Source organism: Peribacillus kribbensis DSM 17871 (assembly GCF_000430765.1).
GTDB lineage: Bacteria > Bacillota > Bacilli > Bacillales > DSM-1321 > Paraperibacillus > Paraperibacillus kribbensis.
The window spans coordinates 123,527-169,245 of the sequence record NZ_KE387244.1; the positions used below are offsets into that span (position 1 = coordinate 123,527).

The following is a 45,719-nucleotide window of genomic DNA, read 5'->3' on the forward strand; positions in this document are numbered from 1 at the left end:
CATGTCTTTGCTGATTCGGTATCTCATGTTTTTCTGCGGCCTTGCCTTATTTGCCCTGGGCACTTCAGCTGCTGTAAAGGTGCAGCATTTGGGCCTTCATCCATGGGATGTGCTTAGTGTAGCATTATACGGCCGTTTTGGCATCTCCATAGGATTCTGGGGAGTGGCAGCAGGTCTTTTCCTTATCTGCATTTCGGCCTTTACGGCTAGAAAATACATCAGCATCGGAACCTTTTTAAATGCGCTCCTGATCGGACCCATGATCGATTTCTTTCTATGGCTTGATATATTGCCGCATGCCACACATACCTGGCTGGATTATGTAATTATAGTGTGTGCCATCGCACTTACCGGAATCGGAGGAGGCTTATATGTAGCGGCCGGTATAGGGGCTGGACCAAGAGATGGCTTTATGCTTTCGCTTGCCGAAAGGACAGGTATTTCTGTCAGCACTGCCAGAATCGCCGTAGAAAGCGCAGTCCTTGTGATTGGCCTTATTCTTGGCGGTCCCGTGTTTATTATGTCATTTATTTATACACTCATCCAAAGCCCCATTTTTCAGCTCTCCCTGAATTTCTTTAAAAAAAGGAACTCATCCCTAGTTTCCAGAAAAGCTGCGTAAAGCCAAGCCCTTTGTATAGGGCTTTTTTTGTTTACTTTTTTTTGTTTAATATCTGTCCGGGCTGGATAAAGGCAACATATATTTCCTTTTAATTCAGGCTTTTCTTATAGGGATAATTTTCTATGGCAGGACTGCATTCAGCCTGGTTTTCGCATACAGCATATACATTTATAAAATACTAAGTCTGGAGGATTATCCAGGCTTTAGCGGAGAAGGAGCATACTTATGGAATATGAAGTAATCATAATCGGAGGCGGGATAGCAGGGCTTCAGGCCGCCATTCAGCTTGGGAGGGCGCAGCGCAGCGCTCTTGTCATTGATTCTAATCAGGGGAGGTCCAACCTCTGCCGGACATATCATAATATCCTTGGCTGGCCGGACGGGGTCAGCGGGGAGCAGTTAAGAAAGCTGGGCCGGCAGCAGGCTGAAAGTGTGGGAATTCAATTCATGGAGGATACCGTGATTTCGGCAGAAAAAGGAGATCATATCTTTCGTGTTAAAACAAAGCAGGGTTCTGCACTTGAGGCGAAAAGGATTCTGATTGCCACAGGTATCCTGGACCGGATCCCGGATATGCCTGAAATTTATCAGTGCCTTGGTAGCAGTGTTTATATCTGCCCGGATTGTGACGGCTATGAAATCAAGGATCAGCTCACCCTTGTAGCGGGGTCTGGAAATCCGGGAGCCAATATGGCGCTGACGCTGTCTTATTGGACGGACCGGCTAATCTATATCAATCATGAGCAAAAGAAAGTCGACTCCAGGATCATGAAAAAACTGAAGGAAAAGAATATCCAGTATATCCATATTCCCATTAAAGAGGCTATCGTTGAGAAGGGGGACTTTACAGGGTTCCAATTGGCGGATGGCCGGCTCCTTTCAGCAGGGAAATGCTTTTTAGCCTTTGGAGGAAATGAAGTACGATCAGGGATTGCAAAGCAGCTGGGTGTCGAGGTGCTGGAAAATAATCATATCAAAGTCAACAGGCGTACCCAGGAGACAAATGTAAAGGGTGTATGGGCGGCGGGGGATGTGACGGTTCACTCTGAACAGACGGCCATCGCCATGGGAGATGGTCTCCAGGCTGCCATCTGGATTCATAAAAGTCTCCTTCAGGAAAAATAATTCTTTACAAGTGTAATGACACCTGATATATTTCTGGTGTCATTACTTTTTATTAAAGTATGCTATGTATTAAAGCAGCAGGTTGATTTCAGTTCGCAGCTGGAACGTAAATCAACAATAGTTTACCAAAGATTTTTCATGAGAATGCCGTTATAACGACGTCTTTCAGAAAACAGGCTTTATTATTTTTCTTTTAGCTCTGATATGGACATGCTGTATATAGGGGCTTTAAAAACAGGAGGATCTATGGAAACAAACCAACAGGCAATACATAAAGGCAATAGAAAGCTTTTGGGCGTAGCGGGTCTGGGCTGGCTGTTTGATGCGATGGATGTGGGGATGCTTTCTTTCATTCTGGTAGCCCTTTCTTCAGAATGGGGGCTGTCATCCAAGGAGGTTGGCTGGATCGGCAGTGTGAACTCCATCGGCATGGCAGCGGGTGCTCTTATTTTCGGTCTTTTGGCAGACCGGATCGGCAGGAAAAATGTATTTATCATCACCCTTTTACTGTTTTCAATTGGAAGCGGACTGTCCGCTTTTACAGGAAGCTTGGCGCTGTTTCTTATTTTGCGCTTTATAATCGGCATGGGCCTTGGAGGAGAGCTTCCGGTTGCCTCCACACTGGTTTCTGAGAGCGTCCCGGCTGAGAAAAGGGGCCGTGTGGTTGTATTATTGGAGAGCTTCTGGGCAGGAGGCTGGCTGCTGGCAGCCCTGATTTCGTACTTCGTCATCCCTCATTACGGGTGGCAGGCGGCGCTGTTGATTTCTGTCATCCCTGCCTTATATGCCTTATATCTGAGGCTGGGTCTGCCGGACTCCCCCCGTTATGAAAAAATGAAGGCAGCTCCTAAACCTTCCGTTTGGGAAAACCTCTCAGGGGTGTGGGCGAAGAAATACCGCGGCCAGACGATGACTCTCTGGGTCTTATGGTTCTGTGTGGTATTTTCCTATTATGGAATGTTTCTCTGGCTTCCAAGTGTGATGGTCATAAAAGGCTTTACGCTGATCAAAAGCTTTGAATATGTGCTCATCATGACGCTTGCCCAGCTGCCGGGCTATTTTACGGCTGCTTGGTTCATTGAAAAAATCGGCAGGAAGTTTGTACTTGTAACGTATTTGATCGGTACCGCAGTCAGCGCTTATTTCTTTGGACAGGCTGATTCGCTGGGACTCCTGATCACATCGGGAATCTTCCTTTCCTTCTTTAATTTGGGAGCCTGGGGAGCACTTTATGCGTATACACCGGAACAGTATCCAACCATCATCCGAGGAGCTGGGGCCGGTATGGCGGCGGCCATCGGCCGTGTGGGCGGAGTGCTGGGACCCCTGCTTGTAGGATATCTCGTTGCACAGAAAACCAGCATTACTTCCATCTTCACGATTTTCTGCGTAGCCGTCCTCATTGGGGCAGCGGCTGTCTTTTTCTTCGGAAAAGAAACGAAAAATAGTGAACTTCAGGAAAAATGACGACATATCAAACCTTCCGCAGATTGTGGGAGGTCTATTTTTTAATTTGAGATCTTTTCTAAAGGATTGTTGCTTTTTCAAGAAGTTATGAGAGGCAATTTCGCTTCTTTCTTTCGAAAACAGCCGGGCTGGTTTATACTAAAACAATCATTGAAAAAAGGGGCTGCTGCTCATGAAGCTCGGAACGATCGGCACAAGCTGGATTACCGAATCCTTTATCCAGGCTGCGGGTTTATCAGGAAAATTAACCTTAACATCTGTATATTCACGGACCATGGAGGCTGCAAGGGAATTTGCAGACAAGAACCATGCTCCTCATGCATTTGATTCTCTGGAGGAGATGGCTGGAAGCGATGAAGTGGAAGTGGTGTATATCGCGTCTCCTAACTCGCATCACTTTGAGCATGCCAAAATTTTTATCGAGCATAATAAGCATGTAATCTGCGAGAAGCCGATCTTCTCCAACCTGAAGGAATGGGAAGAGATTTACAGCCTTGCGGAGAAGCACGGGGTATTTGTATTAGAAGCAATCCGTAATATTCATCTTCCCAACTTCACAATATTAAAGGATCAACTTCATAGAGCGGGTGAAATTCGCAGTGTTTTATTTAGTTACCTGCAGTATTCCTCCAGGTATGATGCTTTTTTAAGAGGAGAAGAACCGAACGTCTTTTCTCCAGCGTTTTCTGGAGGAGCGCTTACGGATCTTGGGGTCTACCCCATTTATGCGGCGGTCGGATTATTTGGGAAGCCTGATTCTGTTTTCTTTAGCCCTGTTCTTCTGCGGAATGGGATAGACGGGAGCGGTACACTCGTATTGAATTACGGTTCCTTTGTCTGCACCATCCTTTTCTCTAAGATTACCCATTCTTATATTCCAAGTGAAATTCATGGAGAGAAAGGCTCGATTGTGCTGGATAAGGTGACGCCGATTAAGACCATAGAGCTTATTACCCATAAAACCGGAGAGAAGGAAACATTCGGTGTCCAGCAGAAGGAAGAAGACATGGTGTATGAAATTGAGAATCTGGTAAAGGTCATTGAAACCAATGACCAAGAAGAGTATCAAAGACTGAAAGAACTCAGCAGAACGGTCCTTCATATTACAGAAACCGCCCGGAAACAGAATTCCATTGTATTCGGCACCGAAAAATAAAAAGCCAGGCCTGGCAGGAATAATCCCTGCCGTCTGGCTTTTTTCTTTCTTATTCAGGCAGGTCAACTTTTTTAAGTGGGGTTTTGGCCGGTCCTTCAAGAACTTCGCCGTCCACTCCGAAACGTGAACCATGACAAGGGCAGTCCCATGAACGGTCGCCGCTATTCCAATTCAGCTCACAATACATATGGGTGCAGGTGGTATCCACGAGATGAAGCCTGCCGTTCTGATCTCGGTAGGCCCCGGCCCTCTGTCCATTCACCTCTACAACCTTCGCTTCATCAACTCCGACATCCTCTAAGGTATGGTTGGGCTTATCCAGCTTGCCTTCGACAAAATGCTTCGCGACATCAGCGTTATCTTTAATAAAGTTCTTAATGGATGGATTAGCCTTGAAACGCTGGGGCGTAAACACCTGCTCATAGGGATTGTCCCGGCCCATAACCATGTCACGCATCAAGAGTGCGGCGTTCGTTCCGTTTGTCATCCCCCATTTGGCATATCCGGTCGCCACGAAGACATTGTCATAATCCTCTGTAAGCTTCCCTATATAAGGGACCCCATCGAGGGTATGGATATCCTGTGCGGACCACCGGTAAGGTATGTCCTTAATGCCATAGGTCTTCTCGGCATACGGGACAAGCTCCTCATAATAATCCTTTGTATCCAGGTCCTGTCCGGTTTTATGGCCGTCACCGCCAAAAAGAACGGCTTTTTCTCCGTCAATCATGGTATAGCGAAGGGAACGCGTGGGCTTCTCTGCATTAATATACATGCCGCCTGGAAATTCCTTCTCTGTTTTAACCGCAATCACATAAGATCTTTCCTGTGAAAGCCGGGTGAAATACTTCCCCTCCTTGCTATAGAATGGATAATGGGAACAGATCAGCACGTGATTGCAGGTAATTTCATTTTTATTTTCATTTTTAAGAGCGATTTTTAGCGGAGGTCCTTTTTTGATATCTCCGGCCGTCGTATTTTCATAGATGTTTCCACCCATCTGGACGATCTCATCCACCAGATGTGAAAGATATTTCAACGGATGAAACTGAGCCTGATTTTTCATGACAACCGCACCTTTTACCGGGAAGGAAAGCGGTGTTTTATCCGCAAATGTCCCATCAATCCCAAGTTTTTCATAGGCTCTGATCTCATCCTGAAGCTTTGGGAGATACTCGCTCGATTCTGTAAAAACATACGCATCCTCGTTCGAAAAATCGCAGGAAATATCCTGCTCCGAAACAAGATTCCGGATAAACTCCAAAGCAGCCTGATTTGCCTCGTAATAAAGCTTTGCATTTTCTTCTCCATGCTGTTCGATCAGCGTTGCGTAAATTAAACTGTGCTGGGCAGAAATTTTTGCAGTTGTATGGGCTGTAATTCCATTCAGGATATTGTCTGCGTCAATAAGGGTCACTCTGCGTCCTTCTTTTAAAAGCAGATAGGCAGCTGTAATTCCGGTAATGCCGCCGCCTACAATGGCAATATCCGTCTCGATGTTTTCGTTCAATGGCGGAAAAGACTGAATCTGAGAGGATACACGCCAATAAGGCTCCGGTTTTACAGGCATCTGGCTTTGCTGGTTTTCATTCATAAGTACCTCCTGAATCGTTAATGGGGGAATACACCGAACATATTCTTACAAAATTTACCCCTTCATCTCCTTAATATTCACGAATGACCCATTTTCTATAATTTTTAGAGAGTAAGAAAAATAGTTGAAAAAAAGGATTGAACCTCACGCTGCGTGAGGAGGTATCCTTGAAACCGGAGGTGGTATTGGTGGCTTATAAGGTAAAGGAAGTGTCAGAAATGACCGGGATAAGTGTAAGGACGCTCCATCACTATGATGAAATTGGACTTCTAAAGCCGCAGTGGGTGAACAGCGCCGGACATCGGACTTATTCTGACGAAAACTTGACTCGTCTTCAGCAGATTTTATTTTTAAAGGAATTAGAATTTCCTTTGGCAGAAGTCAAAGACATTCTGGATAACCCGGATTTTGACAGAAGGGAGGCTCTCCTGGCTCAAAAGAAGATGCTCCTAGCGAAACAAAATAGGCTGGAACAGATCATTCAGACCATTAATCTCTCAATAGAAAATCTAGAAGGAGGAAACACAATGGACAGTAAGGACCAATTTCATGGCTTCGATGTAAGCGAGATTGAAAAATATAAAGACCGATACCGGGAGGAAGTCAGGCAGAAGTACGGCAAGAAAGCCGGGGAAAGCGAAAAAAGGACTGCTGCCTATACCCCTGATGATTGGAAAAAGATCCAGGAGAGCACAGACCGTATTTTTTATAAACTTGCGGGACTGATGGAAAATGGCCCGGACGATCCGGAGGTTCAAAAGACCCTGGATGAATACCGCTCATTCATCAGCGCCCATTATTATGATTGCACCGTCGAGATCTTCAGCGGTCTTGGAGATCTATATGTGGAGGACGCCCGTTTCACGGCTAACATCGACAAATACAGGCAGGGACTTTCCGCCTTCCTCCAGAAGGCTATGCATCTATATGGAGACGAACGGAAATAAACAGATAAAAGGATGAAGCCGCCTTCATCCTTTTTTTCTTTTTTTCTAGGCTTTAGAATCCATAGACTAAGGAGAATTCAAAGGTGGTGAATTTCAGGCTAATGTACACTGAGGAAGCATAAGAACAGATATAAGGGGAGACATCCGATTAACTGCTCTCAATAAGGATAAGCCAAAATTTGATGTATAAACAACACCATTATATTAAGGAGACGTAGGCCCGCTACGCCTCAAGTCCTAATTGAAAATATAGCTGGAGGACGTTATGAGAAATCAGCAATGTAGATAAGATAGAGCTATAGAAAGGAGGAACAACGAAATGAAAAAATTTGGATTGATTGCAGCAGGTGTAATAGCAGCCGTTATTCTCATGGCGAACCTGGGACATATAATCGGGCTTGTGATAAGCGTTGCTATTCTTTACCTGGTGGCTAAGAGGTTTGTGAAGGCGAAGACGGTGTGGAAAAGAATTCTGTGGGGCGGCTTAGGTTTGATCGTAGTAGTCTCAGCTATCTCCAATATCCCGGCGGTCCTTGGCCTGGCAGCAGCATTTGTGTTGTACATGGTTTTTAGAAATTGGAACAAAACAGAAGAACCGCAAAAAGAGAGCGATCCATTTACAAACTTTGAAAGAGAATGGTCCAAATTGAAATAAAAGAAAAAATGAAACCTAAAAAAGGAGAGATTTTAAATGGGAAACTTATTTACTAGAATCAAGGAAACGGTTGTTGCGGACTTTCACTCTCTGCTCGACGAAAAGGAGCAGAAAAATCCATTATCGCTTTTGAATCAATATCTTAGGGACTGCGAAAATGAGGTTGAGCGTGTTCGTAAATTGGTAGAACGCCAGTATCTGTTGAAGGAAGAATTCAATCGTGAATTGGACAGCGCAAAGGAAATGGCTGAAAAAAGAAAGCATCAGGCTGAAGTGGCACAGCAGGCAGGGGAAAATGAACTATACGAATTTGCTGTGCGAGAAGCGGCACATTATGGTGAGCGTGCATCTTATCTTAAAAAGGTATATGAAGAGGCAATCAGCCAGCTGGATGAGCTGGAAAGAAAGTACGAAGAAATGAAGCATAAGCTAAAAGATATGCAGATCAAGCGCCTGGAGCTGATGGGACGTGAGAACATAGCCCGTGCGAACCAGAAAATGAATTCGGTCCTGCAGCAATCGGAGTATGAAGGGAAAGCCGAGCCCCGGTTCAAGGATCTTGAAGGATATCTGGACCGCCTGGAGCAGAAGGTGTCCACCTCCTATCTTCACAGCACGATCGACGGGAAAATTGAAAAGCTTGAAAAAGAATTAAGAAATAATGAAAGCCAGTCAAATTCCGGGATGAAACATGATATTCTATAAGTAACTGTCCAAGTTGGAAGACGGAACCAAGGCGCAGGCATCCTGCGCCTTTTAAAGCGGATATAAATCTTGAAGGGGGCGGATCTCCGTGCTGAATAAATTGAAGATTGAACATATAAACCGGCTGATATGGCTCTCATTTTTTCTGATTACTCTTGAGCTCTTATTTTTTCATACGGGTTCCATATTCTCTCTTTTAGCCTCTGCCTTATTTATCTATTGGGGAAGGAAGAAATATCATAAAACGATTGGGATGATTGTATTCTGGCTGGGGATTTTCTCTTTGGTCGTTACGGTATTCAATATGTATGCAGCCAAGTTTTTTGTACTGGCGTTAGTGGTCTATTTCTTCGTCCAGTATAATCAATCCAGGCAAAACCCCAAAAAAGTGAAGCCAATCATCCTGGAAAAAGCGGGTGATAAAAAGGCAGAGACCATCTATAAGAAAGCCCCCCTGTTCAAGAACCGCCTCTATGGACTTTTGAATACCCAAGAATACGCCTATGAGTGGAGAGATGTGAACATCCAGGGAGCCTTTGGGGACACGGTCATCGACCTGAGCTATACAGTCCTGCCAAAGGGAGAGTCCATTATCTCCATCCGCCATTTAATAGGAAATGTCAGGATCCTGATTCCATACGATATGGAGATCTCTGTAAATCATTCCGCCTTGATTGGTTCAGCACGGATTCTACAGGAGCAGGAACCGAAAATGTTCAACCAAAACATCATCTATCAGACTGGGGGCTATGAGGATGCACCTCAAAAAGTGAAAATCATGACCTCCCTCATCTCTGGCGACCTAGAGGTGAAAAGAATATGAATATCGTTCTGCGCCAAATCAGTTTTGGGATCATCCTTTCCCTTGTATTTTTATTGTTTATTTCCATTGTTTACTTTATTATTTTCCCGCTGCAGAGCCTGGATCTTCTCTGGTATAAACAGGTCGGCGGCTATCCGGTTGCGGTTTTTCTGGTGGGAGTGAGCCTGCTATTGGGACTTGTGGTCGGACTTTGGTACGGCGTCTACTGGAAAAGACAGATCGCTTCCATTAATGATGCCCTTTATGATCTTGAAGAAGGAAGCGAAATTTCTGATGCAAGAGATGCGGCAGCAGAAATGAAGGTCATCCGAAAGAAAATCAGCACCATACAGGCTCATATGAAGGAACAGATCAAACAGTCACAAAAGCTGGCCAATGAAAAAGCGGAGGTCCAGGAAGCCCGCATCCAGGAAATCGTTTCTCAGGAAAGAAACCGGCTGGCCCGTGAGCTCCATGATTCAGTCAGCCAGCAGCTGTTCGCCGCCTCGATGCTGATGTCGGCTATCAATGAATCAAAAGAAGAAAATTCCTTGGAAAGCTCCCAGCTAAAGCTTGTAGAAGGAATGATCCATCAGTCTCAGCTGGAGATGCGGGCCCTGCTGCTGCATCTGCGCCCGGCACCCCTGAAGGGAAAATCCCTTCATGAAGGGATTGAAGAGCTGCTGAACGAGCTGGAGCATAAGGTGCCTCTTGAAATTCAGCGCAAGCTGGAGCCTGTTATGGCGGATAAGGGAATCGAAGACCATCTATTCAGGATCCTGCAGGAGTCTGTCTCCAATACTCTGCGCCATTCAAAGGCTACAACGCTGGAAGTAGTATTGATCAAAAGGGACGATTTCATTATCATGCGCGTGATGGATGATGGGGTCGGTTTCGAAGTGGAGGAGGCCAAATCAGGCTCCTATGGAATGCAGAATATGCAGGAAAGAGCCCTTGAAATAGGCGGGACTCTCAAACTGATCAGTGTGAAGAACCAGGGGTCGCGCCTTGAGGTTAAGGTGCCTGTCATCAAAATGGAGGAGTGAGGAAATGATACGAGTATTGCTTGTAGACGACCACGAAATGGTCAGGCTCGGTGTTGGGTCCTATTTATCAGCTCAGTCTGATATTGAAGTATGCGGCGAGGCGGAAAACGGCTTTCAGGCTGTGAAGCTTGCCCTTGAACTAAAGCCTGACATTATCCTAATGGACTTAGTCATGAAGGAAATGGACGGAATTGAAGCAACCGAAAATATCATCTCAGAATGGCCCGCGGCAAAAATCATCATTGTCACAAGCTTCCTGGATGACGAAAAGGTTTATCCGGCATTGGAGGCGGGTGCAACGAGCTATATGCTCAAAACCTCGAAGGCCAGCGAAATCGCAGACGCCGTCAGGAATACATATCACGGCCAGTCCGTCCTTGAGCCTGAAGTAACGGGCAAAATGATGGTTAAAATGCGGCAGAAAGCGCAGCCCCATGAACAGCTGACCAGCCGGGAAAGTGAAATTCTCCTGCTCATGGCCCAGGGGAAGACCAATCAGGAAATGGCGGACGAACTATTTATCGCCCTCAAAACCGTAAAAGTCCACGTAAGCAACATCCTCAGCAAACTGGACGTGCAGGACCGCACCCAGGCTGTCATCTATGCCTTCAAACATCATCTTGTGAAATAAAGAGCCGGTTTTTGCGGTTTCTGCAGGAGATGCTCCGTTTTAGTTTTGTGCTGAAATCGCAGTGGGATCGGCATCTATACTGATGAAAAAAAATACATCTCGCCATGGAACAGTGGCGAGTTTTTTTATGCCTGAATACACAGATTCATAACTCCTTCTGAGAACGTTTCTCTTACACCTTCCGAGCTGAACGCACGCAGGCTCACAGCCATCTCTGAAGCCCCCCTCCGAACAGCCTCCGAGCATAATCCATCAAAAGCTTAGCCTGATCAGTCCGCGCAGCTTCATATCCTTCTGTAAAATAAAAAGCACCCGCAATATCAGCGGGTGCAAAAGGATCAGGCCTGGCCGGCCCACTCTTCGACATTCCATACCTTTGTAACCCAGTCTTCGTAGAAGTCAGGCTCGTGGCATACAAGAACGACGGTACCTTTATAGTCTTTGAGTGCACGTTTGAGCTCGTCCTTGGCTGTAACGTCAAGGTGGTTGGTCGGCTCATCAAGGAGAAGCCAGTTGCTTTCATTCAGCATGAGCTTGGTCAGGCGCACTTTGGCCTGCTCACCGCCGCTCAGCTGGCTCATCGGGCGGGCAATATGCTCATTTTTCAAACCGGAGCGCGCAAGAATTCCGCGCACCTGTCCCTGGTCGAGGGATGGGAAGGCTGCCCAGAGTTCATCAATAGGTGTTGTGTTTCCTGCTTTTACTTCCTGTTCGAAATAAGAAGGATGGAGGAAATCACCCTGAACCGTTTTACCGCTCAGCGGCTGGATTTTGCCTAAAATGGTTTTCAGGAGTGTGGATTTACCCACACCATTACAGCCGACGATCGCAATTTTTTCACCGCGTTCAATCGTTACATTCAGTTTAGGAAGCAATGGGGCTGAATATCCGATCTCAAAATCCTCTCCTTCGAATACATAGCGGCCGCTGCTGCGGGATTCCTTGAATTCAAAGGTTGGCTTAGCAGCTGTTTCAGGACGGTCAATCCGTTCCAGGCGCTCCAGCTGCTTCTGCCGGCTCTTTGCCCTTCCTGTAGTGGAATAACGGGCTTTATTTTTTGCAATGAAATCTTCCTGCTTCTTAATGAATTCCTGCTGTTTCTCATAAGCATTAATATGCTGGTTTTTATTAATTTCAGCCAGCTCAAGGAACTTTTCATAAGTTGCCGTATAGCGGGTAAGCTTGGAAAACTCCAGATGGAAAATAATATCCACAACGCCGTTCATAAATTCGGTATCATGCGAAATTAATAGGAACGCATATGGATAATCTTTGAGATAGCGGCTGAGCCAGTTAATATGCTCAACATCCAGGTAGTTGGTCGGCTCATCGAGAAGAAGGACCTTTGGCTGCTCCAAAAGAAGCTTCGCCAGTAAGACCTTCGTACGCTGACCGCCGCTCAGGGCAGATACATCACGGTCAAGGCCGATGGCATCGAGACCCAGACCACGTGCGGCATCTTCAACCTTTAAATCAAGGGAATAAAATCCGCCCGCATCCAGGTTATCCTGAATTTCGCCCATCCTTGCAAGGAGCTCTTCCAGTTCTTCAGGTGTAGCGGTTCCCATCTTTTCTGCTACTTCATTAAGCTCTTTTTCCTGCTCAAAAAGAGGAAGGAACGCATCGTTTAATACATCGCGGATCGTTTTGCCCTTTGACAGGACGGTATGCTGATCCAGATAGCCGTATTGGGTGCCTGGGGTCCACTCAACCCTGCCTGTATCATGGATAAGCTGTTTGGTAATTATATTCATCATCGTCGACTTCCCAACGCCGTTTGCGCCTACAAGGCCGACATGCTCGCCGGGAAGAAGCCGGAATGTTACATCTTTAAATAATGTGCGGTCGCCAAAGCTGTGTCCTAATTTATCTACAGTGAGTACACTCATTTGTTTATTAACCTCCGCTGCTAATCTTAAAAAATCCTATCTTCCATCATACTAAATTTTGGACGTTAATACCATCCCCCATATTTTTCCCAGTCAGGATATGTCCAGGCTTCGAATAGGTGTAATTTTTCCAGATTTCAGTTAGACTTAACAGTAGGCACGTGTCTAAAGCCGAATGGGATGATTGAAAGGATGTTTATGAAATGCCCAAACAACTTGTATTAGCAGAGAAGCCATCAGTGGCTAGAGATATAGCAAGAGTTCTTAAATGTACAAAAAAAGGAAACGGATACCTGGAAGGCGATAAATATATTGTAACCTGGGCCCTTGGACATCTTGTGACCCTGGCAGACCCTGAAAACTATGATGAAAAATATAAGGCCTGGAGGCTGGAAGACCTTCCGATGCTTCCTAACTCGCTAAAGCTTGTGGTCATCAAGCAGACAGGGAAGCAGTACCAGGCGGTAAAAGCCCAGCTGAACCGGAACGATGTCCATGAGATCGTCATCGCGACGGACGCAGGACGGGAAGGCGAGCTTGTTGCCCGATGGATTCTGGAAAAATCCAATGTAAAGAAGCCGGTCAAAAGGCTGTGGATTTCTTCCGTAACAGATAAAGCGATTAACGAAGGGTTCCGCCGCCTTAAGAGCGGGAAGGAATATGAAAATCTTTATGCATCCGCAGTAGCACGTGCCGAAGCTGACTGGGTGGTTGGCCTGAATGCTACGCGTGCGCTGACTACAAAATATAATGCCCAGCTTTCCTGCGGCAGGGTGCAGACCCCGACCCTGGCCATCATTGCGAAAAGAGAAGAAGATATCAAAAATTTCAAGTCTAAACCCTACTATGGCATCAGCGCTGCGGCTGAGGGCGATTTAAGGCTGACCTGGCAGGATGGAAAGACAAAGGATATCAAAACCTTCGACCAGGATAAGGCGGAGAGAATCCTGGCAGCTGTCAAAGGAAATTCTATTCAGGTAACGGACGTCAAAAAGTCGTTAAAGAAAACCTACGCACCAGCCCTGTATGATTTAACAGAGCTGCAGAGGGATGCGAATAAAAAGTTTGGCTATTCTGTCAAAGAGACACTGTCCATTATGCAGAAGCTGTATGAGCAGCATAAGGTCCTGACCTATCCTAGGACCGATTCCAGATATATTACTTCTGATATCGTCGACACCTTAAAAGACCGGATCAAGGCCATTGGGGCGAGGGAATACGCTTCGATCGGCGCGAAAATTCTCCGCACTGGCATCAAGGCCAATAAATCCTTTGTGGATGACAGCAAGGTATCAGACCACCATGCGATCATTCCGACGGAGCAGGATTTTTATATCGGATCTTTGAGCGACAAAGAATACAAAATTTATGATCTTGTGGTCAAGCGCTTCCTGGCTGTATTGCTTCCGCCATTTGAATATGAGCAGACAACCATCCAGGCAAAAATCGGGAATGAATTCTTCACTGCCAAGGGCAAAATCATTCAGTCAGCAGGATGGAAGGAAGTGTATGGCAGCTTTGATGAGGAAGATGCAGATTCCATGGACGACCAGCAGCTGCCTCCAATTAAAGCGGGGGATACCCTGAAGCAGTCCTCGGCTGTTCTTACAAAAGGAAGCACAAAGCCGCCTGCACATTTTAATGAAGCGACTCTCTTATCCGCGATGGAGAATCCAGTCCAGTTCATGGCAGGAGAGGATAAAGAACTGATTCAGACGATTGGAAAAACAGGCGGGCTTGGAACAGTGGCTACAAGGGCCGATATCATTGATAAACTGTTCAACAGCTTCCTTCTTGAAAAGAAGGGGAAGGACATCTTCATCACCTCGAAAGGACGCCAGCTTCTTGATCTGGTGCCGGAGGACCTAAAGTCACCTGCATTGACAGCCGAATGGGAGCAAAAGCTCGACCGCATAGCGAAAGGTTCTCTTAATAAGAATGCGTTTATTGGGGAAATGAAAAATTATGCGAAAGCGGTCGTGCAGGAAATTAAATTCAGCAGCAAAACCTTTAAGCATGATAATGTAACAGGGAAAATGTGCCCGGATTGCGGGAAACCGATGCTTGAAGTGAATGGAAAAAGAGGGAAAATGCTGGTCTGCCAGGATCGTGAATGCGGCCACCGGAAAAATGTTTCCAGGACCACCAATGCACGCTGCCCAGTCTGCCATAAGAAGCTTGAGCTGAGAGGAGAAGGCGAGGGCCAGATTTTTGTCTGCTCCTGCGGCCACCGCGAGAAGCTCTCGGTCTTCCAGAACAAGAGGAATAAGCAAAAAGGCGGGAAAGCTACAAAGCAGGATGTAAACAAATACCTGAAAAACCAGCAGAAGGATGAGCCGATTAACACTGCACTGGCCGACGCACTGGCAAAGCTTAAATTAGATAAGTAAAGGGCTGAGGAAAGATGGCGCAGGCAAAGACGAATGCCATGCGGATCCTTGATAAGGAGAAGCTGGATTATTCCATGTATACGTATGAAAATAAAGACGGCAAAATAGATGGGGTTTCGGCGGCTGAAAAAATCGGCCGTCCGCTTGAAAGTGTGTTCAAGACCCTTGTCACAGCAGGGAAGTCGGGTGCGCTCTATGTTTTTGTCGTTCCGGTTGCAGAAGAGCTGGACCTGAAGAAGGCAGCCAGGGCTGCTGATGAAAAGAATATAGAGATGATTCCAGTCAAGGATATCCAAAAGTGGACAGGATACATCAGGGGAGGCTGTTCTCCTGTTGGAATGAAAAAACAGTACCCCACCTTTATCCATGAAAGTGCGGAGAGCCTTGACAGGATCATCGTCAGCGGAGGCAGAATCGGCATGCAGATCGAGCTTAAGCCCGGCGTCCTGCAGACCGTCACACAAGCTGTCTTTGCAGATATCATTAAATAAACCTGTTTTGCCCTGGAAGAATATTTTCGAAAACGTGAACTCATACAAACCACAGCAGATAATAAGGAGCAGACGCCTATAGCCTGCTCCTTTTTGCACGGGAATTAAGAGCTTGGGAATGGGGGGGCGTCTTCATTTCTCAGAAAGGAAAATAATGGTGTAGAATAGAAGGCAGGAAAGCGGAATGGAGCGGAAGCAATGGAAATAGCGGAGGAGCTTTATCGGTTATTTAGTGAGAATGGCAAAAAAGAGGACAAGGGGCCGATGGAGGCATATATGAAGAATCATTTTTCTTTCTTCGGCATAAAGTCTCCGGTAAGGAAAAAGCTTGTTTCAGATTTTTTTAAGGAGAAGGAAGTTTTTAAACAGAATTTCTCGCCGGAGCTGGTCCGAAAGCTATGGAGCTATGAGGAAAGAGAAATGCAGTATGCAGCTTTGGATTATTGTGCAAAATATGTGAAGAAATATTCCAGGGAAGATGTATTATTATTTAAGGAGCTTATCGTCACTAAATCCTGGTGGGACACAGTGGATTCCATTGCTGCCGGACTGGTGGGGACCATTGCCTCTCTTTATCCGGAGCTGGCCGATGAGCATATTGAATGCTGGTCCCTGGATGATCATATGTGGCTTAGGCGGACAGCGATTTTATTTCAGCTGAAATATAAGCAGCAAACAGATGCAGCCCGTCTATACCGGTATATCGAAAGAAATGCGGACAGCAAAGAATTTTTTATTCAGAAAGCCATAGGCTGGGCACTCAGGGAATACTCCAAGACCAGCCCGGATTCTGTAGCCGGCTTCATTCAAACACATGAGCTTCCGAAATTAAGTATCCGGGAAGGAAGCAAATATCTGAATAAAAGCTGATTTTCATCCCGGTTTTGTTAGAATAAGAACGTGGTATGTAAGAGTTAGCGATAGAAAGTTGGTGCATCCTTGATTAAAAGTATTGCTATTGATATGGATGGAACATTGATCAATAAAAAACAGTCCATCAGCAAAGAAAACATTGAAGCCATTGAAAAAGCGAAGGCAAAAGGAATAGAGGTCGTCATCGCTACGGGAAGGTCCTTCCAGGAAGCGAGCCATGCGCTGTCAGAGGCCGGCATTAAATCCTCTATCATCGGTATAAACGGGGCAGTCGTCCTTGATCCCGACGGGCATATTGTGGAAGCCAATGCCTTGGATTTTGAATCTGTCCGAAAAGCCGCAGACATACTTAAAAAACTGGATCTATATTATGAGATTTATACGAATCAGGGTACATATTCACAGGATAAAGATAAATCGCTTGCCCTTCTCGTTGATATTTTCCTCACCTCCAATCCGGGAGCAGATCCTGTCGTAGTAACAGAAGAAGCCCGGAAGCGTTTTGAGGTCTCTCAAATCAAAATCGTCGACAGCTATGAAAGGCTTTTCGAAAATCCTGAAATTGTCTACTATAAATTTCTTGTTTTCTCCGTCGATTTCAAAAAGCTTGGAGAGGCAGCATCCGAACTAAAGCAGGTGGGCAGTCTTGCCGTTACGGCATCCGGCCGGGACAACCTCGAGATCAATGCTCTTGATGCACAAAAAGGGGTGGCCCTCGAAAAGTACCTGAACAAACTCGGCATTCCTTTGGAAGATACCATGGCGATTGGAGATAATTATAATGATGTTTCCATGTTTGAACGGGTAGGAAGGTCTGTCGCAATGGGCAATGCTCCTGCTGACATCCAAAGAATCTGTGACTTTGTCACCGCCTCCAATAATGAAAACGGAGTGGCAAAAGCTATCTTGGAGGCTATCGGAGAATAAATCGATTGAATATGTATAAAGCCTAAACTTTGGGGACATACTATAAACATGATTGTTTTTCCATAATATCCCCTTTTCATTCCACCTTCCTTAAGCTTGATGCTTGAGGGGTGGTTTTTTTTGGACCTACTGAGCTCCTAATAAAGAAACTCGCCAAAGGCGAGTTTACTTTTTTTATATATCAATAACGTCCAGCTCAATGATAAGGCTCCCAAAACGGGACCCTTTACCTGTATCCAGGTGCGGTTTATGGCTGCAGCTGACGCTCTTTGGCTGCTGCATTTACCTGCTCGTCCGCATGGTAGGAAGATCTTACAAGCGGACCGGCTTCACAATGGCTGAAGCCTTTTGATAAAGCGATTTCCTTGAGCTCGGCAAATTCATCCGGATGATAGTAGCGCTCTACCTTCAAGTGCTTTTTCGTAGGCTGCAGATACTGGCCGATGGTCATGATGTCCACATCATGTGCCCGAAGGTCATCCATGGCTTCAATGATTTCTTCCTTCGTTTCGCCAAGGCCCACCATGATGCTTGATTTAGTAGGAGTGGCAGGGCTTAGCTCCTTGACTCTTTTCAATAATTGGAGAGAACGGTCATAGGTAGCGACGGCACGGACACGTTTGGTCAGGCGGCGGACGGTCTCGATATTATGGTTGAAAATGTCCGGCTTTGCCTCCATGAGGGTCATGATGCTTTCGTCGTCTCCTTTCATATCGGAAGGAAGAACCTCGATGGTGCAGAATGGTGACTTCCTGCGAACGGCACGGACCGTTTCGGCAAATACCGCTGCTCCGCCATCCTTCAGGTCATCGCGGGCAACTGCAGTAATGACAGCATGACGGAGACCCATAACAGCCACAGAATCGGCTACTCTTTCCGGCTCCTGCCAGTCAAGCTCCGTTGGCAGGCCCGTCTTTACGGCACAGAAACGGCAGGCCCTTGTACAGATGTCGCCGAGAATCATAAAGGTAGCCGTTTTCCTTACTGCCCAGCATTCATGGATATTCGGGCATCGGGCTTCTTCACATACTGTATGAAGATTCTGTTCCCTCATCATCTTCTTCAGGCCTGTATACTCCTTATTGGTATTCAATTTGATTTTCAGCCAATCTGGCTTCCTAAGATGTTCCTGCTGGTTTGCCATTTTATACGCTCCTTTTAGCGGGAATAATTCCACTCATCCGTTTCATATTTTTCAGCAAGCTGATTAACTTCCTCCACTTGTTCCTGGGTTAACTCAAATTTCTGTAATTGGACATCAAGGCCTTCGGCAAATCCCTTATAAAAGGCTTCCTTTATTTCCTCCAGGCTTATGCTGCGTCCTGCCGCCTCAGAAACAGAGGCCGCTTTCCCTGAGAAGCTCTTCATGGCCCGTTCTTTGACTCGCTCATTCGGATAAATAAAACAGTCAAAAAGGGTCTCTTCATCGATCTCAAGCGGGATGGAGCCGTGCTGGAGGATGACGCCTTTTTGGCGGCATTGTGCACTTCCGGCAGACTTCCTTCCATTGACGACCAGCTCATACCAGGAGGATTCATCAAAGCAGACAGCCGAATTGGTTTTCCCGATTTTTTTTCCTTCCTCAGGTATGGCGAGGTCGGCGTCGATTCCCAGGTTCCTAAAGCCTTGGAGAAGGCCCTGGGATATGATTCTATAAGCCTCTGTGACACCCTTAGGCATTTTAGGATGGCCTTCACTCACAACCACGCTGTATGTCAGTTCCTTATCATGCAGGACGGCGCGGCCGCCTGTCAGCCTTCGCACTAATTTAAATCCTTTTCTATGTACTTCCTCCACATCGATCCTGCCATGCACCTTCTGAAAGTATCCCACAGACATCCCAGGAGGGTTCCAGGTGTAAAACCGTACGACCGGCGGGATCAGCCCCTGGCTGTGCCAGTTAAGGAGGGCCTCGTCCATAGCCATATTATAAGCGGGTGTGTTTTCTCCTGTATCAATAAATAACCATGATTCTTTTTCCAATGCAAGGACCTCTTTCATACAGTGTCATAAAAACATAAACGGGGACCTTAATAACCCTGTTTTCCTCCTTACTTTAGCACAAGAAAGGACCATTTTGGAAGGATATCGGACTAAATTAGTGGGAATAGGAAGAAAGTTCGGATTAGTATGGCTTGAAATAATAAAACGGTTCCATATTGAGGCGGCTCCTGCCTACTCGTTTTGTTAAAGGATGGTAAGGATTCCTGGAAAAGTGTTTTGTTTTTAAAAGTAGTGGTTGATTTCCGTTCCAGGCAATCGCTTTCGTAAATCTTTCTAAAATCAGCAGTAAGCTGCAATAACCACAAAAAAAAGAGCAAGCCGCAGGCTTACTCTTTATCTGGCCATTGATAGGTCCAGAACCGTTCGTTATGGATCCAGGCCAAAAGCTCAGGATCCTGGGTTACCAGCTTATCGCCCCATGATGCGACCATATACTGGGTTTGGGAGCGGTGGGCCATAATGGCAGCGACCTTCTGCTTTTCCACTGATTTAACATTGTAGCGTATGTCTGCTTCGCCGAGATCTTCGACACAATTATTGGAAAAAGCCACACAATGCAGCTTGGGTCTGTCTTCCTCTTTTATCCTGCTCAGTACCCTGACAACGGAACGGCCCGTTGCTTCGTGATCGGGGTGAACGCTGTAGCCTGGATAGAAGGTGATGACAAGGGAAGGCTTAAGCTCTTCGACCATGGATGAAATCATCCCATCGAGCTTTTCCTCCGATTCGAATTCAACGGTCTTATCCCGGAGGCCGAGCATCCTGAGATCCTGAATGCCCAGCGCTTCGGCAGCATCCTTCAGCTCCTGCTTTCTTATCAATGGCAGGGACTCTCTTGTAGCGAAAGGAGGGTTTCCTAAATTCCGCCCCATCTGACCAAGAGTCAGGCATGCGTATGTGACGGGAGTGCCGTTTTGTACATGTGATGCAATGGTTCCAGATACACCAAATGCCTCATCATCGGGATGAGGAAAAATGACTAATACTTGTCTTTCTTTTTCAAATGCCACTGAAATTCCTCTCCTTTATTCAAATGGTGTTTTGCTGATTTCAAGAGCGACGGCAAGCTTTCCCGCTGGATCTAATCCAGCCATCAATAATCGGCCCTGTCCATCGACCTCGAAATGAGTCAGCCCTTCAGCATACACCCAGCCGATCGAAAGCTTTAGGCCGGCACGATACGGCCCGGCACCGGTGATTTTGCCATGCTCATATTGGATCAGAGCATTCCTGATATAAGCCCCGGCTGAAAAAAATGTTTCATCAAAATGAGAAGCGTAAGCTCCATTTGTTGTTTCCAGATGGAGATACACATCCTGTCCCGCAAAAGAATCAATAATGGATTGAGCCTCTGCCAAAAGAATTGGTTCCATATACATACCTCCCATAGTCCGCCGATTCAATATTATATTTATATTTATTTCAGCTGTTTCAGCCTATTGGTTCAAGTTATCTTCTATAAGCTCTATCTAATTATCTTACTAAAAATACTAAGAGAATGCGAAAGTCCAAACCGAAAATAGGAAGTAAAATTTGTCAGCTGACCATGGCTGAAAAAAGCTGTTTTCGCAAAGTTTGCTGCTTTGGAACGTGGTGGTTGATTTCCACTCCAGGATGCTCGCTTTCCGCGGGGCGGGCGGTGAGCCTCCTCAGCTTCGCCTGCGGGGTCTCACCTGTCCCGCTAATTCCGCGCAGAAAGGCGGAAAGCGGTGCCTGCCAAACATTTGATATTTTAAAGCTCAATGTTGATTTAATAAAGATAAAATACCTAACAAAATTTGCAGGCAGAGACACGACAAGCATAAGACGAGCCGGCTGTGGGGAGTGCTTTTCTTCCCATAGCGGATTGGCTTATGACTCGAGTGTCTCAGCTTGGAGCCGGATCGAGGAGTCTCGCACCTTACACTCCAATCAACCTTTTTAATAATGGGATCGGCTTTCAGACTCTTTAAAAAACATTTTAGAAAAGAGCCAAAAAAAGAGGAGCCTCGGGTATGGGTATGGACGCTGCGAGCTTGTATTTAGGATCGTATTCCCCAAAATACAGCACCTGGTGTCCGGCTCCGTTATTCCCCTGAGGCAGCCTCTTCTAAAGCTGATTATTTAGTTGAAGCTTCTGTTTCGCGGCCAGCGCCAAAGCGGCGGTAGGCACCATGCATGGTAGGACCGACATATTCATTCAGTTTCCAAGAATGACTGATGGCGCAAGTGATAAAGTCTTTAGCTGTATCAATTGCTTCGCGCACAGACTTGCCTTTTGCCAGCTCAGCCGTAATGGCTGCTGAAGAAGTACAGCCTGCTCCGTGTGTATAAGAGGTGCCGATACGCTCGGATTCAAGCACGGTAAACTCCTTGCCGTCATACAGAAGATCGATCGCCTTTTCATGCTCAAGCTTGCTTCCGCCTTTGATCAGCACATACTTGGCTCCGAGTTCATGAATTTTAACGGCTGCTTCCTTCATATCCTCAAGTGTTTTAAGCGGTTTTGTCCGGGCAAGCTGAGAAGCCTCAAAAAGATTCGGAGTAACGACGGTCGCACGCGGTACCAGTACGTCCCTAAGCGCCACTGCTGTTTCAGGATGAAGGACCTCATCCTCGCCCTTACAAACCATGACAGGATCAATGACCACATTCTCAAGCTTATATTCATCAATAATGCTAGCTGCAAGCTCAATGATTTCTACTGAACCCAGCATTCCTGTTTTCATGGCATCAATGCCGGTAGAAAGAATCGTCTCCAGCTGAGCTTTAATCACATCCAGATCAATAGGGAATACATTGTGATGCCAGTTATTTTTAGGATCCATAGTCACAATAGTGGTAATTGCCGACATACCATAAACACCAAGCTCCTGCATCGTCTTCAAATCCGCCTGAAGCCCGGCACCGCCGCTTGAATCAGAACCTGCTAAAGTTAAAGCCTTCTTCATAGTCATTATCAAAAACCTCCTCAAAAAGGTATCTGTAGAGTAGATTGCCTATTTTTAAGATTAAATATCAAAAAATAGGGAAATTAATGGACGTAGTACTTCCAAAGCTGTGCTGCCTCACCCAAAAAAACCTCTACACCAAAACAAAAAAACTCATAGGAAGAATATATCATAAAATGACTAAAAAGCGGAGAACGGTGCCTGCAAAGAAACAATTGGGACGAAAAAACACATGATGTAGAATTTATGATAGAAAGAATACCTCTTTAGCAGGCAGAGACCCGATAAAGAAGACTTGCTGATTGGCGAGCGCAAGCGAAGACAGAAGCTTAGTCGCACTTATGCTTTAGTGCAAGCATAAGACGAGACGGCTGTGGGAAGGCGGGTTTGCATCCCATAGATGGCTTGGCTTATGACTCGAGGGTCTAAAGTCTCGGAGCTGGATCAGGGAAAAGCGGAGAACGGTGCCTGCAAAGAAATCCAGGGAAAAAATATATGATGTAGACTTTCTGGTAGAAAAAGTAACTCTTTAGCAGGCAGAGACCCGACAAGCATAAGACGAGACGGCTGTGGGAAGGCGGGTTTGCATCCCATAGATGGCTTGGCTTATGACTCGAGGGGCTCAGTTCGGAGCTGGATCAGGGAAAAGCGGAGAACGGTGCCTGCAAAGAAACAACTGGGACGAAAACACATGATGTAGAATTTATGATAGAAAAAATATCTCTTTAGCAGGCAGTGACCCGGCCATGAGCGTTATATTTCTATTGCCGTTGAAAAATTGCGATAATTAAGATGGGCTTATACAAACCGTTATCGCCGGGGAAATAATTGTCATTGAGGCGGGAAAGGGTAATAACATGAATATTACCGGGATTATTATAGCAGGCGGGAAATCCAGCCGGATGGGAACGAACAAAGCTTTGCTCGATATGAATGGCAGGCTCAATATTGAGAGGACTATTGCAGAGCTGAGCCAGGTATCCGAGAAGGTAATCATCGTGACGAATGACAGGCAGGAATATGAATTTCTCGGCCTGGATATGGTTTCGGATGAATATCCGGGGCTTGGACCGCTGGCAGGGCTTCATGCAGGGCTCAAGGCTGCTGAGACAGGAGCCGTTTTAGCGGCAGCCTGTGATATGCCGTTTATTAAGGCAGAAATCCTGAGTGATACAGCTGGATTCCTCAAAGGCTTTGAGGCCGCTGTACCCAAGATGGATGGACGGCCTCAGCCGCTCGCAGCAGGATATAGGAAAGAGTCGCTATCGGTTTTAGAGGACTGTCTTGAAAGCGGCCAGCTTCGAATGAGAGATTTTTTAGACAGGCTGAAGGTGAAGTGGGTTCAGATAGAGGATTACAGCTTTTCCTCCTATTCGATTGAAGAACTCGAGCTGATGTTTTTTAATATGAACCATCCCTGGGAATACGAAAAGGCCCTCAGGATAGCAGGCGGAAATGCAGCAGGCAATGGCCATGATGGCTTCAACCGCTCGACTAAACTAGATGTTAAGAGGAATCGACTATGAACTATGAAATTACAAGAGATAAAATAGATATTCAGGATGTAATAGATAAAGTAATCTCGCGGAATGCCGGAGCCATCACCACATTCATAGGAACAGTCCGTGAGCTTACTCATGGTAAAAAGACGCTGCATCTGTTTTACGAATCTTATGAAGCGATGGCGGTAAAAAAGCTGGAGGAAATCGGACGCGAAATCAGTGAGCGGTGGCCCGATGCAAAAACAGCCATCACACATAGGATCGGAAAGCTTGAGATAACAGATACTGCGGTGGTGATTGCTGTTTCAACGCCGCATAGAGATGATGCGTATAAAGCGAACAGATATGCAATTGAGAGAATTAAAGAGATTGTCCCGATTTGGAAAAAAGAATATTGGGATGACGGAGAGGAATGGATTGGCAACCAAAAAGAAACCGTTGCTTATCCAGATGGCAGACCGGAGGAGAATGAGCTGAATGATTAAGGTACTTTTCTTTGCATTTTTAAAAGAAGCAGCAGGAAGGGAATCCATGGAAGTCGAAATGAGCGGAGAAACTCTTGCTGATTTAAAAAAGAAGCTGTCACAGGAATATAGGATAGAGAACCTGGAAACGGTCATGGCGGCGGTCAATGAGGAATTTGCGCCGGATGATACGGTTCTGGAAGAAGGAGATACGGTTGCCTTTATTCCGCCTGTAAGCGGCGGCTGAGTCAATGGTTACGAAGGCAGATCCAGGAGGTGAAACATGTCAGAGAGATATTCCAGACAGGTGCTTTTTTCAGGCATTGGTCCCCATGGTCAGGAAAAATTAAAGGCAAGCCATGTTCTTATTATTGGAGCGGGTGCTTTAGGAGCAGCCAATTCAGAGGTCCTTGTCAGGGCCGGAATCGGAAAATTGACCATTGTTGACCGTGATTATGTAGAAGAAAGCAATCTTCAAAGACAGCAATTATATACAGAACAGGATGTACATAAAAAATACCCAAAGGCAGCGGCAGCAAAAAGGCATTTGGAGGAGATTAACTCGGAAGCCGAGATACATGCCTTCGTCATGGACGCTGTACCACAGAGCCTTGAGCTGATTCTACAGGATGTGGACTTAATCATTGATGCAGCAGATAATTTTGAGACAAGGCTGATGGTGAATGACCTGGCCCATAAACATAAGATTCCCTGGATCTATGGTGCGTGTGTCGGAAGCTTCGGGATGAGTTTTACCATCCTGCCGGGAAAGACTCCGTGTCTTAATTGCCTGCTTAGGACCATCCCCATGCAGGGAATTAACTGTGATACCGCGGGGATTATCGGGCCAGCAGTCCAGATGACAGTGGCCCATCAGACCGCTGAGGCATTAAAAATCCTTGTGGGTGACTGGGATGCTGTGCGCACCACATTTGTCAGCTTTGATTTATGGAATTCCCAGTATCAGAGCATTAAAGCGGGTAGGGCTAAAAGGGATGACTGTCTGACGTGCGGAAGTGATGCGGTATATCCTTACCTGCAGGCTGAAAATACAACCAAAACAGCCGTCCTATGCGGCAGGGAAACGGTCCAGGTGCGTCCGCCTGCTCTTGTCCAGCTTGAATTAAAACAGCTCGCAGGAAGCTTGAACGCCCAGGGCTATGATGTGAAAGCAAATCCCTATTTAGTTTCTGCAGAAAATGACGGCGAAAGAATTGTAGTTTTCAAAGATGGAAGGGCCCTGATCCACGGAACCAAAGATGTGGTGTATGCTAAATCCTTATATCAAAAGCTTCTTGGCTGAAAAAACAAAAAACTGACTGATCTTACCGACAGTCAGTTCTTTGTGGTTACTTAATGCTTCTAAGACAGAAAGCAGGTTGAGATGGGCCATTTATGATCCGCTTTCTAAGATAAATGATCCGATTTAAGGATTTAATGATCGGCTTTTTATGGTTAATGATCCAGTTTTCGTGATCAATGATCTAAACCCTTTTTTAGGGGAGGATCAACTGAGAGGATTGATATAAAATTTTTTTAAATGATCCAGATATTCTGCGAATGATCCGGGCGGCCCCGCAATGATCTGGAAATCCACCCAATGATCCAGGCAGCCCCAAAATGATCTAAAAACCCATTAAATTTCCCATCCCACCCTGAAAAAAAAAGAGGCCGCAGCCTCTTTGCTTATTTTCTTAAAACGCCCAATTCCCTTTTCGGAATACCGGCTCCAGCTGTCCGTCTTCAGTTTCACCGTCAATATCAAGTTCGTTTGAGCCGACCATGAAGTCGACATGGGACAGGCTGTAGTTGACTCCGGCTGCTGCCAGTTCGTCTTTGCTCATGGTTGTTCCTTCTTCAAGACAGATCGGGTAGGCAGCTCCCACGGCAAGGTGGCAGGAAGCATTTTCATCAAATAAGGTATTGTAGAAGATAATGTTTTTATTAGAAATGGGTGAATCATGCGGTACAAGGGCAACTTCTCCTAAGTAGGCTGCTCCTTCATCAATTTCAAGCATTTTCTTCAGAGTTTCCTCTCCTGTACCCGCTGTGAATTCCACTGCTTTTCCGTCCTTGAAGGTCAGGGAGAAGTTCTCAATGGTAGTGCCATTATAGTTAAGCGGCATCGTGCTGGTAACTGTTCCGTTTACTCCGTCCTTCTTGGCCAGTGTGAAGACTTCCTCTGTTGGGATGTTCGGTGTATAATCCAGTCCTTTTGTATTCTTCACAGCACCGCCCACCCATTTATGGCCGGATGGAAGCTCGATGGAGAGGTCGGTTCCTGGTGCACGGTAATGAAGCTTTTTGTATTTTTTTGTGTTTAAGTATTCAAGCTTTTGATGCAGGGTTTCTCCATGGACTCTCCAAGCCTCGACCGGATCTTCCTCATAGATGCGGGTAGTCGAGAAGATGGCATCCCACAGTTTTTCGACTGCTTCCTCAACGGTTGAATTAGGGAATACCTTCTGGGCCCATTCTTGAGTCGGAGTAGAGATGATATTCCAGCTGACTCCGCCTTTCATCATTTCATTTTTGAAGTTCTCCATAGCTGCTGCGTTGGCCTTAGTGCGTATGGCCACACGCTCAGGATCGACTCCCGCAAGTGCATCTGGATTTGGGGAATAAATCTGCAGGAAGGAAGCGCCCATCTGTTGATATTCTTCCATCATCTTAATATAATTCTCTGAAACATATGTTAAGGCTTCTTTAGGAGCATTTTCGGTTTTAATCCGGCCGAAGGCTTCATCGCCATATTCCACAAATACATTGCCAGCTCCTGCTGCAAACGCTCTCTTTGCAATAACGCGGGCAAATTCTGCTGCTGAAACAGGAGCCTGAATGACTAGAGGCTGTCCTTCCTGTAAATTAACGCCGATTTTCAAGGCGACATCCGCATATTTTTCAAGCAATTCCTGAGTCTTACTCATTTGATTTCCCCCTAAAAGATATTTCTATTATCTAAATATTCTATCATAGAACGTTAAAGAGAAGAAATAAATTGATAGGTTTCTGGCTTTATTGAACAACCGGCCGGGTAAATATGAAAATTAATCAAAAAGGTGAATGTTTCTTAGGACATTAGGGGTATAGAGAAATAAAAAATAAAAAGAGGAGGCAGCAGTGAATTTTTCAACAGATAATATCATATTAATATGCTCCATTTTATTGATTATCGGGGTAGGGTCGGCAAAGTTTTCTTCGCGTCTGGGACTGCCATCGCTCGTCCTGTTCGTTGCAGTGGGGCTGGTATTAAATCACTTCATTCACTTTCAGGATGCCTCCATCACTCAGCTTGTCGGGATTATAGCTCTGATCATCATCCTTTTTGACGGAGGAATGCAGACAAACTGGAAGCATATTCGCCCTGTGATAAAAACCTCCCTCTCACTCTCCACATTGGGCGTCCTGTTGAGCACCGTTCTTGTTGGGGTGTTTGCAAGGTATATATTAGACCTGAACTGGCTAGAAAGCTTTTTGTTTGGATCGATTGTGGGCTCTACAGATGCTGCGGCCATTTTTTCTGTCCTTGGAAGCAAGAATATAAAAGGGAATCTGACCGCTGCACTTGAAGCGGAATCAGGGACCAATGATCCAATGGCATTCTTCTTAACCATCAGTTTTATTGAAATTATCAGTGATGGCGGGAAATATAATGTTATCTCCCTGATCCTGAAATTTATATGGGAGATGGGCTTCGGGCTTGTAATGGGTCTGGTTATTGGAAAAGTGTCTGTGTATATCATCAATAAGATCAAACTTGATGAATCCGGCTTGTATCCAGTTCTGGCCATAGGCTTTGCCATTTTCGGATACAGCCTTACCACGGTTCTGCATGGAAGCGGTCTTCTTGCTGTTTATGTACTGGCTGTTTATATTGGAAATCAAGAGCTGCGGTATCACTTTACGATTACCCGGTTCAACAGCGGATTTGCCTGGCTGATGCAGATGCTGATGTTCATTACACTGGGGTTATTTGTTTTTCCTGATAATCTGTTGTCTATCGTGGAAAAGGGAATTATCATCTCTCTTTTGGTTATTTTCGTTGGACGGCCGATCGGGGTATTTCTGAGTACGCTGTTTTCTAAGTTTACATTTAAAGAGCGGATCTTCCTCAGCTGGGGAGGACTGAAAGGGGCCGTGCCGGTTGTACTGGCTATTTACCCTCTTTTTGCGGACCTTTCTCATGCGGGCTATATATTCAATCTGGTGTTCTTTGTTGTTCTGGCCTCAGCCCTAATTCAAGGGACAACCATGAATCCTCTGGCCGAACGTCTGGGACTTATAGAAAAAAACAAGAGCACTCCGCCGCGAAGCCTGGAGCTTTTGACGCTGGGGCGCACGCAGATCGATATGATAGAGGTAAAGGTGGAGGAGTTTTCCTGGTTTGTCGGCAAGGAAATCATGGATTTGAATTTGCCGGATGATGCACTTATTACAGCCATTATAAGAGGGGAAAGCTTTGTGATTCCCCAAGGAGATACGGAAATCAAAAAGGGGGATGCTTTATTTATCCTGGTTCCTATCGGTAAAATGAAAGAGTTTGATGACATGTTAGCCCAAAAAGAATAAATAAGACCGGCTGCCAGAGAAGCCCAGGCAGCCGGTCTTATTTTCGGGTTTTAATGTGTAACATCGTCTGTCGCGACGAGTACGACCCTGCCTTTATCAAGCTCGGTTTCATATTGAGCGGCTTCCTGCTTGGTTAACCCAAGGGATTCCATTTTGCTGCGCAGCTCGTCTCCACGGGATTTAAAGACATTTCCAAGAGAACTTAGAAGTCCCTGTTCACCCATTCCGACTTCTTCAGTATGAGTTGCTTCAGTAAGATGCTCAGAACGGTCCTTATCATGTGCGAACAAATATACATTTTCCTTGCTGAATCCAAGGCTATCAATTTTTTCTTTAGCCTGTAGGCCGTTTTCTACCACATGTACTTGATACATAACTGAATTCCTCCTTATATAAGCTTCTTATAGTAAAATTGAATCAGCTTTAATAGCTTCATCACTTATATATCCGTTTGCGGGTAAGTTAAACATTGGATTTTCCAAGGTTTACAGCGATTTTAAAAAAGGGAAAAGAATGTTGAATCCTGGCCTTAAGCGGCAGGCCAAAAACTTAGGGAGGTAAAACATGATTGAAAAAGTGATAGATACAGACTGGCGGAATCTCCTGAAGGAGGAATTCGAAAAATCTTATTTTGCTGAATTAGAAGCCTTCCTTCAGAAAGAATATGAAGAGCAGATCATCTATCCTCAGAAGGAAGAGATCTTCAATGCTCTCCGTTATACTCCCTGCAAAGCTGTAAAGGCAGTTATCCTGGGCCAGGATCCTTATCATGGGCCTGGGCAGGCGCATGGTTTGAGCTTTTCCGTTAAACCGGACGTCCGGATACCTCCTTCACTAAAAAATATATATAAGGAGCTTCACGAGGACCTTGGCTGTGAAATACCCGGCCATGGCCATCTGACTTCATGGGCGAAGCAAGGAGTGCTCCTTTTAAATACAGTTCTAACCGTTAGAAAAGGGCAGGCAAATTCACATCGGGGAAAGGGATGGGAGATTCTTACGGATCAAATCATCCGCACATTGAATGACAGAGAGGATCCGGTTGTATTTATCCTTTGGGGAAAACCTGCACAGGCAAAGATGAACCTGATCGATACAAAAAAGCATTTCATCATCACTTCGCCGCATCCAAGCCCACTTTCTGCAAATAAAGGATTTTTTGGAAGCAGGCCATTTTCTAAAACGAATTCCTATTTGCTGCAGGCAGGGATAAAGCAGGTAGACTGGTCGCTTCCGCAGCTGTAAGGGATGTTTCACATGGAACATTTTTAACTCTGAATCATAAAGGTCGCCGGCACCCAGTCTTGTCAATGAAGGAGATGTTCTGATGGAATATCAAAAATTCAAGCATATTTATAATGCGATTTATGCGATGATCATCGTGGTTTTTTTTGGAACAGTCGGTTTTTATTATTCAGAACATATCTCCGTTTTCAAGTCCTTCTGGCTGACCATCATTACTGTGCTGACGGTTGGATACGGAGATACGGTCCCTGAAACGTTATATGGAAAACTGTTTGCTTTATTGATTATTCCTCTTGGAATCGGGATTGTCACGTATGCAACAGGTGCCCTTGCTACCATCATGATTGAAGGGCATCTCTCTAAAACGTTTGCAGAAAGGAGAAGGGGTAAATTGATTGCTAAGCTAAAGGATCATGTCATTCTTTGCGGTTACGGACGTGTCGGGGAGCAGGTGCTCCAGGAGTTGATCCAGTCGGAAACACCTACCGTTATCATAGATACCAATGAAGAGGTCTTTTCAGAAAAACTGCCTCCGTTCGTTCAATATATCATCGGGGATGCGACAAATGATGAGGTGCTGAAAAAAGCGGGAATTGAAAACGCGGCAAGCCTGGTCACCACTCTCCCGGGAGATGCGGACAATGTGTTTGTGACTCTGACTGCAAAAGGGGTAAACGAACGGATAAAGGTCATTGCCAGGGCGGAGAAACGGCAAACGGAGGACAAGCTGATACGGGCAGGTGCACAGAGAGTGGTCAATCCTTCCTCCATGGGAGGAAGGCATATGGTTCTTTCCATTCTCAAACCCGTCAGTGTGGATTATGTAAGTGAAATGCTTACAAAAGGCAAAAGGAGTTATGGAATTGAGGAAATTCAACTCAAGAAAGACTCTCCGTTTGCCCATAAGACAATCGGGGGGCTGGATGTGCATGGCACATACGGTGTCATGATCATGGCGATTGTCAGGGAGGAAGAGACAAACAGCAATCCAGAGGGAGATGAAAAGCTGCTTCCTGATGATATAATCGTGATCTTCGGTTCAGAAAAACAATTAAAAGAATTTGAGAAAGCGGCCAATGGAGAGTAAAATACAGCATAGAAGAGAATGACTTTTTCAGGGGCACGAGGAACAGGTAAGAGGTGATAATATGCAAATTGCGTCTGAAGTAATTTTGGCCAAGATGGAGGACCTTCTCCGAAAAGCGAGGAATTCTCCGGAAGACGGGGCTGAAAAATACATAATAGCCATTCATTCGTTGTGCGAGCTCATGCTTGAAAAAGGTGCAGAGGTTCCTGCTCCGGCAGTCCGGTCATTCCGGACTCCTGAGGTAAAAACGGCGGTGCAGCCTTCTATACCGCAGGCGGAGCCTAAAAGAATCGAAGGGGCAAATGGCTCTTCCTTACTTGATTTTTAGGTGCCGGATTACATAGTGATATCGTTCATAAAAAAAGAGGCCGATCAGGGCCTCTTACAATAAGGGGTGGAATGAATTGAAAGTATTTTTATTGGCAGGAGCCATCAATGCCTTCCTTGCTGTGGCACTTGGTGCATTTGGAGCTCATGGCCTGGAAGGGAAAATTTCTGATAAATATCTAGAAGTCTGGAAAACAGGAGTTCAATATCAAATGTTTCATGCGGCAGGTCTCCTTATCATCGGCCTTCTCATGGGGAAAATCCAAGGGAGTCTGCTTGGAACTGCAGGCTGGCTTATGCTGGCAGGAATCATCCTGTTCTCGGGAAGCCTGTACGTCCTCAGTGTGACTGGAATCAAGGTTCTTGGCGCCATTACTCCGCTGGGGGGCATTTCCTTCTTAGCGGCCTGGGTCCTGATCATGGTTGCCGTATATAAACATTTATAAGGAAAAAGAGGAAACCGCCTAATTGCCATGGCGGTTTCCTTTTTTTGTCAGCGCGGCGGATATGTAGCTAAACCAGCCTGGCCCGCTCCATAAGGATATTCATACTCTATTTCTTCGTCGAAAGTAATATAATCTACATACACCATTAGAATTATATACCTCGTACCGCTCTGCGGGTCGCTGAGGATGATATGATCCCGGCCGGCAGCTTCAACGATCCCCTTAAATATTTTTGCATTCCATTCCCGGTTATTTTCAAAGGTTGCATAAACAGTGGCCAGCTTGCCCCGGTTCAGCCTCAGGATGTTTTCAATATAAGACTGTTCCGTTGGCAGCATCCCCGCTCCAGGTCCTCCAGCCCCCATGCCTCCGCCGCCCATACCACCAGCAGAAGGCGGCTTATAAGTCATAATAGGCTGAGAACCAGGAAGCTGCTGCGGCTGGTATCCTTGGGATCCCCCGGGACCCTGATATCCCTGCTGCTGACCCTGATATGGGCTATGCGGGGGAGTATATCCATAGCTAGAGTATGGATTTGTTTCAGATTGCCTCATTACAAAATCCCTCCTATAAAACATATAATACAGTGACAGAAGATCCTGTAGATGAACATCCATCCCGCTGCCAAAACCAGCCCGGACCCCCAAAACACAAGCCCAAAGGATAAATGTCTAATAAGCAAATTCTCACTATTTCATATGTATGATTTAAAAAGGGAGATATTCCTTCTAAAGCAGAGAACGGTGCTTTTTCAAATGGTACTTGTCCCGAAGAAAATGGATGAAGATTTTTCGTGAAAATACTAGACTCAGCGAAAAAGCAGACATCCGACAATCATAAGACGGGGTGGCTATGGGGAGCGGTTTTCCTCCCCGTAGACAGCCTGGCTTATGACTCGAGGATGTCAGTTCGGAGCTGGCAGGACCTAAAGCGGAATGCGGTGCCTTCCAGCAGGGCCTGTTTTTTATTGCCATGTAGAGCAGTCTTTTTTGGAAAAAAAATATTGGGAGGCAGAGACCCGATTAAGAAGACTTGCTGATTGGCGAGTGTCAGCGAAGACAGAAGCGTAGTCGCACTTATACTTTAGTGCAAGCATAAGACAGGGGGGCTATGGGGAGCGGTCTTTCGCTCCATAGACAGCCTGGCTTATGACTCCGAGGGTCTCAGCATGGAAACTGGCAGGGCCTAAAGCGGAGAACGGTGCTTTTTCAGAGATTGATGAAAAACCTTAGGTAAAATAAGGGGAGATTTTCCTGTTAATTCAAAATGGAGCTCGTTTTGGGGGAATATAAGGGGAAGATTTTCCCTTATGCAAAGAAAATCCCCTCATTTTTAATATTTTTGGGTCAATAGAGGGAATTTCTCCCGCTATTCAAGTTCTTTTTTCCCCTTATTTCAAATTAAGGGGAATTCCTCCCTCTATTTGTCAGGCTGGGTGCATAAAGCCGACCTCCAGCCGATCCATCCTAAATGGGGAAGCCGGCCGAAGAACAAAAACAAAAGCAGGTGGAGAAAACTTTTCGTTTTTCTCCGCCTGCTCTATGTTTAGGGACTTAGCAGACAGTCCCCATGCACACACATTATGTTAAACCTGCAAAAACTTAGGAACATCCTCTTCAGTCAGGATGTTTCCGACGAAGAACGAGCCGAATTCGCCGTAGCGGGCGCTGACTTCGTCGAAGCGCATTTCATAGACGAGCTTTTTGAATTGGAGTACATCTTCTGCGAATAGAGTTACGCCCCATTCGTAGTCGTCAAATCCGACAGAGCCTGTAATGATCTGCTTGACTTTGCCTGCATATTTGCGGCCGATCATGCCGTGAGAGCGCATGAGGGATTTGCGTTCATCCATGGGAAGCATGTACCAGTTGTCATTTCCCTGACGGCGCTTGTCCATTGGATAGAAACAGACATATTTGGCTTTTGGAAGCTCAGGGTATAGACGGGCGATGACATGCGGGTTCTGGTAAGGGTCCTCTCCTGAAGCCAGGTAGTTGCTCAGCTCGACTACAGATACATAGGAATGGGCAGGAACCAGGAATTCAGCAAACTTGGTTTTGTTGAATTCAGTTTCGATGATGTTGAGCTCTTCCATGGTCGGACGAAGAATCATCATCATGAAATCCGCTTTTTGTCCTGTGATTGTGTAAATGGCGTGGCTGCCCTGTTTGGCTTCCTGTGTTTCGTTCCATTTATTCACGAGGGCCAGGAATTCCTCTATAGCTTCCTGGCGCTCATCCTCGGGAAGCATTTTCCAGGTTGTCCAATCTACGGAACGGAAATCGTGTAAACAATACCAGCCATCGAGAGTTTCTGCTGCTTCACTCATTTATATCACTCCATATCAATCTTTTTTACGTATCAAGCGTTTATACTTACCATTTTACTATAACATACGGACCTGCCATTTCCAGCTTTCTGCCGTCCGGAAATGTTGCGTTTTGGTGAACAGAGATAGGCGTTTGCATCAAGCTTATGTTCTACTTGTAATATTCCAAATGAAAGGAATTTTTACCCCTAAAACCGGGTATTCATTTTAAAGAGATTAAAAGGAAAGCACCACAAGACGAATCATGAAAAACCAGAAATTCTAAGCGGATAATGCGGAAAGAAGGTGGAAGCATGAGCGATTTATTTGAGGCACTGCAAGAGAGGATTCATGGTCATAACATACGCATTGTTTTTCCAGAGGGAATGGATGAACGAATCATTGCGGCAGCGGGCAGGCTGGCTGCCGAGAAAATCCTTATGCCCATCCTCATCGGGAATATTGAGCAGATCCAGGCAAAAGCCAGGGAAATGAAGGTATCGCTTGAAGCCATTGAAATCTATGATCCTGCAAATTTCATTATGATGGATGAACTCGTCGCGTCCTTTGTGGAACGCCGGAATGGGAAGGTGACACCAGAACAGGCCAGGACCCTGCTTCTGGATGAGAATTACTTCGGGACCATGCTGGTCTACACCAATAGGGCGGATGGCCTTGTGAGCGGAGCGGCTCATTCTACAGCAGAAACCGTCAGGCCGGCACTCCAGATTATCAAAACAAAAGAAGGAGTGAATAAAACATCAGGCGTATTCATTATGGTCCGGGAAGATGAAAAATATGTCTTTGCGGATTGTGCCATTAATATTTCCCCTGACAGCCGGGATCTGGCGGAAATCGCTATAGAAAGCGCAAGGACAGCCAGGATGTTTGATATGGAGCCCCGTGTGGCCATGCTTAGTTTTTCTACTAAGGGCTCTGCCATGTCTCCGGAAACAGAAAAGACTGCTGCAGCAGTTGAAGAGGCAAGACGGGTCGATCCGTTCCTCGTGATTGATGGGGAACTCCAATTTGATGCTGCCTTTGTTCCGTCGGTAGCAGGGAGAAAAGCACCGGATTCCCCTATCCAGGGAAATGCCAATGTATTCATTTTCCCTAGCCTTGAGGCTGGGAATATCAGCTATAAAATAACCCAAAGATTGGGAGGGTTTGAAGCGCTGGGGCCTATCCTGCAGGGTCTGAACCGTCCTGTGAATGATCTTTCCAGGGGCTGCAGCGAAGAGGATGTATTTAAGCTTGCGTTGATTACGGCCGCACAGGGCTTAAATCGTTAATAGAACGGAGGAAAACTATCAGCGCGGGCAGCTCTTTTTTGGCTTACGGGCAGGGTGGACTCCTTCACCATGTGATATACTAGAGCCATTAGAATTCGAAGGAGTTTTATTGTGACTGAGGAAATTTCGCTTCTTAATCAGGATAAATGGAGAATCATCGATCAATCTTCATTGGGTCCTTCATTTAAAGCTATGTCATCCTTTGCTTTGGACGACACACTATGCCAGACAGTTGGGGCAGGACACTCTCCCGCTGCCGCGCGTGCATGGGTCCATCATTCGACGATTGTGCTTGGGATCCAGGATACAAGGCTTCCCTATCTTGAAGAGGGACTTTCATACCTTTCGCAGGAAGGCTATTCCTATGTAGTGCGCAATTCAGGCGGACTTGCGGTTGTATTGGATGAAGGGGTCCTTAATCTTTCGCTGATTTTCCCTGAATCTGAACGTAATAAAATAGAGATTAACCGAGGCTATGAAACCATGTATGAACTGATCAAGGCGATGTTCAAGGATTTCCCTGCAAAAATTGAAGCCAGGGAAATCAAAGGATCTTATTGTCCAGGGAGCTACGATCTCAGTATAAATGGCAAAAAGTTTGCCGGGATTTCACAGAGAAGAATCCGTAATGGAGCAGCCGTCCAGATCTATCTTTCTGTTGAAGGAAGCGGCAGCAAAAGAGCAGAATTGATCAGGGAATTCTACCAAAGGGCAAAGAGGGATGTTCAGACTAAATTTGATGTTCCGGAAATCCAACCGGAAGTCATGGCCTCGCTTTCCGAACTGCTAGAAAGGGATTTCACGGTCCAGGATGTAATGCTGCGCTTTTTGAAAGTCCTTCAACATTTCAGCGGCTATATCTATAACAGTCAGCTGGAGGGCGGGGAAGCAATTCTCTATGAAGGGCATCTGTCACGGATGGTGGAGCGCAACAGCAAGTTTGGCATTCTATGATTGAGGGCAATTTAGTCAGGACAAATAAATAGAAAACGAGCATCTTGGAATGCTCGTTTTTTTCTGCATATAAAATCCGGGTTTCTCCCCGTGCCGCTTCTATTATTCGGCTACCTTTTCAAGATTGCCGTTTCGGTCCATTTTGAACTTGGTGGCAGGGCGTTCTTCCTCATCCAATAGGACATGTTTTCTAGCGCGATTCATGATTTTCATTAATGTTTCATAGTCTTCCTGCATCATGCCGGTATTTTGCTCCAGATCCTGAATCCTCTTTTGCAGTTCGGCGTTCTGCTGTTTTAAGTCCTTGATTTCGAGACTGAGTCTCTCGTTTTCTGTTTTTAATACCTGGTTTTGCAGCTCACTGGTGCTGAGAGTTTGAAGGTAAGTAATAACGGTATCCAGATTGATCTGCGGGCGTGAAGGTGCCAGATAAGCCCTTGCCTGTGCTGTATAGACGGGTTCTTGTGGTGTGCTTTGCGGAGGCTGCTTCATATCTGCCATTTCTGCCATGTTTGTCATGTCTACCATTTCTGCTGCTTCTAATTCTTGTGGATTATGAGACTGCATTTCTTCTATCGGAGCAGAAACCATAATGTCCTCCATGGCTGGGGCAGGCGGATTATAAAGAAGCTTTTTCTTTCCTCCCTGATCTTTGCCGAGAATTCTGTTTCTTTGTTTCCGCTGTTTCTTCGCAAGCTGCAGAGCTTTTTCATAATTATGCCGGACGACCGCATTCCAGCGGAATCCGCATGCTGCTGATGTACGATTGAGCTTGTCTCCTATTTCTTCAAATGCATTCAGCTGGGTGCTTCCTTCTCTCACATGGCGCAATACGGTTTCTGCCAACAATAAATCATTTTCTTCTGTCCAAGCGTCTTGCCTGACTTTCATATGATTCCTTCCTTTCTCAGGGGAAAATAACCTTAGAGGGAGACAAGCTTGGCCGCTCATCTTTGACCTCTTCTTAGAAATCAGTCTGTACACTTTTACAAGTTTTTATACAAACGAGTTAGATAGAAAAGCAGATAGTTGAAAAGGAGGAATGCCTTAAGCAAAAATGTTCATAATAAGAAATGGAAAATAGTATGAGATGCTTTTAGTATTTGTTAGTTTTTTTTCAGGAGTGGTATATTCTAATCAAGCTCACAAGCTAGGCCCGATGCGGAAATATGGACGGAATAAGACAGCATCTGCAAAATTTCGCCAAAAAATTTATATTTCCAGCTAATGGGCAGTGGGATTCATGAGCAATACGGGGTATAATTAAAACAGTTATGTAAAGATCGCTGTTTTAAAGAGCCTTAAAGAAAAAGAGGGTCGCCTATGGGATATTCCGAGGAAAAATTGCATGAAGAGAAGGTCTTTAAGGATCCTGTTCATCGGTACATACATGTAAAGGACAAGGTTATCTGGGATTTAATCGGAACGAAGGAATTTCAGCGGTTAAGGCGGGTCCGCCAGCTTGGGACAACCTTTCTTGTTTTCCACGGCGCTGAGCACAGCCGCCTGAATCATTCTCTTGGAGTATACGAGATTATCAGGCGCATCGTGGATGATGTATTTAACGGCCGTCCGGAATGGGACCAGAGCGAGCGGCTTCTGTCGCTGTGTGCCGCTCTTCTTCATGATTTAGGGCATGGCCCATTTTCTCACTCTTTTGAAAAGGTCTTTGATCTGGATCATGAGCACTTTACCCAGCAGATTATACTGGGAAATACGGAAATAAATGAAGTCTTAAGCAGGGTGGCTTCAGATTTTCCTCAAAAAGTCTCTGATGTCATTGCCAAAACCTATAAAAATAAATTAGTAGTCAGCTTGATTTCAAGCCAGATCGATGCAGACCGCATGGACTACCTCCAGCGGGATGCGTATTTCACAGGTGTAAGCTACGGCCACTTCGATATGGAAAGGATCCTCAGGGTGATGAGGCCGAGGGAAGACCAGGTGGTCATCAAGCAGAGCGGAATGCATGCTGTAGAGGATTACATCATGAGCCGGTATCAGATGTACTGGCAGGTATATTTCCATCCTGTAACCCGGAGCGCTGAAGTCATTTTGACCAAAATCCTTCACAGGGCCAAGCATTTATTTGAAAAGAATTATACATTTAAACTCGAGCCGATCCATTTCTACTCCCTGTTTAAAGGAGAGACCTCGCTTGAGGACTACTTAAAGCTCGATGAATCCGTAATGCTGTATTATTTCCAGCTCTGGCAGGAAGAGAATGATCCCATTTTAAAGGACCTGTGCGACCGATTTGTAAACCGGAAGCTCTTTAAATATGTGGAGTTCCATCCTTCTAACAGCCAGATGAGCAAATTATTGGAGCTGAATAAGCTTTTTATCAAAGCTGGAATTGATCCTGAATATTACCTGGTTGTGGATTCTTCCTCAGACCTGCCGTACGACTTTTACAGGCCGGGTGAAGAGGAGGAAAGGCTGCCGATCCATCTATTGAAGAATAATGGGGAAATCCGGGAGCTGTCGAGGGAGTCCGAGATAGTGGATGCGATCTCAGGCAAGAGAAGAACGGACCATAAGCTGTATTTCCCTGCAGATCTGCTGGAGGATGAAAGCGGCAAACGTAAAATAAAGAAGCAGATCAGGCAGCTGCTTGATCTCGACTAATAGAATTGTTAAGAGCCAGACTCTGTGGATATACGAAGATGAAAAACGGCTCCGCCTCAGGGATATTAAAGGAATCCAAGGAGTGAAAGACCTTGTTTAATGATCATGCTAAAATTATCCATGCCATTGCACTAGCCGGTGAGATATCTGGACGAAAAAAGCTACAGAAAATGATTTATATCGCAAAAAAGATTTCCTTCCCATTTCAGGAAAAATTTCAGTTTCATTTTTATGGACCATACTCAGAGGAGCTTACGCTGAGGGTGGAGGAGCTATGCAATCTTGGATACTTGAATGAAGCCAGGGAAAAAAAGAGCGGATACTATCAATATTGCTATACATTGACAGACTCCGGAAAAGAGTTCCTGGATCTATACCAGATGGAAATGCCTGCATTGGAACCATGCCTTCAGGATATGAATGTACAGAATGCAAGATTCCTTGAACTGGTTTCCACTGTGTTATACTTTGACAGCCTGCCGAAAGAAGAAGTCTGTGAGAAGGTCTTTACCTTGAAGAGCAAGCAGAAATATACACTCGAAGAAATCGAAGAAGCCTACCAATACATTGCGAAATTACAGGAAAAAGCTAAGCTCCAGTAGGATGCTTAGCTTTATTTTTTGATGAAGGGTAGAAATGTGGAATCATCAGAATTAGAAATTTATATACGAAAGAGCATTCTTTTCTTTTTTAGGATGAAAGTCGATTTATTTAGTCTAATGTTAAAATGGGGCTGCCCGAGTTCCGTTCCAGGCGCTTCGCTTTCCGTGGGGCGGGCGGTGAGCCTCCTCGGCTTCGCCTGTGGGGTCTCACCTGTCCCGCTGCTCCCACTCAGAAAAGCGGAGAACGGTGCCTGCTAAGTAATCTTTTTTTTGTTCAATGTAAATCCTTTTCAATTGAAAAACTCGAAATATTAGCAGGCAGAGACCCGATCAGCATAAGGCGGTCAGGGCGTGGGAAGCGTTTTTCTTCCCATGGACTGATTGACTTATGACTCGAGGGTCTCAGTTCCGCAGCTGGATTAAGGAGTCTTCGCGCCTTCCACTCCACTCGGGCAGGAATTAAAAATTGATTAAGGCGTACAAAAATTCCTTTAATCTCTCCCGACTATGGTATAAGTTACTTGTCCCTAAATACAGAATAATAATCCCTATATACTGAATATACCTTTGTCCATAAAAATAAATGATGCGGCACACAATTCAGTTTTTTATATAGGTTAGCCTCCCGTCTAATTCTAAGTTCCAGATAAAATGCCAGTCCTTTATTATTCGTCGCTCAGACGCTTGCCTGCAACCGCATAATGGTTCTTGCTCATTTCCTCAATGAAAACGACTACTTTGTCCTTAGAAGCGCCTGTTGTTTCTGTTACAGCCTCTGTCACTTTCTCCACAAGAGCCTTTTTTTGTTCCTCTGAACGGCCTTCAAGCATTTTTACTGTTACATATGGCATGTGATTTTCCTCCCTTATATAAGCCTTGAGAGTAGTTTTTCACAATTTTTTCATAATTGCAAGCAGCGGGAGAGCCGTTTTTTGGCATCCTCTTTGAACATGGGGCCGGGTTTCCGTTATACTATGGAATATATCTAAGTATAATTTGGTAAGCAGAAGACAAATTGGGGGAGAATAATTGGATACCATTCAAAGCTTTTTAAAATACCCATTAGAGGAAATTCCTTATGTGGTTATTACGTTGATGATCGCTTTCACTCTGCATGAGTATGCACATGCAATTGTTGCTTATAAGTTTGGCGACCCTACGGCCAAAAAGCAGGGGCGGCTTACCCTGAATCCTGCGGTCCATCTGGATCCGCTCGGGACCATTCTGCTTTTGATTGCCGGATTCGGCTGGGCGCGCCCGGTCCCTGTCAACAGGATGTATTTTAAAAGGCCAAGGCTGGCAGGCATTTTGGTATCGATTGCCGGGCCGATAAGCAATCTGCTTATTGCTGTAGTGGGATTTGCGGTTTTCTATGGTCTCGCCGCAGCAGGAGTCCTTCAGGATAATGAATATGTGATAAAATTCCTGCAGACTCTTATTGAGATTAATCTTGTTTTGTTTGTCTTTAATCTACTGCCATTCCCGCCGCTTGATGGCTACCGGGTACTCGAGGACCTGGCGCCGGATCATATCCGCCACAGTATGATGAAGCTTGAAATGTATGGTTCGCTGATTTTCCTTGTGATTGTCATCACACCGATAGGCGACTATATCATCAATCCAATCTTTTATACGGTGATTCCTGCAATTGCCAATGGGTTAGGGAGCTTCTTCTCCAGTATATTTTTTTAAGTAGAGCAACAGTATGCTGACGGAAAATTAATGTTAGAAGGTGTAAGTTATGGAAGAAAAGCCGAAGAAAAAGCTGGGATTTAATATTATAAAAAATGATCCGACAGACGGACATGGCGGGTACGGAACAGGCGCTTTAAGCCTGGAAAATGTGTCTCCTGTTTTTATTGATATCGAAGAGGGAGAAGCCTTTGTGGATATCGGGGCCATGCATGCCCGAAGTGCGGTGGAAAAGGGAATCAAATTCCTGAAGAATAAAGAAGAGGTCCCAAACGGAAAGCCGTACTGGCTGATCTGGGTGTCCATTGAAAGAAAGCCTGAGGGATCGTATTATGCAGGGGTGACAGCCTGTGAACTGACGGTTGACCGTTCCATCAGAAGAGGCTATAAATCCCTTCCTGAGCATGTGAACCGTATGGATAAGTCCCTTAAAAGGAATATCATCGTGGATCATATGGATGAGAAATCAAAGCTGATCTTAAAGGATTTCTTAAAAAATCACAGCATCGAAATGTGGAATAACTCCACATCCAAGCTTAAAGAAGGACTGCTGGAAAGCGGAGAATAAAGGAGCAGTACCCTTGTCTAAGGGGCAGGCGGGTAAAAAACCGGAAATTCTCTGTTAAAAATGGGAAATAAATGCTTGTAGAATAGCAAGAAAAGTACTATTATTTACAGCAGGAATACTATAAAGCTAGGACGCGAAAAACCCCGGGGCATCCCGGGGTTTTTTGTCTTGTCTTCTATCGGTTGCTGCCTTTGCAGATGTTATGAGAGCCAAATCCAGGACGTTTCCACCGAGTAATGTCCTTCATAGTCGGTATGAAGGACAAAACCAGGATGTTTCCACCGAGTAATGTCCTTCACAGTCGATATGAAGGACAAAACCGGGGCATTTTCACCGAGTAATGTCCTTCATAGCCGGTATGAAGGACAAAAACCAGGGCATTTCACAGGATCATGTCCTTCATTAATTACCTCTTATAAAAATCAACTGCCCAAGATCCTCTTGTACCATGGGATCTTCTTTTCGCCGCTCTTTTTAACCTTCGGTGAGGCTCCATCCTTTAAGTGCTCTGTACAATATTCCGTCGGCTCTGTGCCCTTAACGAAATAGGTATACCGTTTTACTGGACATGAAGAGGAGGCAAGCTTACCGCTCTCTGGATTTACATACACTCCGATTACGTTTGAAGTAGGCTTGAATTTTTTGGCCTTCACTTGAGATAAGTCGCTTTCCATAAAGTCGGCCCAGATCAATTTAGAATATTTCTTTTCCACGGAGGACTCGAGCCTCCTGGAATCATCATAGCCAGTCCAGACTCCTGTCACGAGCTGCGGCGTATAGCCGATCATCCAGCTGTCCGTTTCGGTCGAGCCGGATTTTCCCGCATAGGGTCTTGTCAGCTCCAAGGCAATGGTGCTGCCTGTAACAGACGAATAGCCATTCAGCTTTTTATCAAAAATACCGGTCAGCATGGATGTCATCACATACGTTAAATCAGGATTCAATTCCTGCCTGGTTTCGCGGTCATATTCATAAATGACCTCCCCTTTATGATTGACCACTTTTTTTATGAAAATGGGCTTTACGTCTTTTCCTCCATTGGCAAGCATGGAATAAGCCCCAGTCATTTCAGTCATCCTCACACCGGAAGTGCCCAATGCAAGGGAAGGCACATCAGAAAGAGGAGAGTGAATGCCGAACCGGCGGGCTGTCTGGATCAGCGATCCTTCTTTTAAAAACAGATTGGTTTTAACGGCGTATACATTATCCGATAAGGCAATGGCCTGGGCGAGCGTGATGTCTTTATCCGCATATTGATTGTTGAAATTATGCGGTGTATAGGTGGCTCTGTCATGGTCATACTTGAATGCGGTCAGCTCGCTCCTTAAAAGAGTAGAAGGAGTGAAGCCCTGCTCAAGTGCTGCGTAATAAAGAATCGGCTTCATCGTAGAGCCCGGCTGTCTCAAGGCCTGTACGGCACGGTTAAACGGGCTCTTGCTGTAGTCCCTCCCGCCGATCATGGCTTTTACTTCCCCTGTTTTTGGATCCATTGATACAAGGGAGCCCTGAATGTCTGATTCCTTTGAGATAATCCGGTCAAAGGCTCTTTGCGCCTTGTTCTGGGCATCAGGATCAAGCGTTGTATAAACGCTGAGGCCGCCAAGCTCGATGGTCCGTTCATCCAGATGGAGCTGATTTCTTAAAGCCTGTTTGACTGCGTCCTGGAAGTAAGGCGCGGCAGCCTTTCTTGGCTCATCCTGCTGACTCCTGAAGTCGAGCGGGGAAGCTTCGGCTTTTTGAACTTCTGCACGCTGGATCAATCCCGAACGCTGCATGGAGGACAATACAACCGCCTGCCGCTGTTTGGCATTTTCCATGGATACATAGGGCGAATAGCGGGAAGGCCCCTTTGGAATCCCGGCAAGCATAGAGGCCTCTGCAAGAGTCAGATCCTTGGCATCCTTGCCGAAATAATATCGGCTAGCCGCCTGTACACCGTAAGCTCCATGCCCGTAATAGATAGTATTTAAATAGCCCTCCAGAATCTCATCCTTTGAATAATTCATCTCAATCCGGATGGTGTAAAAGGCTTCATCCAATTTCCTTTTCCACGTTTTATCATGCTGAAGAAAAAGGTTTCTTGCATACTGCTGGGTAATGGTGCTCGCCCCCTGGACCTTTGACATGGCGTGAAGGTCTGCCAGAATGGCCCCGGCTATGCGCTTCGTGTCAAATCCCTTATGGGTGAAAAAATGCTGATCCTCTACGGAAACGGTAGCTGCAATCAGATTGGGGGAGATATCCTTCAGCTTCACCCAGTACCTCTTATGACCGGTGCTGGTTTCACCGATGATAGAGTTGTCTGCGGCATAAAAAATCGATGACTTCGGTACAGCAAGCGGAGGAGCGCCAAGCACCTTCGCATAGCCAAGCACCGACATATAAACAATAAAGAGAGCCAATAGGCCCAGTGCTGATAATATCAGGATTGCTCTAAAATATTTTAAGGACTTTTTGAATCGCTGGCCTGTTATTGCTTCCATTTTTTTCACCGCCCTGTTTCCAAGTAATTTCTGAAAACTCATATTCTATCTGGATCTATTGCTAGCACCGCTGCATGTAAAAGCAAACGAAGGGGTTTTTTATTCTTTAGTATGAAAAAATAGAGTCATTTTTAAACATCGAAAATATAAAATTGACGAATAAAAAGATTGTCCGGCATGACAGTGAAAAAATTATTATTGCTTTTTTGCTAGATTGTTCTATACTTTTTCTGATGTGCTTAAATCGGCAAGTTTTTTTAGAAATATAGGAAAAATACCAGTCGATTGCCGTAAATTGGGTATATTAAACAGATAGAAATAAAATCAAAATAATATAGATCGAGAAAGGAAGGATATATACAATGAGCATTTGGTTTACAGAGAAACAAACAGAAAACTTCGGTATCACAATGAAAGTGAATAAAACTTTACATACAGAACAAACAGATTTTCAAAAGCTTGATATGGTAGAAACAGAAGAGTGGGGCAATATGCTCCTTTTGGATGACATGGTCATGACTTCAGTCAAGGACGAGTTCGTCTATCATGAAATGGTTGCCCATGTACCGTTATTCACTCATCCAAATCCAGAAAACGTATTGGTTGTAGGCGGCGGAGACGGAGGGGTCATCCGTGAAGTCCTTAAGCACCCAAGCGTTAAAAAAGCGACTCTTGTTGAAATCGATGGAAAAGTAATTGAGTACTCTAAAAAATTCCTTCCGGAAATTGCAGGCATGCTTGAAGATCCACGTGTAGAAGTAAAAGTCGATGATGGCTTTATGCATATCGCACAAAGTGAAAATGAGTATGATGTCATCATGGTCGATTCAACAGAACCAGTCGGACCAGCTGTAAACCTATTCACAAAAGGATTCTACGCAGGAATCTCTAAAGCACTTAAAGAAGACGGCATCTTCGTGGCCCAGACGGACAACCCTTGGTTCAAGGCGGACCTGATCACTGAGGTGCAAAGGGATGTTAAAGAAATCTTCCCGATCACAAACCTTTACGTGGCAAATATCCCAACATACCCAAGCGGACTATGGACATTCACCATCGGATCCAAAGTACACAACCCGCTTGACGTAAACGAAGAAAGATTCCATAACATCGACACCAAATACTACACAAAAGAACTGCACAAAGCAGCCTTCGCCCTGCCTAAGTTTGTGCAGGATTTGATTAAATAAGAAAAGCGGAGAAGGTGCCTGCTAAAGCAAGCTGTTTTATAGAATCAATGATATACAAGATTAAGTAAAAGGCTGGTTCTAATAAGCAGGCAGAGACCCGACAAGCAT

45 protein-coding genes are annotated in these 45,719 nt (G+C 45.4%); 30 read left to right on the top strand and 15 right to left on the bottom strand.

The features are described from left to right. The first annotated feature begins 1 nt into the window (after position 1). The 4 genes from H539_RS0125755 to H539_RS0125770 all read left to right on the top strand — a co-directional run bounded on the left by H539_RS0125755 (position 2) and on the right by H539_RS0125770 (position 4,370). Positions 2-622, top strand: coding sequence for a YczE/YyaS/YitT family protein (locus tag H539_RS0125755; protein ID WP_026695913.1), 621 nt, complete (start codon positions 2-4; stop codon positions 620-622). Positions 623-847: 225 nt separating this feature from the next. Further along, the gene (locus H539_RS0125760) at positions 848-1,747 is read left to right on the top strand and encodes an NAD(P)/FAD-dependent oxidoreductase (protein WP_026695914.1); all 900 of its coding nucleotides are present in this window, start codon (positions 848-850) and stop codon (positions 1,745-1,747) included. A 246-nt stretch (positions 1,748-1,993) separates the two neighbouring features. After that, positions 1,994-3,214 carry an MFS transporter gene (locus H539_RS0125765; protein ID WP_051348815.1) on the top strand — a complete coding sequence of 407 codons (1,221 nt, stop codon included), beginning with the start codon at positions 1,994-1,996 and terminating at the stop codon, positions 3,212-3,214. Positions 3,215-3,386: 172 nt separating this feature from the next. Then, positions 3,387-4,370: a Gfo/Idh/MocA family protein gene (locus tag H539_RS0125770; RefSeq protein WP_026695916.1), complete on the top strand. Its 984-nt coding sequence runs from the start codon at positions 3,387-3,389 to the stop codon at positions 4,368-4,370. Positions 4,371-4,419: 49 nt separating this feature from the next. On the opposite strand, the gene H539_RS0125775 is transcribed toward H539_RS0125770, so the two are convergent. Continuing rightward, positions 4,420-5,964, bottom strand: a complete 1,545-nt coding sequence (locus H539_RS0125775) for an FAD-dependent oxidoreductase (RefSeq protein ID WP_245602265.1) — start codon at positions 5,962-5,964, stop codon at positions 4,420-4,422. A gap of 167 nt (positions 5,965-6,131) precedes the next feature. Here H539_RS0125775 and H539_RS0125780 point away from each other — a divergent pair, with 167 nt between their 5' ends. The 6 genes from H539_RS0125780 to H539_RS0125805 all read left to right on the top strand — a co-directional run bounded on the left by H539_RS0125780 (position 6,132) and on the right by H539_RS0125805 (position 10,750). Further along, entirely contained in the window at positions 6,132-6,911 is a 780-nt protein-coding gene (locus H539_RS0125780; RefSeq protein ID WP_245602266.1) for a MerR family transcriptional regulator, read from the top strand. 319 nt (positions 6,912-7,230) lie between these two features. Further along, positions 7,231-7,566, top strand: coding sequence for a lmo0954 family membrane protein (locus H539_RS0125785; protein ID WP_026695919.1), 336 nt, complete (start codon positions 7,231-7,233; stop codon positions 7,564-7,566). 36 nt (positions 7,567-7,602) lie between these two features. Next, positions 7,603-8,271: a PspA/IM30 family protein gene (locus H539_RS0125790; RefSeq protein ID WP_026695920.1), complete on the top strand. Its 669-nt coding sequence runs from the start codon at positions 7,603-7,605 to the stop codon at positions 8,269-8,271. A gap of 88 nt (positions 8,272-8,359) precedes the next feature. Beyond that, positions 8,360-9,094, top strand: a complete 735-nt coding sequence (liaF, locus tag H539_RS0125795) for a cell wall-active antibiotics response protein LiaF (RefSeq protein WP_026695921.1) — start codon at positions 8,360-8,362, stop codon at positions 9,092-9,094. After that, the gene (locus tag H539_RS0125800) at positions 9,091-10,119 is read left to right on the top strand and encodes a sensor histidine kinase (protein WP_026695922.1); all 1,029 of its coding nucleotides are present in this window, start codon (positions 9,091-9,093) and stop codon (positions 10,117-10,119) included. The genes liaF and H539_RS0125800 overlap by 4 nt, the downstream gene beginning before the upstream one ends. Positions 10,120-10,123: 4 nt before the next feature. Next, positions 10,124-10,750 carry a response regulator transcription factor gene (locus tag H539_RS0125805; protein WP_026695923.1) on the top strand — a complete coding sequence of 209 codons (627 nt, stop codon included), beginning with the start codon at positions 10,124-10,126 and terminating at the stop codon, positions 10,748-10,750. Between the two features lie 338 nt (positions 10,751-11,088). Here the strand turns inward: H539_RS0125805 and H539_RS0125820 are convergent, their stop codons facing one another. Next, a complete protein-coding gene (locus tag H539_RS0125820; protein WP_026695924.1) occupies positions 11,089-12,639 on the bottom strand; it encodes an ABC-F family ATP-binding cassette domain-containing protein in 1,551 nt (516 codons plus the stop codon). Between the two features lie 203 nt (positions 12,640-12,842). On the opposite strand from H539_RS0125820, the gene H539_RS0125825 reads away from it, so the two are divergent. From H539_RS0125825 to H539_RS0125840, 4 genes are all read left to right on the top strand, one after another. Beyond that, a complete protein-coding gene (locus H539_RS0125825) occupies positions 12,843-15,029 on the top strand; it encodes a DNA topoisomerase III (RefSeq protein WP_026695925.1) in 2,187 nt (728 codons plus the stop codon). 14 nt (positions 15,030-15,043) lie between these two features. Further along, positions 15,044-15,520 carry a Cys-tRNA(Pro) deacylase gene (ybaK, locus tag H539_RS0125830; RefSeq protein ID WP_026695926.1) on the top strand — a complete coding sequence of 159 codons (477 nt, stop codon included), beginning with the start codon at positions 15,044-15,046 and terminating at the stop codon, positions 15,518-15,520. Between the two features lie 198 nt (positions 15,521-15,718). Further along, a complete protein-coding gene (locus H539_RS0125835; RefSeq protein WP_026695927.1) occupies positions 15,719-16,390 on the top strand; it encodes a DNA alkylation repair protein in 672 nt (223 codons plus the stop codon). 69 nt (positions 16,391-16,459) lie between these two features. After that, positions 16,460-17,320: a Cof-type HAD-IIB family hydrolase gene (locus tag H539_RS0125840; protein ID WP_026695928.1), complete on the top strand. Its 861-nt coding sequence runs from the start codon at positions 16,460-16,462 to the stop codon at positions 17,318-17,320. Between the two features lie 247 nt (positions 17,321-17,567). Here H539_RS0125840 and lipA read toward each other — a convergent pair whose 3' ends face one another. From lipA to pdxK, 6 genes are all read right to left on the bottom strand, one after another. Next, complete coding sequence (gene lipA / locus H539_RS0125845; RefSeq protein ID WP_026695929.1) at positions 17,568-18,464, bottom strand: lipoyl synthase; 897 nt, start codon at positions 18,462-18,464, stop codon at positions 17,568-17,570. Positions 18,465-18,478: 14 nt separating this feature from the next. Next, positions 18,479-19,303 carry a lipoate--protein ligase family protein gene (locus H539_RS0125850; protein ID WP_026695930.1) on the bottom strand — a complete coding sequence of 275 codons (825 nt, stop codon included), beginning with the start codon at positions 19,301-19,303 and terminating at the stop codon, positions 18,479-18,481. A gap of 347 nt (positions 19,304-19,650) precedes the next feature. Continuing rightward, positions 19,651-20,334, bottom strand: a complete 684-nt coding sequence (gene bshB2 / locus H539_RS0125855) for a bacillithiol biosynthesis deacetylase BshB2 (protein ID WP_035324245.1) — start codon at positions 20,332-20,334, stop codon at positions 19,651-19,653. A gap of 15 nt (positions 20,335-20,349) precedes the next feature. Further along, complete coding sequence (locus H539_RS0125860) at positions 20,350-20,697, bottom strand: YojF family protein (RefSeq protein ID WP_026695932.1); 348 nt, start codon at positions 20,695-20,697, stop codon at positions 20,350-20,352. Between the two features lie 163 nt (positions 20,698-20,860). Then, positions 20,861-21,127 carry a hypothetical protein gene (locus H539_RS0125865; protein WP_026695933.1) on the bottom strand — a complete coding sequence of 89 codons (267 nt, stop codon included), beginning with the start codon at positions 21,125-21,127 and terminating at the stop codon, positions 20,861-20,863. A gap of 296 nt (positions 21,128-21,423) precedes the next feature. Beyond that, a complete protein-coding gene (gene pdxK / locus H539_RS0125870) occupies positions 21,424-22,260 on the bottom strand; it encodes a pyridoxine/pyridoxal/pyridoxamine kinase (RefSeq protein ID WP_026695934.1) in 837 nt (278 codons plus the stop codon). An 851-nt stretch (positions 22,261-23,111) separates the two neighbouring features. On the opposite strand from pdxK, the gene mobA reads away from it, so the two are divergent. Genes mobA through H539_RS0125895 form a run of 4 tightly spaced genes read left to right on the top strand, consistent with a single transcriptional unit; the run spans position 23,112 to position 25,523 of the window. Then, positions 23,112-23,780 carry a molybdenum cofactor guanylyltransferase gene (gene mobA / locus H539_RS29810; protein ID WP_051348816.1) on the top strand — a complete coding sequence of 223 codons (669 nt, stop codon included), beginning with the start codon at positions 23,112-23,114 and terminating at the stop codon, positions 23,778-23,780. Beyond that, positions 23,777-24,241, top strand: a complete 465-nt coding sequence (locus H539_RS0125885) for a molybdenum cofactor biosynthesis protein MoaE (RefSeq protein ID WP_026695935.1) — start codon at positions 23,777-23,779, stop codon at positions 24,239-24,241. The genes mobA and H539_RS0125885 overlap by 4 nt, the downstream gene beginning before the upstream one ends. Next, positions 24,234-24,467 (top strand): molybdopterin converting factor subunit 1, encoded by a 234-nt coding sequence (moaD, locus tag H539_RS0125890; protein ID WP_026695936.1) that lies wholly within the window; start codon positions 24,234-24,236, stop codon positions 24,465-24,467. Before H539_RS0125885 ends, moaD begins: the two co-directional genes overlap by 8 nt. A gap of 36 nt (positions 24,468-24,503) precedes the next feature. After that, on the top strand, positions 24,504-25,523 hold the full coding sequence (locus tag H539_RS0125895) for a MoeB/ThiF family adenylyltransferase (RefSeq protein WP_026695937.1): 1,020 nt from the start codon (positions 24,504-24,506) through the stop codon (positions 25,521-25,523). Positions 25,524-25,914: 391 nt separating this feature from the next. Here H539_RS0125895 and H539_RS0125900 read toward each other — a convergent pair whose 3' ends face one another. Then, positions 25,915-27,147, bottom strand: a complete 1,233-nt coding sequence (locus H539_RS0125900; RefSeq protein ID WP_026695938.1) for an aminopeptidase — start codon at positions 27,145-27,147, stop codon at positions 25,915-25,917. A gap of 193 nt (positions 27,148-27,340) precedes the next feature. On the opposite strand from H539_RS0125900, the gene H539_RS0125905 reads away from it, so the two are divergent. Continuing rightward, the gene (locus H539_RS0125905; protein WP_026695939.1) at positions 27,341-28,789 is read left to right on the top strand and encodes a potassium/proton antiporter; all 1,449 of its coding nucleotides are present in this window, start codon (positions 27,341-27,343) and stop codon (positions 28,787-28,789) included. 50 nt (positions 28,790-28,839) lie between these two features. Here the strand turns inward: H539_RS0125905 and H539_RS0125910 are convergent, their stop codons facing one another. After that, positions 28,840-29,163: a YflT domain-containing protein gene (locus tag H539_RS0125910; RefSeq protein WP_026695940.1), complete on the bottom strand. Its 324-nt coding sequence runs from the start codon at positions 29,161-29,163 to the stop codon at positions 28,840-28,842. A gap of 190 nt (positions 29,164-29,353) precedes the next feature. Between H539_RS0125910 and H539_RS0125915 the strand changes: the two genes are divergently transcribed. The 4 genes from H539_RS0125915 to H539_RS0125930 all read left to right on the top strand — a co-directional run bounded on the left by H539_RS0125915 (position 29,354) and on the right by H539_RS0125930 (position 31,894). Beyond that, a complete protein-coding gene (locus H539_RS0125915) occupies positions 29,354-30,034 on the top strand; it encodes a uracil-DNA glycosylase (RefSeq protein ID WP_180321072.1) in 681 nt (226 codons plus the stop codon). Positions 30,035-30,116: 82 nt separating this feature from the next. Beyond that, on the top strand, positions 30,117-31,121 hold the full coding sequence (locus H539_RS0125920) for a potassium channel family protein (protein WP_026695942.1): 1,005 nt from the start codon (positions 30,117-30,119) through the stop codon (positions 31,119-31,121). 61 nt (positions 31,122-31,182) lie between these two features. After that, on the top strand, positions 31,183-31,449 hold the full coding sequence (locus H539_RS29815) for a YwdI family protein (protein WP_035324248.1): 267 nt from the start codon (positions 31,183-31,185) through the stop codon (positions 31,447-31,449). Between the two features lie 76 nt (positions 31,450-31,525). After that, entirely contained in the window at positions 31,526-31,894 is a 369-nt protein-coding gene (locus H539_RS0125930; protein ID WP_026695943.1) for a DUF423 domain-containing protein, read from the top strand. A gap of 47 nt (positions 31,895-31,941) precedes the next feature. On the opposite strand, the gene gerQ is transcribed toward H539_RS0125930, so the two are convergent. Together gerQ and hemQ are read right to left on the bottom strand one after the other, a co-directional pair. Then, the gene (gene gerQ, locus H539_RS0125935) at positions 31,942-32,448 is read right to left on the bottom strand and encodes a spore coat protein GerQ (RefSeq protein WP_026695944.1); all 507 of its coding nucleotides are present in this window, start codon (positions 32,446-32,448) and stop codon (positions 31,942-31,944) included. A gap of 1,031 nt (positions 32,449-33,479) precedes the next feature. Continuing rightward, positions 33,480-34,223 carry a hydrogen peroxide-dependent heme synthase gene (gene hemQ / locus H539_RS0125955; protein ID WP_026695947.1) on the bottom strand — a complete coding sequence of 248 codons (744 nt, stop codon included), beginning with the start codon at positions 34,221-34,223 and terminating at the stop codon, positions 33,480-33,482. A gap of 293 nt (positions 34,224-34,516) precedes the next feature. Here hemQ and pta point away from each other — a divergent pair, with 293 nt between their 5' ends. Together pta and lipL are read left to right on the top strand one after the other, a co-directional pair. Further along, positions 34,517-35,494: a phosphate acetyltransferase gene (gene pta / locus H539_RS0125960; RefSeq protein WP_026695948.1), complete on the top strand. Its 978-nt coding sequence runs from the start codon at positions 34,517-34,519 to the stop codon at positions 35,492-35,494. A gap of 111 nt (positions 35,495-35,605) precedes the next feature. Next, positions 35,606-36,448 carry an octanoyl-[GcvH]:protein N-octanoyltransferase gene (lipL, locus tag H539_RS0125965; RefSeq protein WP_035324251.1) on the top strand — a complete coding sequence of 281 codons (843 nt, stop codon included), beginning with the start codon at positions 35,606-35,608 and terminating at the stop codon, positions 36,446-36,448. Positions 36,449-36,550: 102 nt separating this feature from the next. Here the strand turns inward: lipL and H539_RS0125970 are convergent, their stop codons facing one another. Continuing rightward, the gene (locus tag H539_RS0125970) at positions 36,551-37,339 is read right to left on the bottom strand and encodes an RsfA family transcriptional regulator (RefSeq protein ID WP_026695950.1); all 789 of its coding nucleotides are present in this window, start codon (positions 37,337-37,339) and stop codon (positions 36,551-36,553) included. 432 nt (positions 37,340-37,771) lie between these two features. On the opposite strand from H539_RS0125970, the gene H539_RS0125975 reads away from it, so the two are divergent. Both H539_RS0125975 and H539_RS0125980 read left to right on the top strand, forming a co-directional pair. Beyond that, positions 37,772-39,076, top strand: a complete 1,305-nt coding sequence (locus H539_RS0125975) for an HD domain-containing protein (protein ID WP_026695951.1) — start codon at positions 37,772-37,774, stop codon at positions 39,074-39,076. Positions 39,077-39,168: 92 nt separating this feature from the next. After that, a complete protein-coding gene (locus tag H539_RS0125980) occupies positions 39,169-39,678 on the top strand; it encodes a YwgA family protein (RefSeq protein ID WP_026695952.1) in 510 nt (169 codons plus the stop codon). A 665-nt stretch (positions 39,679-40,343) separates the two neighbouring features. Here H539_RS0125980 and H539_RS0125985 read toward each other — a convergent pair. Beyond that, the gene (locus tag H539_RS0125985) at positions 40,344-40,547 is read right to left on the bottom strand and encodes a 2-hydroxymuconate tautomerase (protein WP_281171483.1); all 204 of its coding nucleotides are present in this window, start codon (positions 40,545-40,547) and stop codon (positions 40,344-40,346) included. Between the two features lie 169 nt (positions 40,548-40,716). On the opposite strand from H539_RS0125985, the gene H539_RS0125990 reads away from it, so the two are divergent. Continuing rightward, positions 40,717-41,370: a site-2 protease family protein gene (locus tag H539_RS0125990; RefSeq protein ID WP_026695954.1), complete on the top strand. Its 654-nt coding sequence runs from the start codon at positions 40,717-40,719 to the stop codon at positions 41,368-41,370. 49 nt (positions 41,371-41,419) lie between these two features. Then, positions 41,420-41,938: a YwhD family protein gene (locus tag H539_RS0125995; RefSeq protein ID WP_026695955.1), complete on the top strand. Its 519-nt coding sequence runs from the start codon at positions 41,420-41,422 to the stop codon at positions 41,936-41,938. Positions 41,939-42,360: 422 nt separating this feature from the next. On the opposite strand, the gene H539_RS0126000 is transcribed toward H539_RS0125995, so the two are convergent. Continuing rightward, a complete protein-coding gene (locus tag H539_RS0126000; RefSeq protein ID WP_026695956.1) occupies positions 42,361-44,421 on the bottom strand; it encodes a transglycosylase domain-containing protein in 2,061 nt (686 codons plus the stop codon). Between the two features lie 362 nt (positions 44,422-44,783). Between H539_RS0126000 and speE the strand changes: the two genes are divergently transcribed. Next, complete coding sequence (gene speE / locus H539_RS0126005) at positions 44,784-45,611, top strand: polyamine aminopropyltransferase (protein WP_026695957.1); 828 nt, start codon at positions 44,784-44,786, stop codon at positions 45,609-45,611. Positions 45,612-45,719 lie beyond the last annotated feature (108 nt).

Excerpts from the sequence above, each read along its gene's own strand:
- H539_RS0125755 (WP_026695913.1), top strand. The coding sequence starts at position 2 with ATGTCTTTGCTGATTCGGTATCTCATGTTTTTCTGCGGCCTTGCCTTA.
- H539_RS0125760 (WP_026695914.1), top strand. The coding sequence starts at position 848 with ATGGAATATGAAGTAATCATAATCGGAGGCGGGATAGCAGGGCTTCAG.
- H539_RS0125765 (WP_051348815.1), top strand. The coding sequence starts at position 1,994 with ATGGAAACAAACCAACAGGCAATACATAAAGGCAATAGAAAGCTTTTG.
- H539_RS0125770 (WP_026695916.1), top strand. The coding sequence starts at position 3,387 with ATGAAGCTCGGAACGATCGGCACAAGCTGGATTACCGAATCCTTTATC.
- H539_RS0125775 (WP_245602265.1), bottom strand. The coding sequence starts at position 5,964 with ATGAATGAAAACCAGCAAAGCCAGATGCCTGTAAAACCGGAGCCTTAT.
- H539_RS0125785 (WP_026695919.1), top strand. The coding sequence starts at position 7,231 with ATGAAAAAATTTGGATTGATTGCAGCAGGTGTAATAGCAGCCGTTATT.
- H539_RS0125790 (WP_026695920.1), top strand. The coding sequence starts at position 7,603 with ATGGGAAACTTATTTACTAGAATCAAGGAAACGGTTGTTGCGGACTTT.
- H539_RS0125800 (WP_026695922.1), top strand. The coding sequence starts at position 9,091 with ATGAATATCGTTCTGCGCCAAATCAGTTTTGGGATCATCCTTTCCCTT.
- H539_RS0125805 (WP_026695923.1), top strand. The coding sequence starts at position 10,124 with ATGATACGAGTATTGCTTGTAGACGACCACGAAATGGTCAGGCTCGGT.
- H539_RS0125820 (WP_026695924.1), bottom strand. The coding sequence starts at position 12,639 with ATGAGTGTACTCACTGTAGATAAATTAGGACACAGCTTTGGCGACCGC.
- H539_RS0125825 (WP_026695925.1), top strand. The coding sequence starts at position 12,843 with ATGCCCAAACAACTTGTATTAGCAGAGAAGCCATCAGTGGCTAGAGAT.
- ybaK (WP_026695926.1), top strand. The coding sequence starts at position 15,044 with ATGGCGCAGGCAAAGACGAATGCCATGCGGATCCTTGATAAGGAGAAG.
- H539_RS0125835 (WP_026695927.1), top strand. The coding sequence starts at position 15,719 with ATGGAAATAGCGGAGGAGCTTTATCGGTTATTTAGTGAGAATGGCAAA.
- lipA (WP_026695929.1), bottom strand. The coding sequence starts at position 18,464 with ATGGCAAACCAGCAGGAACATCTTAGGAAGCCAGATTGGCTGAAAATC.
- H539_RS0125860 (WP_026695932.1), bottom strand. The coding sequence starts at position 20,697 with ATGGAACCAATTCTTTTGGCAGAGGCTCAATCCATTATTGATTCTTTT.
- H539_RS0125865 (WP_026695933.1), bottom strand. The coding sequence starts at position 21,127 with ATGCTTGTCGTGTCTCTGCCTGCAAATTTTGTTAGGTATTTTATCTTT.
- pdxK (WP_026695934.1), bottom strand. The coding sequence starts at position 22,260 with ATGACTATGAAGAAGGCTTTAACTTTAGCAGGTTCTGATTCAAGCGGC.
- mobA (WP_051348816.1), top strand. The coding sequence starts at position 23,112 with ATGAATATTACCGGGATTATTATAGCAGGCGGGAAATCCAGCCGGATG.
- H539_RS0125885 (WP_026695935.1), top strand. The coding sequence starts at position 23,777 with ATGAACTATGAAATTACAAGAGATAAAATAGATATTCAGGATGTAATA.
- moaD (WP_026695936.1), top strand. The coding sequence starts at position 24,234 with ATGATTAAGGTACTTTTCTTTGCATTTTTAAAAGAAGCAGCAGGAAGG.
- H539_RS0125895 (WP_026695937.1), top strand. The coding sequence starts at position 24,504 with ATGTCAGAGAGATATTCCAGACAGGTGCTTTTTTCAGGCATTGGTCCC.
- H539_RS0125900 (WP_026695938.1), bottom strand. The coding sequence starts at position 27,147 with ATGAGTAAGACTCAGGAATTGCTTGAAAAATATGCGGATGTCGCCTTG.
- H539_RS0125910 (WP_026695940.1), bottom strand. The coding sequence starts at position 29,163 with ATGTATCAAGTACATGTGGTAGAAAACGGCCTACAGGCTAAAGAAAAA.
- H539_RS0125915 (WP_180321072.1), top strand. The coding sequence starts at position 29,354 with ATGATTGAAAAAGTGATAGATACAGACTGGCGGAATCTCCTGAAGGAG.
- H539_RS0125920 (WP_026695942.1), top strand. The coding sequence starts at position 30,117 with ATGGAATATCAAAAATTCAAGCATATTTATAATGCGATTTATGCGATG.
- H539_RS29815 (WP_035324248.1), top strand. The coding sequence starts at position 31,183 with ATGCAAATTGCGTCTGAAGTAATTTTGGCCAAGATGGAGGACCTTCTC.
- gerQ (WP_026695944.1), bottom strand. The coding sequence starts at position 32,448 with ATGAGGCAATCTGAAACAAATCCATACTCTAGCTATGGATATACTCCC.
- hemQ (WP_026695947.1), bottom strand. The coding sequence starts at position 34,223 with ATGAGTGAAGCAGCAGAAACTCTCGATGGCTGGTATTGTTTACACGAT.
- pta (WP_026695948.1), top strand. The coding sequence starts at position 34,517 with ATGAGCGATTTATTTGAGGCACTGCAAGAGAGGATTCATGGTCATAAC.
- H539_RS0125970 (WP_026695950.1), bottom strand. The coding sequence starts at position 37,339 with ATGAAAGTCAGGCAAGACGCTTGGACAGAAGAAAATGATTTATTGTTG.
- H539_RS0125975 (WP_026695951.1), top strand. The coding sequence starts at position 37,772 with ATGGGATATTCCGAGGAAAAATTGCATGAAGAGAAGGTCTTTAAGGAT.
- H539_RS0125995 (WP_026695955.1), top strand. The coding sequence starts at position 41,420 with ATGGAAGAAAAGCCGAAGAAAAAGCTGGGATTTAATATTATAAAAAAT.
- H539_RS0126000 (WP_026695956.1), bottom strand. The coding sequence starts at position 44,421 with ATGGAAGCAATAACAGGCCAGCGATTCAAAAAGTCCTTAAAATATTTT.
- speE (WP_026695957.1), top strand. The coding sequence starts at position 44,784 with ATGAGCATTTGGTTTACAGAGAAACAAACAGAAAACTTCGGTATCACA.